Raw genomic sequence first — 54,925 nt, forward strand, 5'->3', positions numbered from 1 at the left:
CATCGGCATCCAGGCGGTGCCGATCAACGGCTGCCAGGGGAGCCCCAACACCGCGGTCTACAGCCGCTGAGGCAGGGAGAGCCCGGACCGCTCGCGCGCGGTCCGGGCTCTGATCCCGGCCGGTCAGTCGGCGGATGACCGGTCAGTGCACCTCCAAGAGGTCGCATCCAGGCGGGCGTCGGGTTGTCAGGACTCGGCGCCCGTCGTCGTGCGTGGACCCCTCTCCTCATCTCTTTCGACAGGGGGTGCATGATTCGTATGCCCCTGTCGCATTTGTCGTTAACTCAACGGGCGGCAAAGCGCCGGACATGCCGGAACGTGTTCGACGGCCCCCGACCTGTCGGCCCCCGCCCGCCGGTTACGCTGGTCCGCAGTGCCTTCACGGTGCCACCACGGTGCCGTTGCGGTCGACAGGGGTGAGACGTCATGGACGCAGGTGATCGCCCGGCACGGCTGACCGTCGGCGTGCTCGGTGCGGGCAAGGTCGGCTCCGTGCTCGGTGCCGCGCTGGCTCAGGCGGGCCACCGGATCGTGGCCGCGAGCGGGGTCTCCGACACCTCGCGCAGATGGGCCGCCGACCGGCTCGGGGTCGAGCTGACCCGGCCCGACGAGGTGGTGGCCGCCTCCCAGCTCATCCTGCTGACCGTCCCCGACGACGCACTGCCCGACCTCGTGGCCGGGCTGGCCCGCACGGGCGCCGACCTCAAGGGCAAGCTGCTCGTCCACGCCAGCGGCGCGTACGGCCTGTCGGTGCTCGACCCCGCCGCGCAGGCGGGTGCGCTGCCGCTCGCGCTCCACCCGGTCATGACCTTCACCGGCCGCGACGACGACCTCAACAAGATCACCGGTATCTCGTTCGGCGTGACCGCGCCCGACCTGCTGCGACCGGTCGCCGAGGCCCTGGTGATCGAGATGGGCGGTGAGCCGGTCTGGATCGCCGAGAGCGACCGCGCGCTCTACCACGCGGCCCTGGCCAACGCCGCCAACCACATGGTCACGCTCATCGCCGAGTCCGAGGAGCTGCTGCAGCGCATCGGCGTCGAGCACCCGGGGCGCATGCTGGGCCCGCTGCTCGGCGCGGCGCTCGACAACGTGCTGCGGCTGGGCATCGCCGGGCTCACCGGGCCGGTCGTCCGCGGCGACGCGAGCACGGTGCGCAAACACGTCGACGCGCTGATCCTGGCCGCTCCGGAGGCCGCCGACGCCTACATCGCGCTGGCCCGGCTCACCGCCGACCGGGCGCTGGCCGCGGGGCTGCTCAAACCGGAGGAGGCGGAGCGGCTGCTCGACGCGCTTGGGGGCAATATATGGACCTGACCGTCGGGTGTGGAGGGCAGCAATGGATCTGATCGTGGCCGGCGACCGGGACGACCTGGCGAAGGCTCGGGGTGAAGGGCGGGTGGCGCTGGTCCCGACCATGGGCGCGCTGCACGAGGGCCACCGGTCGCTGATGAGGGCCGCTCGCGTACGCGCCGACCAGGTCGTGGTCAGCATCTTCGTCAACCCTCTGCAATTCGGGCCTAACGAGGATTTTTCACGCTATCCCCGTACATTCGAGGCCGATCTCGACGTGTGCCGGGAGGAGGGCGTCGGCGTCGTGTTCGCGCCCTCGCCGCAGGACATGTACCGCCCCGACCGTCAGGTGAGCGTCCACGCGGGCGAGATGGGCTCGATCGTCGAGGGCGCGTCCAGGCCGGGCCACTTCGACGGCGTGCTGACGGTGGTGCTCAAGCTGTTCAACCTGGTGCGACCCGACCTGGCGATCTTCGGCCAGAAGGACGCCCAGCAGCTCGCCGTCATCCGCCGCATGGTGGCCGACCTCGACCTGTCCATCGAGATCGTCGGGGCGCCCACCGTACGCGAGCCCGACGGCCTGGCCCTGTCCAGCCGCAACCGTTACCTGTCGGCCGGCGACCGCACGGTCGCGCTGGCCCTGTCCCGTGCCCTGCGGGCGGGCGCGGTCGAGCTGACCGCCGACGCGATGCGGGCCACCGCCCGCGCGGTGCTCGCCGAGGCCGGGCCCGAGCTCGACCTCGACTACCTGGCGCTGGTCGATCCGGCCACGTTCAAGGAGGTCGACGACTCCTACGAGGGCTCGGCCGTGCTCGCCGTGGCGGCCAGGGTGGGCGGCACCCGGCTGATCGACAACGTCGTGGTGAGCGTGCGCCCCTGATCCGTACGGCCCCCGGGGCATGTCCACGCTGCGGCAGGCGTTATCGTCATAGTGACGAAATCGCCTCAGCGAGGAGACCCCCATGAGTGCACCGGCGATTCCCCTGCACCTGACGGCCCCCGAACCCGGCTGGACCGTCGACGCCGACGTGGTCGTCGTCGGGTCCGGCGTCGCGGGCCTGACCGTGGCGCTGCGCCACGCCGAGCTGGATCCCGCGGCCAAGGTCCTGGTCGTCACCAAGGACGTGCTGTCGGCCGGGTCCACCAAGTGGGCCCAGGGGGGCATCGCCGCCGTGCTCGACCCGCGCGACACCCCCGAAGAGCACCTGAGCGACACGCTGCTGGCCGGGGTCGGGCTGTGCGACACCAAGGCCGTGCGGACGCTGGTGACGGAGGGGCCCGGCGCGCTGCGGCGGCTCATGGAACGTGGCGCCCGGTTCGACCGCAATCCCAACGGGGAGCTCCAGCTCACCAGGGAGGGCGGGCACCGTCGCCGCAGGATCGTGCACGCCGGCGGCGACGCCACGGGCGCCGAGGTGCAGCGGGCGCTGGTCGAGGCGGTGCGCGCGTGCTCGATCGAGGTGATCGAGCACGCGCTGGTGCTCGACCTGCTCAAGGACGCCCACGGCCGGGCCAGGGGGGTGACCCTGCACGTCATGGGCGAGGGCGCGCGCGACGGCGTCGGGGCGGTGCGGGCGCGGGCCGTGGTGCTCGCCACCGGCGGCATGGGCCAGGTCTACGCCGCCACCACCAACCCGGTCGTGTCCACCGGCGACGGCGTGGCGCTCGCGCTGCGGGCCGGGGCGGTCGTGCGCGACCTCGAATTCGTGCAGTTCCACCCGACCGTGTTGTGGCTGGGCGAGGGCTCGACCGGCCAGCAGCCGCTGATCTCCGAGGCGGTCAGGGGCGAGGGCGCCTTCCTCGTCGACCACGAGAACAACAGATTCATGCAGGGCGTGCACGAGCTGGCCGACCTGGCGCCGCGCGACGTCGTGGCCAAGGCGATCACCACGACCATGAGCGAGACCGGCCGCGACCACGTCTTCCTCGACGGCCGCCACTTCGGCAGGGTGAAGTGGGAGAGCCGCTTCCCCACCATCTACGCCGTCTGCCGCGAGCATGGCATCGACCCGGTCACCGAACCGATCCCCGTCTCGCCGGCCGCCCACTACGCGAGCGGCGGCGTCCACACCGACCTGTCCGGCCGTACCTCGATCGAGGGCCTGTACGCCTGTGGCGAGGTCGCCTGCACCGGCGTCCACGGGGCCAACCGGCTGGCCTCGAACTCGCTCCTTGAGGGGCTGGTCTTCGCCGAGCGCATCGCCGAGGACATCCACCGGAGGCGTCCGCAGCCGGGCGAGCCGGTTCCGGCGCGGGCCGCGACGGGCCTGGTGGACCCCAGGGTCAGGACCAGGCTCCAGGCGCACATGAGCGCCGGCGCCGGGGTGCTGCGCAGCCGCGCGTCGCTGCAGGCCACGTCGAAGGCGCTGCGCGACGCGCTCTGGACGCCCGTCGAGGTGCCCGCCTGCACCGAGTCGTGGGAGGCGACCAACCTGCTCACCGTCGCCGCCGTCCTGACCGGCGTGGCGGCGGCGCGGCTGGAGACGCGCGGCTCCCACTGGCGCGAGGACCACGAGAGCCGGGACGACAATGAGTGGCTGGGCCACCTGGACGTGACCCTGACCGAGGAGGGCCTTCGCATGACGTACACCCCGCACGGTGAGACGATGCCGCCGCGCCTGGCACAGGAGCTGACCGCCGCCGGGCTCGACCCGGCCGAGGTCGACGCGCTGATCGACCGTGCGCTCGAAGAGGACCTGCAGGAGGCCGGCGACGTGACCAGCCTGGCCACGATCCCGGCCGGGCAGCGTTCGACCGGCGACGTGGTGGCCCGCAAGGACGGCGTGGTGGCCGGGCTGGGCGTGGCCGAGGCGGTGTTCCTCCGGCTGGGCGCCGGCCGGGTCGAGCGGCGGGCCAAGGACGGCGAGCGGGTCGCGGCCGGCGACGTGCTGATGACGGTCGAGGGCCCGACGCGGGCGGTGCTGACCGCCGAGCGTACCGCGCTCAACCTGCTCACACACCTGTCCGGGGTGGCCACGATGACCGCCCGGTGGGTCGCCGCGATCGAGGGCACGCGGGCGCGGGTGCGCGACAGCCGCAAGACCCTGCCGGGTCTGCGGTCCCTGGAGAAGTACGCCGTGCGCTGCGGCGGCGGCGTCAACCACCGCAGGTCGCTGTCGGACGCGGCCCTGATCAAGGACAACCACGTCGTGGCGGCCGGCGGAGTGGCAGAGGCGTACCGGGCGGTGCGTGAGCGCTATCCCGAGCTGCCGATCGAGGTCGAGATCGACCGGCTCGACCAGCTGGAGCCCCTGCTGGACGAGGGCGCCGAGGAGATCCTGCTGGACAACTTCACGGTCGAGGACACCGTACATGCCGTACAAATCGTGAAAAGTCGGGCGAAAAACAGGGTTGCGCTTGAAGCGAGTGGGGGATTGACCTTGGAATCGGCTCGTGATGTGGCTGAAACTGGCGTTGACTACCTTGCGGTGGGAGCGCTCACCCACTCGGCGCCGGCCCTGGACATCGCACTGGATTTGCGGGGGTAATTGATGCTGCTCACGATCGACGTCGGCAACACGCACACGGTGCTGGGGCTGTTCGAGGGCGAGGACGTCATCGAGCACTGGAGGCTGGCCACCGACGCCCGCCGCACCGCCGACGAGATCGCCGTCGTGCTCCAGGGGCTGCTGGCCCAGTCACCACTGCTCAAGGGCGCCGACATCAGCGGCATCGCCATTTGCTCGACCGTGCCGAGCGTGCTCAACGAGATGCGGGAGATGTGCCGCCGCTACTACGGCGACGTCACCGCCGTGATCGTGGAGCCCGGTGTGCGCACGGGCGTGCCGGTCCGCATGGACAACCCCAAAGAGGTCGGCAGCGACCGCATCGTGAACGCCCTGGCCGCCATCGACCAGTACGGCGGCCCGTGCATCATCGTCGACTTCGGCACCGCCACCTCCTTCGACGCGGTGTCGGCCAAGGGCGAGTACGTCGGGGCGGTCACCGCCCCCGGCATCGAGATCTCGGTCGACGCCCTGGCCGCCGCCGGCGCCCAGCTGCACAAGGTCGAGCTGGTCAGGCCGCGTTCGGTGATCGCCAAGAACACGGTCGAGGCGTTGCAGGCGGGCATCATCTACGGCTTCGCCGGCCAGGTCGACGGCATCGTCGAGCGGATGGCCGCCGAGCTGGCCGACGACCCCGACGAGGTGACCGTCGTGGCGACCGGCGGCCATGCGGCGCTGGTGGTCGGCGAGTCGCGCTCGATCGACGTGCACGAGCCCTGGCTGACCCTCATCGGCCTGCGCCTGATTTATCACCGGAACACCGCTTAGAACGTGACAAGCGGCCCCCGCTTGGGAAGGGGGGCCGCCTGTCGGTCGTGGTGTCACCTATGAGCGTCACGCGTCCTCGGCGCTGTAGAGCTCGCGCCAGGAGCCGCACTTGGTGGCGAAGGTGCCCTGCTCGGGAACCTGGCAGACCTTGACCCGCAGGGTGAAGACGTCGTTCTCCTCGAAGTGGAACTTCTTGTAGCCCGGGGAGCCGCAGTACTTCCTGGTGTAGACCGTGGACCAGTCGCCGTCGGAGTCCTCGGCCTGGAACTTCACGTACGCGCACTTGCCGCCCTCGTCGTAGTCGCGGTCGTCCAGGTCGTAGAGCCGGCCGGTGACCTGGACCTCGTTGGAGTCCTCCTCGTCCCACGCGACGTCGACGTGACCCTGGGCCTTGGCCAGGTGCTGCTTGGCGTACACCGGGCCCCAGTAGTCGGAGTAGTCGTCGAAGTCGGCGGTGGCGGTGGCGGTGGTGGCGCTGGCGGCCGAAGGAAGCGACAGGGCCACGGCGCTGGTGGCGGCGATGGCGAGGATGCCCGTCGCGATCTTCTTCATCATGATCTCTCCCGGAGCTCCTCTCGGGCCGGCTCCTTGCCGGCTCCCCCCGGAGCTCGTGACTCATTGGTACAAAAGGGGCCTTGCAGAGCCCCTGCAGAGAACCGTCACGAGCGCTTGCAGTTCGCCGTATCCCCTACGCTTTGTTGTTGTGAGCGAGGAACTTCCAGAGCAGATGCGCATCCGGAGGGAAAAGCTCGACCGCCTCCGCAGCGAGGGCGTCGACCCTTACCCGGTGAACTTCCCACGCACGGCGACCAACGCCGAGGTCAGGGAGAAACACCAGGGCCTGGAGCCCGACACCGCCACCGGCGAGACGGTCGCGGTCGCGGGCCGCGTCATGCTCAACCGCGTGGGCGGCAAGCTCTGCTTCGCCACGCTCCGCGACGGCGGCGACGACCTACAGGTCATGATCTCGCTCGACAAGGTGGGCGAGGAGTCCCTGGCGGCCTGGAAGCGCGACGTCGACCTGGGCGACCACGTCGGCGTGATCGGCGAGGTCATCACCTCGCGCCGCGGCGAGCTGTCGATCCTCGCCGACAGCTGGCAGATCACCGCCAAGTGCCTGCGCCCGCTGCCGGAGAAGCACGTCGGCCTCACCGACCCCGAGGCGCGGGTGCGCCAGCGCTACGTCGACCTCATCGTCAACGACGAGGCCAGGAAGATGGCCCGGGTGCGCAGCGCGACCGTGCGCGCGGTGCGCGACTTCTGGCACGAGGAGGGCTACCTCGAGGTCGAGACCCCGATGTTGCAGCCCATCCACGGCGGCGCGACGGCCCGGCCGTTCAAGACCCACATCAACGCCTACGACATGGAGCTCTACCTTCGCATCGCGATCGAGCTCTACCTCAAGCGGCTGGTGGTCGGCGGCGTCGAGAAGGTCTTCGAGATCAACCGCAACTTCCGCAACGAGGGCGCCGACTCCACGCACAACCCCGAGTTCACCATGCTCGAGGCCTACGGCACCTACCTCGACTACAACGACATCGCCGACCTGACGCAGCGCATGTACCAGAAGGCCGTCGTGGCCGCCCTGGACACCACCGTGGTCGTGCACGACGGCGTCGAGATCGACCTCGGCGCGGAGAAGTGGCCCCGGGTCAGGCTCTACGACCTGGTGTCCGACGCCGTGGGCGAGGAGATCACCACCGAGACCACCCTCGATGAGCTGCGGAAGATCGCCGACCGTCGCGAGGTCCACTGGGACGCGAAGTGGGGCTCGGGCAAGCTCGTCCAGGAGCTCTTCGAGGCGCTGGTCGAGCACACGCTCGTGCAGCCGACGTTCGTCATGGACTATCCGCTGGAGACCTCGCCGCTGGCCCGCCTCCACCGCGACAACCCGCTGCTGACCGAGAAGTGGGACCTGATCGGGTTCGGCACCGAGCTCGGCACCGGCTACTCCGAGCTCAACGACCCGATCGACCAGCGCCACCGCCTGGTGGAGCAGTCGCTGCTGGCCGCGGGCGGCGACCTGGAGGCCATGCAGCTCGACGAGGACTTCCTCCAGGCCCTTGAGTACGCGATGCCGCCCACGGGGGGCATGGGCGCCGGCATCGACCGGATGATCATGGCCTTCACCGGCAAGAACATCCGCGAGACCATCCTGTTCCCGCTGGTCAAGCCCACTCACTGAGCCGTCCTCCGGCGCCCCGCCGATGCGCGGGGCGCCGGATCGGGCGGTCAGGGCGGTCAGGGCACCAGCACGAGGCGTCCGCGCAGCCCGCCCTCGGCCAGGCGGGCATGGGCGTCGGCGGCCTTCTCCAGCGGGTACGTGTCGGCCACCCGCAACGTCAGCCGTCCGGCCTCGACCAGGCGCACCAGCTCCGCGAGCTGCCCCGCGTCCGAGCGGAAGAGCACGGTGGCCACGTCCGTCCCGCGCAGCGGCACCGGCGCGGCCCCCGACGTGAGCCCCACGAAGGTCCCGCCGTCCCGTACGGCGTCGAGCGCGGGCAGGCCCAGCACGGCGGCGTCCACGGCGGCGTCCACCCCGCCGGGGACCCGCGCCCGTACGCCCTCGGCCAGGTCCTCCTCGCGGGGGACGAACCATTCCGCCCCGAAGCCGCGTACCAGTTCCTCGTCCGCGGCGCCGGCGGCGGCCACCACCCTGACGCCGCGGACGGCGGCCAGCTCGACCAGGTAGCCGCCGACGGCCCCCGCCGCCCCCGTGACCAGCAGGGTGCCCCCTGGGCCGACGCCGGTCCGGTCGAGCGCTTGCCAGGCGGTGAGGCCGTTGAGCGGCAGCGTGGAGGCGTGTGCAGGGCTCACGTTCCGCGGGGCGCGGGCCACGGCCGGGGCGTCCAGCACGACGTACTCGGCCTGCGCCTTGTACGGCAGCTCCAGCCGCGCGGAGAGCCCCACGACGTCCTCGCCCACGGTGAAGGAGGTGCCCGGGCCCACCTGGTCCACGGTCCCCGCCGCGTCGAAGCCGATCCCGTACGAGTCCAGCTTCCTGGCCAGCCCGTACGAGGCCAGCGCCCCGGCCGCCACGGCCAGGTCGAAGGGGTTGACCCCGGCCGCCGCTACCTTAACCCGTACCTGGCCGGGCCCCGCCTCCGGCAGCGGCGCGGACACCAGCAGGGGAGCGCCGGAGCCGCCGATGAGTGCACGCATGTTCGTCATGCCCATGACCCTAGGAAGAGCTACTCTCTCTCAGTAAGTAGGCACCTGGAAGTGCGTAACATACGGTAAGGAGTGAGACGGTGGCGACAACGACGGCGGCGCAGCGGCGTGACCAGGCCAGGCTGGCCTTCGACGCCTACTTCGCCGAATGCCCTTCCCGCAAGCTGCTCGACCGGCTCAGCGACAAATGGGTCACGCTGGTGCTCAGCGCGCTGGCCCGCGGCGAGCGCCGCTACAGCGACCTGTCCCGGCACATCGCGGGGGTCAGCCAGAAGATGCTCACCCAGACCCTGCGCGGCCTGGAGCGCGACGGCCTGGTGGCGCGCCGGGTGACGCCGCAGGTGCCGGTACGGGTCGACTATGCGCTCACCCCGCTCGGCGAGAGCCTGATGCCGCTGGTGATCGCCATCAAGACCTGGGCCGAGGAGCACATCGAGGACGTCGAGGCCGCCAGGGAACGCTACGACGCTACCGCCTGAGCCGCACCGGCAGCCGGGCCAGCCCGCGCAGCACCACGTTCTCCTTGTACGGGGGCTCCGGATCGGCGGCCTCCATCTTCGGCGCGGCCACGGCCAGCGCGGACAGCGCGATCTCGCCCTCCATCCTGGCCAGCGTCGCCCCCAGGCAGAAGTGCAGGCCGAGCCCGAAGGCGAGATGCCGGCCGGGCTCGCGGCCCGGGTCGAACCGGTCGGGATCGGCGAACGCGGCCGGATCGCGATTGGCCGCGCCGATCGGCACGAGCACGGCCGAGCCGGCGGGCACCGGCGTGCCGCCCAGTTCCCTGTCCTCCAGCGCGATCCTGGAGGTGAGCTGGACCGGCGGATCGAAGCGCAGCACCTCCTCGACCACCTCCCTCGGCCGCTCGGCGGCGCGGTGCAGCAGGCCGTGCCGCAGCAGGTTCAGCACGCCGTTCGCGATGAGGTTGACGGTGGTCTCGTGGCCGGCCACGAGCAGCAGCACGCAGGTCGACAGCAACTCGGCCTCGGTCAACTCCTCGACGCGCGCGAGGGCGCTCAGGAGGTCCTCACCGGGACGCTCGCGGCGCAGGGCGATCAGGCGGCGGAAGTAGTCGCGGAACTCGTTCCTGGAACGCTCCGTTTCCGACATGAGAGCGTCTGTCAGCATCGGGTCAAGTCCGCGGGCAAGAGCCTCGCTCCATCCGCGGAAGCGCTCGTGGTCCTCCGGCGGCACCCCGAGCATCTCGCTGATCACCATCACCGGCAGCGGGTGGGCGAAGCCGGAAATCAGCTCCGTCTCCTCCGGCAACCGCCCGATCAGGTCGGCGGTGATCGCCTCGACCCGCGGCCTGAGCCGTTCGACCATGCGCGGGGTGAACGCGCGGCTGACAAGGTTCCGCAACCGGGTGTGATCGGGCGGGTCCATGAGCAGGAACGACCTGCCGGGCTGACCTGCCTCTTCCGCCACGGGGGCGGACGTTCCGTGACCGAACATCGGGTCACGCAGGACGGCCGCGCACAGCTCGTACGTGGTCGTGACGAGCAGCCCGCCGCGCGTTCTGAAGATCGCCCCGGCCGCGCGGAGCTCTCGATATCGGACGTACGGATCGCGCACAAATTGCGGATCCGAGGGATCAAAACCCAGGAGGTCGGTGGCGCTCATGGGGGGCTGGACCGGGCCGCCGAATTGATCGTTTGGACCGTTCATAGCGGACCGTGGCGTGCCGACATATGCGGAGTACGTCACATATAAGTGATCATGTCAATAGCACTGGTCAAGGGCGGCGATTGTCGTGCTTGACGACCTTTCCGCGATGCGTTTACCTTCACCGAGACGAGCGGCTTTGCTCCACTGAAAGGTCCGAGTTCTGCTGTTGGGGGGAGGGCTCCCGGTGGATGTGCTCACTGAAGGCGTTGAGCTGAGCCACGCGGATTTGGCGTTACTGGCTGAACTGGCCAGAGGGGTGACCGTCGACCGGGTCGGGAGACGGCTGGATATCAGCGGACGGACCGTACGCCGGCGGCTCAGAGGCATCTGCGACCGCATCGGCGTGGCCACGGCGATCGAGGCCGTGGCGTGGGCGGCGCGCCGCCAGCTCATCTGACGGCGCGGAACTCCGAAGTGAATCGCCGGTCAGTCCGCGATGCGCACGGCGCCGGCGAACGGCCGATTGCCGAGCGCGGAGATCCGGACGACGTCGCCGGTCTGCGGTGCGTGGACCATCATGCCGCCGCCGATGTAGATGCCGACGTGGTGCAGGTCGCTGTAGAAGAAGACCAGGTCGCCGGCGCGGAGCTGGTCGCGGCTGATGTGCGTGCCGGCCGTCCACTGGTCGCCGGTGTAGTGGGGGAGCGAGATGCCCACGCGCTGGTAGGCGGCCATCACCAGGCCGGAGCAGTCGTAGGAGCGCGGCCCTTCGGCGCCCCACACGTACGGCTTGAGCTGCTGGGTGAGGGCCCACTTGGCGGCCTGGGCGGCCTTGCCGTTGCCGATGACCGGCAGGTTGACGCGTACGGCGCGGGTGCCGGGGCGGCCGGCCTCGCCGACGGCCCGCCGGTAGAGGTTGCTCTCGACCTTGGCGACCAGCTTGGTGATCTTCGAGCGCTTGCCCTCAAGATCACTGACGATCTTCTGGACCTCGGCGATGCGGGTCTTGGCGCCCGACCTGGCGCGCTCGGCGGCCTCCATGGCCTTGGCGAGCTGGTTGACCTCCTCGCCCTGCTGCTGTTCGAGCGCGTACGTGGTCGCGGCCCGGTCGAGGAAGGTCTCAGGGTCGTCGGACTGGGCGAAGACCAGGGCCTTGTCCAGGCCGCCGGTGATGTAGGCGTTCTGGGCGAGCAGCGTGGCCCTGGCGCGCTTGGCGGCCAGGTCGGACTCGCTGGTGGCCAGGGTCTTCTGGGCGGCGTCGTTGGCCTTCTGCGCGGACTTCAGCCGTTCGCGCTGCCCGTTGTACTCCTCGGTCAGCGTCTCGATCTCTTCGTGCATCTTCTCGACCTGGTCGGCCAGCTCGGAGAGCGACGGCTTCGGGTCGGCGGCGGCGGAACCGACGGGTACGGCGAACAGCATCGCGGCGACGGCGGCGCCGATGACGCCGAGGCGACGTGAGCGCCTGGCCTGCTCCCGGGGACGGGCGTGCCTGCCCCCCGGCTTCCCCTCGCGATCGAGCGTCCGCTTCACCAACCAAGCTCCTCTCATCGACGCCGGCCGGGTTAGCTGACGGGTTCGGGCCGGAGCAGCCCTACCGAGATGATCGGATTCACCCCGAGTGGTGGCGCGAGGTGCTCGCCACCGGTGGTTCCCCGGCTTCCCTTGCGGGAATTGGGCGTGTCTTTCCGCGCGCATTACGCGGAGAACATCGTCGCTGGACACTAATGCACTCCGGGTTCGCGCTCAACCGGAACTACCGAGTCTGTAGAGGTTTCACAACTGAAGGGTCACAAGGTGATCTCGTGGGTAGCCGTACGGAAGCGGGCTTCTGCACCTTTTGTCCAGCATTCTGGGGGGTGACGACTGGAGGAAAGCTCCAGGTCGGGGCGTGTTCATCTGGACACAGCATGTGATGAGATGCCCGAGACGTGGGATTTAGGGCTGAGCCGTAATGAGATCTGTACCCTGGAGAGCCATGGAGCAGGTGGCCGAAGTGGCAGTCCCCGAGACCGCGGTCGTGGTCAGGCGTGCCCGCACGCCCGACGTGCGCGCGATCAGGCGTCTCGTGGACACCTACGCGGGCGCGGGTCCGCGGCTCCTGGAGAAGGCCACGGTCACGCTGTACGAGGACGTCCAGGAGTTCTGGGTGGCCGAGCTGAGCGGGGAGGTCGTCGGCTGCGGCGCGCTTCACGTGCTCTGGGAGGATCTCGCCGAGGTCCGTACGGTGGCGGTCGATCCGGCGTGCCGGGGAATGGGGGTCGGGCATCGGATCGTCTCGGCACTCGTCCGGCAGGCGAAGGATCTGGGGCTGCGACGTGTATTCTGTCTGACTTTTGAGGTCGACTTCTTCGCGAGGCACGGTTTCCGCCCCATCCAGGGCACGCCGGTCTCACCCGAGGTCTACGCCGAGTTGCTGGCCTCGTACGACGAGGGTGTGGCGGAGTTCCTTGATCTGGAACACGTCAAACCGAACACCCTTGGCAACACCCGCATGCTGCTGCATCTGACATCGGGTGACGCGGACCTTGACCACTTGGAAAGGTGATTGTTGATACCTATGTCGATACGTTGGGCAGCACAGGCATGTGTCCTGACACGTGCCACATGCGCACTCGAAGCGAGGTGACACGGTGAGCACCGGACAGCCGCCGTATCCACAGGACGAATCCGGCGAGAACCCCGAGTACGGGCAGCACCAGGGCCGTCGCCCCGGTGAGCCCGACCCGGACGTGACTGTGGTCGGCTACCGGGCGGACGACGCCTATGGCCAGCCCCCATATGGCCAGCAGCAGCAACAGGGCTACGGCCAGCAACCCCAATACGGTCAGCAACAGCAGCACGGCCAGCAGCAGGGCTACGGCCAGCAGCCCCAGTACGGCCAGCAGCAGGGATATGGCCAGCAGCAGGGCTACGGCCAGCAGCCGCAGTCCTCGGGCCAGCAGTACACCCAGCCCGGCTATGGCCAGGAGGCCCAGTACGGCCAGCAGGCCGCCTCGGGCCAGCAGGGTTATGGCCAGCAGCCGCAGTACGGCCAGCAGCCCCAGTCGCTGCCCGACTACGGTCAGCAGCAGCAGGGCTATGGCCAGGAGGCCCAGTACGGGCAGCAGGGCCAGCAGGGTTACGGCCAGCAGCCCGCCTCCGGCCAGCAGCAGGGTTACGGCCAGCAGCCGCAGTCCTCGGGCCAGCAGTACACCCAGCCCGGCTATGGCCAGGAGGCCCAGTACGGCCAGCAGGCCGCCTCGGGCCAGCAGGGTTATGGCCAGCAGCCGCAGTACGGCCAGCAGCCCCAGTCGCTGCCCGACTACGGTCAGCAGCAGCAGGGTTACGGCCAGGAGGCCCAGTACGGCCAGCAGGGCCAGCAGGGTTACGGCCAGCAGCCGCAGTCCTCCGGCCAGCAGCAGTACGGCGACCAGCAGCAGGGTTACGCCCAGCAGCAGTACGGCCAGCAGGGTTACGGCCAGCAGCCCGCCTCGGGCCAGCAGGGCTACGGCCAGCAGCAGTACGGCGAGCAGCAGCAGGGCTACGGCCAGCAGCAGTACGGCGAGCAGCAGCAGGGCTACGGGCAACAGCAGTACGGTGACCAGCAGCAGTACGGCCAGGCATACGGCCAGCAGCAGCAGTCGCAGCCCTACGGTCAGCCCGGCTACGGCCAGCCCTACGGTCAGCCCGTCGGCGTGCAGCCCCCGGGCGCTCCGGCCCCTCTGGCGGAGTGGTGGCAGCGTCTGGTCGCGAGGATCATCGACGGCGTCATCCTCGGGATCGTGAACTTCGTGATCGGCCTGATCTTCGGCCTGTTCGCGATCGGTTACGACTCGGCGACCGGCTCGACGTCCGGCTTCATGTCGGCCTTCGTCATCGCCATCCTGTCGACGATCGTCACGACCGCCATCTGGGTGGTCTACGAGTTCTTCATGACGAAGTCGAACGGCCAGACGGTCGGCAAGCTGGTCATGGGGATCAAGGTCGTCCCGGTGGGCCAGGCGCTGGCTCCGGGCGGGCTCGCGTCCGACATGGCGATCAAGCGTGCCGGCGTCACCTGGGGTGGCTACATCCTGAGCATCATCCCGATCCTGGGTGCGCTGATCGGCTGGGTGTGCGTCGCGGTCAACGGCGCCTCGCAGCTGTGGGACAAGCCGCTGCAGCAGACGTTCGCGGACAAGTTCGCGGGCACGGTGGTCGTGAAGATCAAGTAATCCCGCGTCAGCGTAAAACAGGGGCCGGCTTCCCGCCGGCCTCTGTTTTGTGTGTGCGGGGCGTACCAAAATGGGGGGACGACCGCCGACCCCGTGAGGTGGGATATGGCCGGGACACCGTCGTGGGCGGGCACCGTGCCCGCGGAATGGTGGGAACGCCTCGCCGCCCGCTTCATTGAGGCGCTGGTCTTCGGGGTCTTCTATTACATTCTGTTCATCGCGCTGTGGGGCATCTTCCGAACTGTCGGGATGTTGGAGGCGTTCGACGGGCGGCTCCCGGGGATCTTCGCGTGGTTCCTGGCCGGCCTGTGTTATACGGCCTATGACTGGCGGGCCCATTGCCTGCGCCGGCGGACCTTCGGCCAGGCGATCATGAAGATTCGCCTGGCGCCGGACGCCCTGCCGCGCCGGGCCCTGCTGAAACGAGCGCTGATCTATCCCGGGCCTGTCATGCTGATGGGCATTCCGGTGGTCAATCTGCTGGCCGGAATGCTGCTGTTCGGCGTCGGCCTGCTCATCCTGATCGACAAGCCGTTGGAGCGCGGGCCGCATGACAGGCTGGCCGGAACGCGGGTGGTAAAAGATCTTCGTTGAGGCATCCGCACCTGGGAAGATGCCTTTTCGCAAAATTTTCCCTTGATCCGGTAAGGAGCCTGGAGAGACTGGCATTAGGCTATGGGGCGTCCGGGTTGCCGGATGTTGGTGCCCCTGCTCCCTGAGGGCGACTGTGTGTGGCTATGGTCGGTTCCGGGTGAGTTGTCACCTAGGCGTCATGAGCGTCCGGCGTGCTCCGCAGGTCGCGCCGGGATGCGTATTTAGCGCCCCCGAAACCCCGCTAGCCCTGGAGGCGAGGACGAATGGAAGCCGTAACAGACGTATTGTCAGCGCTCATCCCCCCGGTCGTGGTAGGCGGCGCCTTCATCTTTGGCGCGGTGAAGTTGCTGCGCTCCGAGGTCGCCGGGCGCCGGTCAAACCACCAGGATCAGGCCGAGAACCAGAACTGATCTGCCAGTCAGCGAATCCACGTGGCGCTGAATTGTCTCCGCGCCTTTCCGGGTATATGTTTGGGCGAGCGAATGAAACAATGCTCCGGGAAAGGATTGCGTAGATGGCCAAGCAGATCCAGGAGATTCTCATCGATGACCTCGATGGGGGCGAGGCCAATGAGACGGTCAGCTTCGCTATTGACGGCTCCTCCTATGAGATTGACCTCAGCGACGTTAACGCCAAGAAGCTGAGGGACGCACTCACGCCTTTCGTGCAGCACGCCCGCAGGGCAGGAGCCGTGTCCGCCCGCCGCCGTGGTCGCGGCGGCAACCGTGCGATGAGCCGCGAGAAGAGCTCGGAGATCCGGCAGTGGGCCAAGGCTCACGGTCTGCCGGTCAGCGAGCGCGGCCGCATCGCCTCCACCGTCGTGGAGAAGTACGAAGCGGCTCACTGAGCCTCGTCGAGAGAGCCATCTCCTGACCATGCGCTTATGCCGTTCGCCTAGGACCCCGGCGAGCGCCATAAGCGCATGATCGTTTTTGTGGGGAGTTCGCGAATCTTCCCGGCCACTTGTTGATCTTCTGATTCGCCCAAATGTGGGCGTATTGCTCTCCTGGGACGCCGTGGAAGGCGTCTTGTGGGGGAGTGGAACGCGCCGGGCTTTGCGGCGGCGTCCGTGCCAATTCCCGGGCGCCCCGGCGGGCCCGCTTCTTCGCCGCCTCCCGCGCCGGGAACGGGCCAATGCCGTCACCCGCCGCAATGTTCCCGTTCCCGGCTCCTGCGGCGTACGCGCAAAGCGGTGACGCTCCGCCACACAAACCGGACCGCGCCCTTCTGGTGGGCCCTTCTGGCGCGTCCTGAGTCCGCCCTCTTGCGCACCGGCTTCTTACGGTCTTCTGCGGGGTTCTCGGGCTTCTCGGGGGCGGCGTCGCGGACGGCCGCAAAACGTGGCCGTGCGACTGGTGGGACGCGATGGAAAACCGGCGTCCTCTCCCTTGTGCCGCACATTGTCCCGTCGCGGGAGCCCCACGGCGACGGCGGACCGGTAACCCGGCTGACCCGATGGGGATTACGCGTGGCGTGCGTTCCGTGCCGCGTTGTGCTCAGGGCGTAGCGTCCGCGCTTGGACTCGGTTTGGTGCAGGACATACGATGATTACGTAACAGATACGGGCGCGGGCATCCGAGATGCGTGGGCGGACGGGCACCCCAAGGCCGGCTTCGCCCAGCGTCCGATGGCCGATCCGTGTTGGTCCGCCCTGGGCCGCGGGCGTCGAATTCCAGGCGCTTCCGGGAAGCGCCTAAACATCGTTCGCTTGCGGCGTATCGGGAACACGTCACCCCCGAACAGTAGTTGGATAGAGGGTGAACGCCCTGCTCTCGGGGAACGTCTCTGCTATAGAGCGTGTCAGCGGCAGTGGGCACGGTTCGCCGAGCCAGGGCTAGCATGCGGGATGACGGGACCGGATTTACCGGCCTGACTGACCGCTCTGTGAGGAGCGACGAGATGTTCGAGAGGTTCACCGACCGAGCGAGGCGTGTTGTCGTCTTGGCCCAAGAAGAGGCCAGGATGCTCAACCACAACTACATCGGCACTGAGCACATTCTTCTTGGTTTGATCCATGAAGGTGAGGGCGTAGCCGCCAAGGCTCTGGAGAGCCTCGGCATCAGCCTTGAGGGTGTGCGTCAGCAGGTCGAGGAGATCATCGGCCAGGGCCAGTCGGCTCCGTCGGGGCACATTCCGTTCACCCCGCGGGCCAAGAAGGTCCTCGAGCTGTCGCTCCGTGAGGCCTTGCAGCTGGGCCACAACTACATCGGCACCGAGCACATCCTGCTCGGGCTCATCCGCGAGGGTGAGGGTGTGGCCGCCCAGGTGCTGGTCAAGCTTGGAGCTGATCTCAACCGTGTCCGGCAGCAGGTCATCCAGTTGCTCCACGGTTACCAGGGCAAGGAGCCGGCCGCCGCGGGTGGTCCCCAGGAGTCGGCGCCGTCCACGTCCCTGGTGCTCGACCAGTTCGGCCGTAATCTGACCCAGGCGGCCCGCGAGGGCAAGCTCGACCCGGTCATCGGCCGTGAGAAGGAGATCGAGCGGGTCATGCAGGTCCTCTCCCGGAGGACCAAGAACAACCCGGTGCTGATCGGCGAGCCCGGCGTCGGCAAGACCGCCGTCGTCGAGGGCCTGTCGCAGAAGATCGTCAGGGGCGAGGTGCCCGAGACGCTGAAGGACAAGCAGCTCTACACGCTTGACCTCGGCGCCCTGGTCGCCGGCTCCCGCTACCGCGGTGACTTCGAGGAGCGCCTGAAGAAGGTCCTCAAGGAGATCCGCACGCGCGGCGACATCATCCTGTTCATCGACGAGCTGCACACGCTCGTCGGCGCGGGCGCCGCCGAGGGCGCGATCGACGCCGCCAGCATCCTCAAGCCGATGCTGGCCCGTGGCGAGCTGCAGACGATCGGCGCCACCACCCTCGACGAGTACCGCAAGTACCTTGAGAAGGACGCCGCGCTGGAGCGCCGCTTCCAGCCGATCCAGGTGGCCGAGCCCTCTCTCAGCCACACGATCGAGATCCTCAAGGGCCTGCGCGACCGCTACGAGGCCCACCACCGCGTGTCCATCACCGACGACGCCCTGGTGGCCGCCGCGCAGCTGGCCGACCGCTACATCAGCGACCGCTACCTGCCCGACAAGGCGATCGACCTCATCGACGAGGCCGGTTCCCGGATGCGCATCCGCCGGATGACCGCTCCGCCGGACCTGCGCGAGTACGACGAGAAGATCGCCAACGTCCGTCGCGACAAGGAGTCCGCGATCGACGCGCAGGACTTCGAGAAGGCCGCTGCGCTCCGCGACCAGGAGAAGCAGCTCCAGCTCAAGCGCGAGCGCCGGGAGAAGGAGTGGAAGGCCGGCGACATGGACGTCGTGGCCGAGGTCACCCAGGAGCTCATCGCCGAGGTCCTGGCCACCGCCACCGGCATCCCGGTCTTCAAGCTGACCGAGGAGGAGTCCCAGCGCCTGCTCCGCATGGAGGACGAGCTCCACAAGCGGATCATCGGCCAGGACGACGCCATCAAGGGTCTGTCGCGGTCCATCCGGCGTACCCGCGCCGGTCTGAAGGACCCGCGCCGTCCCGGTGGCTCGTTCATCTTCGCGGGCCCGTCCGGTGTCGGTAAGACCGAGCTGTCCAAGGCTCTGGCGGAGTTCCTCTTCGGCGACGAAGACGCTCTGATCAGCCTGGACATGTCGGAGTTCATGGAGAAGCACACCGTCTCAAGGCTGTTCGGCTCGCCTCCCGGCTACGTCGGCTACGAGGAGGGCGGCCAGCTCACCGAGAAGGTGCGGCGCAAGCCGTTCTCCGTGGTCCTGTTCGACGAGATCGAGAAGGCCCACCCCGACATCTTCAACTCGCTGCTACAGATCCTGGAAGACGGTCGCCTGACCGACGCCCAGGGCCGCGTGGTCGACTTCAAGAACACGGTCATCATCATGACCACCAACCTCGGCACCCGTGACATCTCCAAGGGCATCGGGGTCGGGTTCGCGAAGTCCAACGACACCGAGTCCAACTACGAGCGGATGAAGGCGAAGGTCCAGGAGGAGCTCAAGCAGCACTTCCGGCCCGAGTTCCTCAACCGTGTCGACGACATCGTGGTCTTCCACCAGCTGACGCCGAACGAGATCATCAAGATCGTCGATCTGATGCTCGCCCAGGTGGACGCCAGGCTGAAGGACCGCGACATGGGGCTCGACGTCTCGCCCGAGGCCAAGCAGCTGCTGGCCGACCGCGGTTACGACCCGGTCATGGGCGCGCGGCCGCTGCGCCGTACGATCCAGCGCGAGCTGGAGGACTCCCTGTCCGAGAAGATCCTCTACGGCGAGCTCCGTCCGGGGCAGGTCGTGAAGGTGACGATCGAGGGCGAGGGCGACAACGCCAAGTTCGTCTTCAAGGGCGAGTCCACCACGGAGGTCCCGGACTCGGCGGCGGCGATCGCCGCGCCGATCCAGCACTGACCGACGCACCGACGCACCACCGAAAACCCCCGCCCCGGCGGGGGTTTTCGCATGTCCGGGCCCGACCGTCCGCAGCACCGTGTGTTTCCCGGAGGCTGCTTCTTTCCGGACGCCGGTTCTTCGCGGCGGGGCCGAGCAAGCCCGGGCGCCGCACAGGGCCGGCCAACAATACGCCGCGCATATCCCGGTTTCAGGGCCCCCTGCTTTCGGCGTGGCTCTGGGGTGCGTCCGCTCGTGATCGTTGAGTGCCGCCGCGCGTCCCATCTCGGCTCCCCCATGGTGGGCGGCACTTCCTGCATGGTGGCGGGGGCGTTCGAAGCTGTGAGACGGGGTTGTTGCGTAATTGTTGGGTGGTTGGGTACATCGCCACCGCTAGTAGTACTACACTCCGTAGAGCATCGCCAAGTCTCATCCAAGTGATCCGCAAGAGCGTGTTCCTAGAGTCAGGGCTGCTCCCTGGGGAGTAGTAGGGAATCAACTCAGGGCGGACGCGTGCGCCACCCGGAAGCAGGCATGCTCACAGGGTTCGCGCGTCTGAGGCGGGCGACGGGAACACTCAAGCAAGCCGTGGAGGAACCGATGCGCCTGCGTCACAACGACGGAACGCTCGTTCACCTCGCCTACAACGCAGGTATCCATCCTGCCGAGGACCTGGAGAACCTGATCGCCCACCTGACCCGCTACGCGGTGCCGGTGCGCAAGAGGCTGGGCGTGGAGCGGATGGGCATCGGGCTGTGGCTGTCGCCCGGCGTCGCCGATCACCTCACGGCCGACCGTATCGAGCTCGTACGGCTGCGCCGCTCCCTGGAGGAGCGCGGCCTGGAGGTCGTCAGCCTGAACGGCACCGGCGGCCGCAACCAGGAGGTCCCCGGCCCCGACTGGGCCAAGCCCGAGCGCTACCGCTACACCATGGCGCTGGCCAAGATCCTGGCGTTCCTGCTGCCCGACGACGTACGGTTCGGCAGCATCTCGACGATCCCGATCGGCTGGCGCCGCGACTGGCCCGCCGACCTGCACGCCATCGCCACCCGCCGCCTGGAGCGGCTGGCCCGCGAGCTGCGCGGCATCTACAGCGTGACCGGCAAGACCATCAGGGTCGGGTTCGAGCCGTGGCCGGGCTGCGTCCTGGAGACGACCGAGCAGGCGCTGGAGCGGGTGGGCGGCATCGACTCCGAGCACCTGGGCGTGTGCCTGGACGCCTGTCACCTCGCCTGCGGGGCCGAGGAGCCCGGCGCGGCACTGAAGGGCCTGGCGGAGGCCGGCGCGCCCGTCGTCAAGCTGGGGCACGTGCACAACCACACGGGCGAGACGCCGAGCACCGGCGCGGTGCTGCACGACACGCTGACGGCGATGTTGTCGGGCGCGGTCAGCGGGAGCGCGCACATCGAGGTCGAGACGCACAACCTGTTCGTGCCGGGGCGCGCGAAGGGGCCGGGCGCGCTGGTGTCGCTGCTGGCCGAGGAGCTGGCCTGGGCCCGTACGAACCTGACCAGCCTCGGCCTGCAACTGGCCGCCTGACCCCCTGATCCCCTCAGAGGCCGGCGAACCAGCCTGGCGTGTCCAGGCGCCACACGTTCGCCGGCGTCATCCTGCGCAGGTCCGACTCCAGGGCCCGCAGGCGGTCCTCGCCCAGCTCCGCGGCCCAACGGGCGCGCAGGTCGTCGAAGATCCGCGCTGAACGGTCGAGCGCGTCGACGCCGCGGGGCGTGAGGCGCACGATCTTGCGCCGGGTGTCGGCGTCGTCTCTGGAGCGCTCGACGTAGCCGACGCGTTCCAGGGCCTCGATCGTCTTGCCCGCGGCCTGCTTGGAGACGCCCAGGGTGCGGCCCAGGTCGACGGCGGTCGTGCCGCGTGGGCCGATCGCCTGCATGACGAATCCGTGGTTCGGGCGCATGTCCGGATGGCCCTGGCGGGCCAGTTCGGCGTGCAGCTCGTCGATGAGCGTGCGGAAGGCGAGCAGAAGCCGCAGAGGCAGTTCGAAGCCCGGGGTGTCGCTTGACACGATAGACAACCTGGTTAACTATATAGACAACGTAGTTACCTATCTTAGGGGGTTGCATCGTGTCTGTCATTCGTGACGCGGATTCCCGGCGCTCCGAGACGCCGGGCGGGGTCATGACCACCTTCGCCTCGCCGACGCAGGGCGGGGCCTCGTGCTCGCTCTGGCGGGTCGACGCCAAGCCGGGCGTCGCAGGGCCCCAGCACGACATCGACACCGAGCAGGTGTGGAGCTGGCTCTCCGGCGGAGCCACCGTCGAGCTGGGCGACGAGCGGTTCGTGGTGTCCGCGGGCGACACCGTGGTCATGCCGGCCCGCGTGCTGCGCAGGGTGCTGGCCGACGCGGACGCCGGCTACACGGCCGTCGTCACCGCCGCGGCCGGGGCCAGGGCCATCATGCCCGACGGCACCGACGTCGGCACTCCGCCGTGGATCGCGTGATCGCCATCAGGAACGTTCCAGCCGAGAACCAAAGGAGTTCGTACGATGCCAGTCGTCATGTCCGCCGACGCCCGTGAAGTCCGTACGCCCAACGCCCTGATGACCACGCTCGCCTCGCCCACCCAGGGGCGGGCGGGGGTGGCCATGTGGCGCGTGGACGCCAACCCCGGCATGGAGGGCCCGGTGCACGCCGCCGCCGGCGAGCAGGTGTGGACCTGGCTGGAGGGCGGCGCGGTCGTCGAGCTGGGCGGCGAGCGGTTCGAGGTGGGGCCGGGCGACACCATGGTCCTGCCCGCCGACGTGAGCCGGCGGATGTTCGCCGCCCCCGGGCGCGGGTTCGTCTCGATCGTCGTCGCGCCCGCGGGGGTCGAGGTCTACAACCCCGGCGGCGAGTCCGCGCCCGACGCCTGCGACCTGGCCCCGAAGGGCACGGACCGCACCGTGCCCCCGTGGATGGCCTAGCGGGCGGCCCGGCCGGCTCAGGAGTGCGGCAGGCGGTACGTGCCGTCGTCGAGCACCTCGGCCAGGCCGTCGGTGACCAGGCCGTCGAGGGCGCGTTCGCGCTGGACCGCGTCGTCCCACACCACGTCGAGGGCCGTCTTCGGCACCGGGCCGTGGGCCGCGCGGAGCACCGCGAGCAGGCGGCCGCGGCACTGGCGGTCGGTGCCGGCGTACGTCTGGCCCTTGCGGGCGGGGCCGGTGTGCGGCGGTTTGCCGGCCAGCCGCCACGCGCACAGGTCGGCGATCGGGCAGTCGGCGCAGCGCGGCGCGCGGGCCGTGCAGACCAGCGCGCCCAGCTCCATCACGGCCACGCCCCAGCGGGCCGCGCCCAGCTCGGGCAGCAGCGACTCGGCCAGCCGCCGCTCGGCCGCGGAGGTGGCCGTGGGAGGGTACTCCTCGGCGCGTACGGCCCGCGCGAACACCCGGCGCACATTGGTGTCCAGGACGGCGTGCCGGCCGCCGTACGCGAAGCTGGCGACCGCGGCGGCGGTGTACTCACCGATGCCCGGCAGCGCCAGCAGGGTCGCGTGGTCGTCGGGCACCTCACCGCCGTGCTCGTCGGCGATGGCACGGGCGCAGGCGTGCAGCCGCAGCGCCCGGCGCGGATAACCGAGCCTGCCCCAATGCCGTACGGCCTCGCCCGGCGGCTCGGCGGCCAGCGACTTGGGCGTGGGCCAGCGGGCCATCCACTCCAGCCACACCGGCAGGACGCGGACGACCGGGGTCTGCTGGAGCATGATCTCGCTGACCAGCACCCCCCACGGGGTCGCGTCGTCGGCGCGCCAGGGGAGGTCTCGGGCGTTGTCCTCGTACCACTCCAGAACGGGGGCGTGCAGGAGGTTCGGCTCAACCACGGGGTCAAGCGTATTCGGAGACGGAGTCGTTCGGCGTGTCGTCACTGTTGGTAGCCGATCAATTACCATGCTGTGCCTATGGATCCGGATTCGATGGGTGGCGACGGCGGTGACGTCTACTGGCGGCGTCGCATGAGCGTGCTGGTGGCCGTTCTCGTCGTGGTGGCCGTGGTGGCGTGGGCGTGCTCCAGCGGGGGCTCCGGGCCGGAACGACCGTCCAACGCGCAGAGCTCACCGAGCGCCACGCCCGCCACCGATCCGCTGCTGGCCGGCCTGCGCACGCTCGCCATGGGGACGGCCAGCCCCTCGCCCACCCCGGCGCCCAAGGAGAGCCCGGCCGTCAAACCCAGACGGCCGGGGGAGCCGTGCCCGCAGGACAGCCTGGTGCTGAGCCTCCAGGGCGGCAAGGAGCCGATCTACACGGGCGCGACGCGGCCGACCTTCATCGTCACGCTGGTCAACACCGGGCCGGTGATGTGCACGGCCGACGTCGGGCCGCGGGCCATGGAGATCCGCATCACCTCGGGCGCCGACCGCATCTGGTCCACCGCCGACTGCGTCAGCGGGCTGGGCACCGAGGTCAGGGAGTTGCAGCGCGGGGTTCCGTACGTGCGGACCCTGGAGTGGGACCGGCGCCGGTCGAGCACCGACTGCCGCTCGACCCCGGCCGCCGCCCTGCCCGGCACGTACGTGGCCACCGCCCGCATGGGCGCGCTGCGCAGCGGCAAGGGCGTCTTCCACCTGCGCTGACCGGGGCGGCCCGCTCAGACGTAACGTTCGAGGATCGAGGACTCCGCGAGGCGCGACAGGCCCTCGCGGACGCTGCGGGCGCGCGACTCCCCGACGCCGCCCACCTCCTGCAGGTCGTCGATGCTGGCAGCCAGCAGCTTCTGCAGGCCGCCGAAGTGGTTGACCAGGCGGTCGACCACCGTGGCGGGCAGCCGGGGCACCTTGGCCAGCAGCCGGAAGCCGCGCGGGCTCACCGGGCTGTCGAGCCGCTCGGCCCCGCCGTGGCCCAGCACGTGCGCCACGGCCGAGAGGTCGAGCAGCTCGCCGCCCGACAGGTGGTCGAGGTCGTGGAGGGCCTCGGTCAGGCGCTTCTGGCGGCGGCTCGCGGGGGCCGGCAGGTAGTCGCGCACGACCAGCTCGCGTTCGGAGTCGACGCCCGCCACCAGCTCGTCGAGCTGCAGCGACAGCAGCCGCCCGTCGGTGCCGAGCTCGACCACGTAGCCCTTGATCTCGTCGGAGATGCGCCGGACCATCTCCAGACGCTGGGCCACCGCCGACACGTCGCGCACGGTGACCAGGTCTTCGATCTCCAGCGCCGACAGGGTGCCGGAGACCTCGTCGAGCCGGTGCTTGTAGCGCTCAAGGGTGGCCAGGGCCTGGTTGGCCTTGGACAGGATGGCCGCCGACTCCTCCAGCACGTAGCGGATGCCGTCGAGGTAGAGGGCGATGATCCGCATGGACTTGCTGATCGCGATGATGGGCAGGCCCGTCTGCCTGGCCACGCGCTGGGCGGTGCGATGGCGGGTGCCCGACTCGTCGGTGGGGATCGCGGGGTCGGGGACGAGGTGCACGGCCGCGCGCACGATCTTCTGGTCGTTGCTCACCACGATCGCGCCGTCCATCTTGGCCAGCTCGCGCAGGCGGGTGGCCGAGAACTCGACGTCGAGCTCGAAGCCGCCGCTGCAGACCTCTTCGACGGTCCGGTTGTGGCCGAGCACGATCAGCCCGCCGGTCTGCCCGCGCAGGATGCGCTCAAGGCCGTCGCGCAGCGGAGTGCCCGGCGCCACAGCGGCCAAAGCGTCGCGACGGCGGTCGTCAAGACTCCTGTCCACCTGACCCCCGTGTCGATTGGTCACGCCCAGCTTAGCCGTGCTATGTGACGTGCGTGAGTGCGTCCCAGACGTTCTCGGCCTGGACGACCTCGAACCCGGGGGCGAACGCGACGGGCCCCACAGGCACCAGAGCCCGCTGTCCGTTGCGTTTCCCGGTGCCCGTTTCGAGGGATCCGGCGGGGACGAGCGCCCGCTTGAACCCCAGCCTGGCCGCCTCCGTCAGCCGCCTGCGCACGTCTTTGACCGGGCGCAGCTCGCCCGCCAGGCCCACCTCGCCGAGCGCCACCAGCCCGGCCGGCAGCGGCTTGTCGCCCGCGGCGCTCGCGACGGCGAGCATCACTGCCAGGTCGACGGCGGGATCGGCCAGCTTGATGCCGCCCACGGTGGCGGTGAACACGTCGCAGCCGCCGAGCCGGGCGTTGAGCCGGCGCTCCAGCACGGCGAGGATCATCTGCACGCGGTAGGTGTCGAGCCCGGAGGACGATCGCCGCGGCTGCTGGGCCTCGGTGCGGGCCACGAGCGCCTGCACCTCGGCGGGCAGCGGGCGGGTGCCCTCGACGGTGACGGTGACGCAGGTGCCGGCGACCGGCTCGGTGCGTCGCGAGACGAACAGCCCGCTGGGGTCGGTGATGCCCTCGATGCCGCGCTCGTGCAGGTCGAAGCAGCCGATCTCGTCGGTGGGGCCGAACCTGTTCTTGATCGCGCGGACCATGCGCAGCCTGGAGTGGCGGTCGCCCTCGAAGCTGAGCACGACGTCGACCAGGTGCTCAAGGGTGCGGGGGCCGGCGATCGAGCCCTCTTTGGTGACGTGGCCGACGAGGACCGTGGCGAGGTTGCGCTCCTTGGCCAGGCGCACCAGGTTGGCGGCCACCTCGCGCACCTGGGTCACGCCGCCGGGCACGCCCGTGGCCTGGGCCGAACCGATCGTCTGGACCGAGTCGACCACCAGCAGCCTCGGCTCGACCTTGTCGATGTGGGTGATCAGCGCCGACAGCTCGGTCTCGGCGGCGAGGTAGAGATTGTCCTGGATGGCGCCGATGCGGTCGGCCCGCAGACGGACCTGGGCCGCCGACTCCTCGCCTGTCACGTAGAGGACGGTGGTGCGCTCGGCGATGCGGGCCGCGGCCTCCAGCAGGAGCGTGGACTTGCCGATGCCGGGCTCGCCGGCCAGCAGCACCACCGCGCCGGGCACCAGGCCGCCGCCGAGCACCCGGTCGAGCTCGCTCACCCCGGTCGTGCGGGCCGTGGCCACCTCGGCCTTGACCTGGCCGATGGGCAGCGCGGGCCCGGTGGTCGCGCCGCCCTGGACGACGCTGACCCCGGCGCGCGCGCCCTCCTCGTCGACAGTGCCCCACGCCTGGCACTCGCCGCACCTGCCGACCCACTTGCTCGTGCGCCAGCCGCACTCGGCACAGCGGTAACCGGGCTTCTGCGCTGTCTTGGCCATGTCGAGCAGGCTAGCGGCCCGTGCCGACAATCCTCGACTACCGCGACAGGCCCAGTTCCTGCACCAGCAGGCGCTTGGGACGGGCGCCGACGATCTGCCTGACGGGCTCGCCGTTCTCGAACAGCAGCAGCGTGGGCAGGCCCATGACGCCGTAGCGGGACATGATCTCGGGGTTCTCGTCGGTGTTGAGCTTGCCGATGGCCAGGCCGTGCTCGGCCTCGATCTCGTCCAGGACGGGGGCCACCATGCGGCACGGCGGGCACCACTCGGCCCAGAAGTCGACCAGCACCGGCTGGTCGCTCTTGAGCACCTGCTCCTCGAAGTTGTCGGTGGTCAACGTGATCATTTGTCTCCCCTTACGAAACAGCCCGGGCACGACTGGGCGAGCTGGGCGGCGACCTCGGCGCGGCGGGCGAGCAGCACGCGGATCTCCTCGTCGATCTGCATGATCTTGCGCTGGTAGACCTCGACGGACTCCGAGCAGGAGCCGCCCGAGCTGTGGCCCGAGCGCAGGCAGTCGACGAACGGCCTGGTGTCCTCCAGCGTGAAGCCGACCGAGAGCAACGACCGGATCTCGGACACCAGCTTGACGTCCTCCTCGGCGTACTCGCGGTAGCCGTTGGGGCCGCGTCTGGCCGAGAGCAGGCCGTGCTGCTCGTAGTAGCGGAGTGAACGGGTGCTCACCCCGGTGCGTTCCGCCAGCTCCCCGATGCGCATGCGTCCAAGGTAAACGTTGACACCGACGTCAACGTCAAGTCCTCCGGGCAAGGTGCGGCCATGAGCTCAGAAGTAGCGCCAGCGCAGCACGTTCGGGTAGAAGATCTCCAGGCCGGGGGTCTCGGCGACGGCCTGCTCGGCCACGTCGGGGGCGAACTCGATGCGCAGCACCGCCTCCAGGTCGGCCCGGCGCTCGAAGGACATCGTGAGGTCGAGCGGCCGCCGCTGCCAGCCCTGGCGGACCCAGAACGCCTCCACCTCGCGCGCCGAGTATGCCGGCACCGTGCGGGAGAACCAGCGGCCGAACGAGCCGCGGGTGGCGTCGAGGTCGATGACGAAGGCCGCGCCGCCGCGGCGTACGACGCGGGACAGCTCGCGCAGGCCGGGCTCGCAGCCGGGGCCGAAGAAGTAGGCCCAGCGGGCCATGGCCACGTCGACGCTCGCGTCGGGGATCGGGAGGTTCTGGGCGGTGGCGGCGTGCACCGAGACGTTGGGCAGGTTCGCGCAGCGGCGGCGGGCCAGGCCGGCCAGGTCGCCGTGGGGCTCGACGCCGATCACGGCGGCCGCGTCGGCGGCCAGGACGGGCAGGTGGTAGCCGGTGCCGCAGCCGATGTCGAGCACGGTCGCGCCGGCCCAGGGGCGCAGCTCGCGCATCGCGGCGTCGGCCGCGCCCTGGGGGTCGACGGCGCGGTTCTCCAGCTCGTAGACCTGGGGGGTGTTCCAGATGTTCGGGCTCGGGATCGCGCCTCTGGCTATCCGTGGCATGGTCCCAACCGTAGTGGGGTGTGGGGGAGCGTCTTTGGGGTGGGATGGGGGGTTGGGTAGGGCTATCTGGTGGGGCTCACGCGCCAGAGGCGCTTCTCCGGCTTAGGCTGGCAACGTGGCTGATGTCATCCGCGTGCCCAATGCGAAGATCGCATTGTCCACCGCTTCGGTATATCCAGAACGCACTCCCGACGCGTTCGAACTGGCCGCGCGCCTGGGCTACGACGGTGTCGAGATCATGGTCGGCGCCGATCCGGTGAGCCAGGACATCGACGTGATCGAGCGGCTGTCGGAGCATTATCAGGTGCCCGTCCTGGCGATCCACGCGCCCTGTCTGCTCGTGACGCAGCGGGTCTGGGGCAGGGACCCCTGGGCCAAGCTGGTCAGGGCGCAGAAGGCCGCAGAGCGCCTCGGCGCCTCGACCGTCGTGGTGCACCCGCCCTTCCGCTGGCAGCGCGACTACGCGCGCGACTTCGAGAACGGCCTGGCCCGCATGCGTGACGAGACCGCGGTCACGTTCGCGGTCGAGAACATGTTCCCGCTGCGCGCCAGGGGCAACGACGTGGTGCCGTACTCGCCCGACTGGAACCCGATCGACTACGACTTCCCGCAGGTCACCCTCGACCTGTCGCACACCGCCGTGTCCGGCTCCGACGCCATGGAGATGGCCACCAAGCTCGGCGACCGGCTGGCCCACCTCCACCTGGCCGACGGCATGGGCGTGACGAACAAGGACGAGCACCTGGTCCCCGGCAGGGGCAACCAGCCGTGCGCGCAGATGCTGGAACGCCTGGCGACCTCCGGCTACGGCGGCCTGGTGGTGCTGGAGATCAACACCCGCAAGGCGGCCAGCCGCACCGAGCGCGTCGACGACCTGGCCGAGGCGCTGGCCTTCGCCCGGCTGCACCTGGCGGCGTCCCGATGAACGTGGGGCCGACCAGGAACGTGGGGCCGACCAGAGACCTCGCCAGGGTCTTCGACAGCGTGGCCGACGCCTACGACGCGGGCCGCCCGACCTATCCCGACGAGATGTTCCGCGCGCTCACCGAGATCACCGGGGTCGAGCTCGACGGCGCCACCACGGTCGACGTGGGCGCGGGCACGGGCATCCTGACACACGCGCTGCGGGCCCGCGGCTCGCAGGTGATCGCGGTCGACCCGGGCGCGGAGATGCTGGCCCGGCTGGTCTCGCGGATCGACGGCGAGCCGCCGGCCGTCACGGCGCTGATCGCCGACGGCAACGCGCTGCCGCTGGCCGGCGGGGTGGCCGACCTGGTGACGTACGCGCAGTCATGGCACTGGCTCGACCCCGTCGTCTCGATCGCCGAGGCCAGGCGGGTGCTGCGGCCCGGCGGCGCGATCGTGGGCTGCTGGAACCTCCACCACGCGGCGCAGGCCGACTGGCTGGCCGCCTACGAGGCGCGGCTGGCCGAGGCGGTGCCCACGTACTGGGGGCCGGCGGTCGAGGAGTGGTCGGTGCCGCCCATCGCCGCGGCCTTCGAGGTGGTCGAGGAGCGCTGGATCCCGTGGACGAGGCTGGTCGGCATCGAGGACTTCCTGCTCGACCTGCGGTCCCACTCGTACATGGCGGCGCTGTCGCCGGAGGCGGCCGACGGGCTGGTCGCCCGGCAGCGCGGGGAGCTGGGGAAGGTCTTCCCCGAGGGCGTGCTGTCGGTGCCGATGCGGGTGTACCTGGCGGTGGGCCGGTGACCGGCGGGGCGCGGCCATGACCGACGTACGACGGCGGCCCGGACGCAGGCCCGGGTCCGCCGACACGCGCGGCGAGATCCTGGCGGCGGCGCGGCGGGTGTTCGCCGAGAAGGGCTTCGACAAGGCCACGGTGCGCGGGATCGCGCGGGAGGCCAAGGTCGACCCGGCTCTGGTGCACCACTACTTCGAGACCAAGGAGGGCATGTTCGCGGCGGCCCTGCAACTGCCGATCACCCCCGACGAGATCGTCCCGATGCTGCTGGACGGCCCGCGCGAGGAGATCGGCGAGCGGCTGGTGCGGACGATCCTCGGCGTGACCGCCGAGCCGGAGACCCGCGAGCCGATGATCGCCCTGATCCGCTCGGCGCTGACGAACGAGCAGGCCGCGGCGATGTTCCGCGAGTTCATCACGAACGCCCTGCTCTTCCAGGTGGCCGACAGTCTCGGCGTGCCGCACCTGCGGATCGAGGCCGCGTTCGCCCAGATGTACGGCCTCATCATGGCCCGCTACGTGATCAAATTGGAGCCACTGGCCGGCGCGGACCCGGAAGAGCTGGTCGAGCTGATCGCGCCGACCATCCAGAGGTACTTCACGGCGTAGAGCATTGTTCGGTATAGGGCACTGACCTTAGGGTATAGGTGTCGTCCCGGGAAGTTACTGGCCGGTAAGATTCCTGGAAACGCGTGTCCGTATGCTGGCAGCCATCGTCGTCTGTGGGAGGACCCCGTGCTCTGGGTAGCGATCATCGGGCTGGTCATGACCGTCCTGGCGGTGGCCGTCGCCGGCCGCAGGGTGTTGTTCCTGTTCAAGCTGGCGACCTCGGGGCCGCCGGCGCCCGAACGCGTCGAGTACGCCAAGGAGCACGCCGCCGATGAGCTCAAGGCCCAGCTCGTCGAGGTCTTCGGCCAGAAGAAGCTGCTGAAGTGGACGCCTTCGGGCATCGCCCACTTCTTCGTCATGTGGGCGTTCTTCATCCTGCTGACCGTCTACATCGAGGCGTACGGCGCGATCATCCAGGGCGCGATCACCGGTGAGCCCGACTTCCACATCCCGCTCATCGGGACCTGGGGCGTGCTCGGCTTCCTCCAGGACTTCATCGCGGTCGCGTGTCTGCTCGGGCTGGTCGCCTTCGCGATCATCCGGGTCAAGAACTCGCCCAAGACGCTGGGGCGCAAGTCGCGTTTCTCCGGCTCGCACCTAGGCGGCGCGTGGCTCGTCCTGTTCATGATCTTCAACATCATCTGGACGCTGTTCCTGGCCCGCGGCGCCTCGGCGGCCAACGGCAACTTCCCCTACTCCTCCGGCGCCTTCGTCTCCCTGGCGCTCGGCGACGCGCTGCCGGCGAGCCCGCTGCTGGAGGAGATCGCGCTGCTCCTGCACATCGGCTTCATGCTGGTGTTCCTGGTCATCGTGGTGAACTCCAAGCACCTGCACATCTTCACCGCGCCGCTCAACGTGCTCTTCTCCCGGCGTCCCAACGGCCTCGGCGCCGCCTCGGAGCTGCGCGTCGACGGCAAGCTCGTCGACTTCGAGGACGAGGAGCTCGACGCCGAACGCCTGGGCCGCGGCAAGATCGGCGACACCACCTGGAAGGGCTTCCTCGACTTCTACTCCTGCACCGAGTGCGGCCGCTGCCAGTCGCAGTGTCCGGCCTGGAACACCGACAAGCCGCTCTCGCCGAAGATGCTCATCCTCGACCAGCGCGACCACGCCTTCAAGGTGGCCCCGTACCTGATGGCCGCGAGCAACGAGCACGCCGGCACCGACGTGCTCGCGCTGCTGGAGAAGCCGCTCGTCGGCGAGGACGGCGTCATCCACCCCGACGTGCTGTGGTCGTGCACCAACTGCGGCGCGTGCGTCGAGCAGTGCCCGGTGGACATCGAGCACATCGACCACATCCTCGACATGCGCCGCTACCAGGTCATGGTGGAGTCGTCGTTCCCGTCCGAGGCGGGGGTGATGGTGAAGAACCTGGAGAACAAGGGCAACCCGTGGGGCATGTCCGAGATGAAGCGGGCCGACTGGATCGAGGAGCTCGACTTCGAGGTCGAGCTGGTCGACGAGAAGATGCCCGAGGACGCCGAGTACCTGTTCTGGGTGGGCTGCGCGGGCGCCCTTGAGGACCGCGCCAAGAAGACCACCAAGGCGGTCGCCGAGCTGCTGCACATCGCGGGCGTGAAGTTCGCGGTGCTCGGCCCGATGGAGGCGTGCACCGGCGACCCGGCCCGCCGCCTGGGCATGGAGTACCTGTTCAACATGCTCGCCCAGCAGAACATCGAGACGCTCAACGAGGCCGGCGTCAAGAAGATCGTCGCGACCTGTCCCCACTGCTTCAACACGCTGGCCAACGAGTACCCGCAGCTCGGCGGCACCTACGAGGTCGTGCACCACACGCAGCTGCTGTCGAAGCTGGTGGACGAAGGCCTGCTCACCCCGGTCACGCCGATCGAGGAGAAGATCACCTACCACGACCCGTGCTTCCTCGGCCGCCACAACAAGGTCTACTCCCAGCCCCGCGACATCATGTCGAAGGTGCCCGGCGTGCAGACCCAGGAGATGCACCGCCACAAGGACCGCGGCTTCTGCTGCGGCGCGGGCGGCGCGCGCATGTGGATGGAGGAGCGCATCGGCAAGCGCATCAACACCGAGCGGGTCGACGAGGCGCTGACCACGAATCCCGACACCGTCTCGACCGCGTGCCCGTTCTGCATGGTGATGCTCGGTGACGCGATCAACGAGAAGAAGAACAACGGCGAGGCCAAGGAAACGCTGGAAGTCGTGGACGTCGCGCAGCTCTTGATCAAATCTGTCAAGGGCGCTTCCTGACCTCGAAAAGTCGGACTCCTCTACAGGCTCTGTAGAGGAGTTCCGCACGTCACGAGGCCATGCCCAGGAAATCTCCCATCCACATAACGGGAAAATCACGGTAACCTCAACGTCGCATGGCCTTATTCGACGGGGAGGGGGCTAGTGATGCGCGTCGTGGTCACGGACGCCGAAGTCACCCTGGCCGACGTGCTCTCCCTGCGACTCGCCATCGACGAGCCCCTGGGTGACGGCACCGAGCTCGTCCTGCGCCATCGCGCCACGGGGGTCGAGCGCGACGTGCGTCTGGGCCGGACGGGAAGCCGGACGCGGGAGGCCACGCTGGCCGTCTCGCTCGCGCCGCTGGAGCTGACCGCCGGCCGATGGGACGCCTACCTGCGGCACGAGGGCGGCCGCAGCAGACTGCGCAGCGTCGATCCCGGGTTCTCGCTCGACCACCTCGACGCGTACGCGCTGTGCCGCCGGACGCTGGCCTACCGGTCGTACCGGACCCGGAACGGGTTTCTGGCCCTGAAGATAGCCGACGCCACGCCGGTGGCCGAGGTGCGGGCGATCTGGTTCAGGGAGGGCCGGTTCGAGGTGACGGGGCTGCTGGCGTACACCGGGCTGGAGGACGACGACGCGCGCCGCGAGGCCACGCTCACCCTCGACCGCCGGCCGACCAGGGAACGGGTGTCGTCCACCGCCACCGTCCAGGGCGTGCGTTTCCACGCGGCGGTGTCGCTGGTGAACGTGGTCGAGGCCGATCCCGACACGGCCGGCACGTGGGAACCCGCGCTGGAGGTCGAGGGCGTGCCCACGCCGCTGCGGCTGGGCGCCTGGCTCGACGACGTCGACGGCAAACGCAGACGGCTGCACTATCCGTCGGCCGAGATCGACGGCGTGCCCGTCCGGCCCAGTTACACCGCCGACGACGAGCTGCGCATCGAGGTGGGCGGATGAAGGTCAGCCTGGTCCTCGCCTCGGCGTACGGGATGCGCGGCGACGTGCGCGCGATGCTCAACCTCGCCACCGCCCTGTCCGAGCGGCACGAGGTCGAGGTCGTCAGCGTCAGGCGGCAGAAGGAGAAGCCGTTCTTCCCCATCGGCGCCAAGGTGGCCATGCGCAGCGTGGTCGACGCCCGTCCCGGGGTGCGCCACCTGCTGCCGCGCGGCCAGATGCGCACCGAGATGGCGCTCTGGCGGATGTTGCGCGGGCTCAGGGCCGACGTGGTGATCACCGCCAGGCCGGGCATCGGCGTCCAGGTGGCGCGGCATGCTCCACGTGAAACCCTCAAGATCGCCAGAGAGTGGGGGCGGCCCGCCGTCCCCGGGCCGGTGCAGCGGCTCTACCCGCGCCTCGACGCGGTCGTGACGGCCACGGAGTCGGCCCAGGAGGAATGGGTCAGGCTGCTCGGCGGCGGGCTCGACGTCCACTCCGTGCCGGACGCGCTGCCGGGTGGCCCGTGGCCGCGCTCGCGAATGGACAACCGGATCGTGGCGGCCGGGGGCAGGTGGGTGTCGGTCAAGGCGTACGACCGGTTGATCAGGGCGTTCGCGATCGTGGCGGACAAACGTCCCGACTGGCGGCTGCGCCTGTACGGCGGCGGCCCCGAGGAGCGGCGGCTGCGGTCGCTGGTGGGCGAGCTCGACCTGCACAACCACGTCTACTTCATGGGCGTCACGCCCGATCTGGCGGGGGAGTTCGCCAAGGCGTCGATCGTGGCCAACCCCTCCCGCAGCGAAGACCTGGGCATGACCGTGCTGGAGGCCATGGGGTGCGGGGTGCCGGTGGTGGCCTTCGAGGGCGCGAGAGGCCCCAGGGAGTTCGTGGCGACCGGCTACAACGGCGTGCTGGTGCCCGAGAGCGAGAGCGAGGCGCAGCACTTCGCGGGCGCGCTGCTCGCGCTCATCGACGACGAGCGCCGCCGTCGCTCGCTCGCGGCCGGTGCTCTGGACACCGCCGTACGCCATTCGGCCGAGGAAGTCGCCGAACAGTGGGAGAAGCTGCTCTCAGATCTCCGCTAGCTCATACGGGTTACGGGTACCGTAGAAGCATGCATGGGTACAGCGGAGACAAGCAGGCATATCTGACGCGCCTCCGGCGAATCGAGGGCCAGATCAGGGGCCTGCAGCGCATGGTCGACGACGATGCCTACTGCATCGACGTGCTCACCCAGGTCTCCGCGGCCACGCGGGCCCTTCAGGCCGTGGCGCTCGGGCTGCTGGAGGAGCACATCTCCCACTGCGTCGCCGACGCGATCAACACGGGCGGCCCGGAGGCCGAGGCGAAGGTGAAGGAGGCGTCGGCCGCCATCGCCCGCCTGGTCAAGTCATAGGGCCGTCCTCCTCCATACGTAGGAGAGAGACACCCTCGATTGACTAGTTACCTGGAATCCCCGGGAACGACTGTCCCGGACCCCATCGGAGCCCGGGACAGGTAATTTTCGATGGTCTTCAGCGACTCGCCGAAGTCCGCAATCCGAGCGCGTCGTCGAGTTCGTCCAAGGTCAGCCGCCGCTCGCTGACAGCGACGGCGGTGAGCACCTCGGCGTAGAGCGCAATCTCGTCCAACGCGACACGGTCGTGGACCCGAGAGTCCAGGTCGTCGTGCCCCACCGCGTCGTCCTTCCTTCCGCAGCCCACACCCTCTACGAGGTTACGGCGAGCGCCCTTCCTGCGACATGGCCCATCGGAGTCATTCCTTTCGGCGTCACGGGGGCCCCACAGGGATCATTTCCCGAAGTCGAGATCACAATTCAGCGAATTGCCCGGTGACTGAAGTGATACGGGGATATGGGCGTAGTAAGGGTGAAATTACGGTAATAGTGGGTTACGTGTGACCGATGTGGTGATCGTCGCGTTCGTGGATCAGCTCGCGGACCAGCGCGCTCTGGCCCGCCAGGCCATGCTGCGGCACCTTGGCCCCGGTCAGCCGGCTCCACGCCAGGCACGTGGCGTACGCCGCGCCCAGCACGGCCGCCTTGCTCTCCCGGTCCGGCGGCGTCACCACCGCCGCCTGCGGCACGGGCTCCCCGCCCGGACGTACGGCGAAGCCCTCCGGCTCGGTGCGCTCGGCCGCCGAGGTGCCCGTCAGCCCGGCACGCTCCAACTCCCCGTACGCCCGCCGCAGCCGGTGGTTCAGCCGCTCGGGCAACATCCTCCTGGAATCGGACAGATCGGCCAGGTACGCCGCCGCCGCCCCCGACGCGTCGCCCACGAAGCTCAGCGCCTCGACCAGGTCGTACACCGAGTGGGCGAAGCAGGCGCCGGGATCGGTCTCCGGCAGCAGGGCCAGGGCCAGCCGCGGCGGGCAACGGTCCAGCCAGACCCGGCGTACGGCGTCGTCGCCCCGAGCGGCCGCGGCGTCGTCGCGGCCGGGCCGGCGCAGCGTCGGCTCCACCATCGTGAGCAGCGCCAGCGCCCGCGGCCTGAACCGGATGTCGGACAGCAGCACCTGGGCCGTGTCGGCGATCAGCGCGGCCAGCCGGAGCGCGGCCCGCGGGCGGCCGGCACGGGTGCGCTCGGACACCAGCGTGACGAGGTCGAGCAGCGGCGGCGCGGGCAGCCAGCGCACCCATTCGTCGCCGGGCAGCGAGCGGCGCAGGTACTCGCCGAAGAGCGTGATCAGGCGCTCGTTGCCGTCGAAGGCCGGCGCGTACGCGCACCACATGATCGTCCCCCAGACGGCGGCGACCGTGCTCGGCACGTCGGCGGCGAAGATCTCGCCGAAGGCGGTCAGCGGGTAGTCGAGCTCCGACTTGCGGCCGGCGCCGCGGACCGTCTCGGCGATCTGCTCGGTCACCGCCCGCGGCACGTCGGGGCCGATGAACGCCTGGGTCGAGCCGGGCTCGGCGGCGAAGTCGGGCCCGGTGGGCACCACCTCGTCCGGCAATGCCGCTGTGACGTGCCCCACCTTGCGGGCCCGTTCGCCCCTGGGGGGCGGCGCGGGATGCCAGCGGCCGTCGCCTGGGTCGTGCAGGTACCAGCGCGCGTACGCGCCGTGGAGCCAGCGGTCGCCGTCGGGGGTCACCAGGACCCGAGCTGCCAGGACGTGCGCGCGGTCGGGCACGGACAGGCCCTGCCAGCGCGGGTCCGCGACCATCGCGCGGACCTCCGCCTCTGTCGAGGTGAACGCATCCCAGGGGCGCACGGCCGTCATCGTACTGGCCTGCCGGACTCTACCTGTCGGCATTTCACGGCAGAATGTCCGCTATGAGGGCAAAGGTGGCAGGGGTGTTGGCGGTGGCTGGAGTGGTGAGCGGCTGCGGACTCGCGGCCGAGGCCCCGCCCACCCCCACCGGTCCCGGCGTGCTGACCGTCCAGAACGCCCAGGCGCCCACGCCCGGCGGCGAGGTCGGGTCGGCCTCCGGCGAGTTCGCCGACGCCGCGGAGCTGGCCGTGTGGAGCAAGCTGAGCGACACCGAGAAGGACGTCGACAGGATCGCCAAGCTCGACGTGAACAAGACCGCCAAGGGCGCCCTCTACCTGGAGCCCAAGACCTCCACCTGGTACGACGGCTTCCGCGGCCCGTTCGTCTACCAGGAGCTGGCCGGGGACATCGTCATGCACGCCCGGGTCAAGGTCACCGGCGCGAAGGGCGGCAGGCCCGCGCGCAAGTTCTCGCTCGGCGGGCTCATGGCCCGCCAGCCCGGTACGTACGACAAGCCCAACTGGATGTCCGTCACCACCGGCACCGCCGACGCGGCCGGGCAGGTCGAGGCCAAGTTCACCCTGGACGGCAGCTCCAAGCCGCTGGAGACGGCGGTCAAGAGCGGCTGGGTGGACCTCGTGCTGGCCAGGCTGGGCCGGGTCGCCGTCGCGCTCTACAAGGAGGACGGCGGCGCCTGGAAGGTGGCCAGGCGCTGGCCCTCGAACCTCCCCGAGGTGCTGCAATGGGGTGTCACCGCCTACACCGACTGGGACAGCTACGGCACGCTCAAGAAGGACGCCGCCAAGGCCAACGCCAAGCAGATCAAGGGCACCCCCGACCTCAAGCTGACCGTCGACTTCGTCCGCTTCCTCCGCCCCGAGCTGCCGGACTACGCAGACCCGCTCAACACCGCCTCGGTGTCGGACCAGGTCCTGATCAAACTGCTGACGCCTGCCGGTGCCTGATCGCCTTGGCCATGTAGTTGTCCGGCGTGCGGGCGAAGGAGGCCCGGTCGTCGTCGGTGAGCTCGCGCACGATCCTGCCGGGCACGCCGGCCACCAGCACCCCGGACGGGATCTTCTTGCCCGGGCCCACCAGCGCGCCGGCCGCAACCAGCGTGCCCGCGCCCACCCGGGCGCCGCCCAGCACGATCGCGCCGATGCCGACCAGCGCGCCGGTCTCGACGTGCGCGCCGTGGACCATGGCCTTGTGGCCCAGGCTGACCCGGTCCTCAAGGATCGCCGGCTGGCCCGCGTCGGCGTGCAGGCAGCACAGATCCTGTACGTTGCACTCTTCGCCGATCTCGATCCGCTCGTCGTCCCCTCGGAGAACGGAGCCGTACCAGATGCTGGACGCCCGGCCCACCCGCACGCTTCCGACCACGACGGCGCCGGGCGCGATGTACGCCTCCGGATGGAGGTCCGGCACCGCCCCGTTGTCCAACGCTGCTATGTACATTCGTCCAATCGTAATTCCCGCCTCAGGTGTGGCGTTCCGGTTGCGGACGTGGGCAGATGGCAGGAAAGTCGTTTCCTGACGTCTCGTCGTCAGACCCTCACAACTCGCAGTTTTCCCCCGCCTCACGCAAACCCTTAGGTAACCCCCATGACAAACCAGCACGAGAGCATTCCCGATCTGATGCAAGAGGACACCTTCGAAGTCGTGATGCGCGGCTACAACCGCCGTCAGGTGCACGACTACATGATCCGTACCCGGAACCAGATCCGGGATCTGGAAGAGCGGCTGGCACGGGCGATCGACCAGGCGGAGCAGGGCCGGGTCGAGCTGGCGGAGGCCAGGCGGCGGATGGTCGAGGCGCCCCAGAGCTACGAGGACCTCAGCCCGAGGCTCGCGCAGATCCTCAAGCTGGGTGAGGAGGAGGCCGCGGCCAAGCGCGCGGACGCGGAGGCCGAGGCCACCGCCGTGCGGGAGAGCGCCAGGGCGGAGGCCGAGCGGCTGGTGACGACCTCGCGCGAGACGTCCGACAAGATGCTGACCTCGGCTCAGGCGGAGGCCGAGCGGCGGGTGGCCGAGGCCACGCAGGCCGCCGAGCGCATGCTGGCCCAGGCGGGCGCCGACGCGGAGGAGCAGCTGGGGTCGGCCCGCGCCGAGGCCGAGGGCCTGCTGCGCGAGACGCACGCCGAGGCCGAGCGGGTTCTCGGCGGCGCGCACGCCGAGGCGGAGCGCGTCATGGCGACGGCCAACGGGCAGGCCGAGCAGCTGCTGTCGGGGGCGCACGCGGAGGCCGAGTCGATGCTGGCCGCGGCGCGTCAGCGCACCGCCTCGCTCGACGAGCACGCCGGCCGCCGGGTGGAGTACCTGACCAACACCCACACCGAGGTCGTGCGGCGGCTGACCGAGATCGGCTCGGTGCTCGGCGACCTCATGCGCACCGAGGCGGGGGCCGGGCAGCTCGTGCCGGAGTCGGCGCTGCCGCCCGTGCCGGCCGCCCAGCAGCCCGCGGCCGTCCCGGCGCGCACGCCCGAGCCCGCCATCGAGGCCGCGCCGCAGCCGGTCCCGCAGTTCTCCGTCCAGGACGACGTGCGGGTCATCGTCGAAGAGGAGGAGGAGAAGCCGAAGGAGGGCGTCTCCGACGACACCGACGTGCACATCCTGCGGCTGGGCGAGTACCACTCGTAGAGGGTGAGGGGGCGGGGAGCGGAAGCCCCCGCCCCCGATAGGGTCGGAGACTTCCGCGTACGTGGCCCCGTTGGTGGCCCGGTACCGGGGCCGCCGAGACGCTGGACCCGGCACCGGGCTGCTCGTGTGCGGGCCGGGGAACGCTCCACGGCCCGCGTCAGGGAGGGGCGGGGCCGGCCCGCCGGCCGGTCCGCTCCTCCTGGTCCCGGAGCTGGTCGCGCAGACCGTCCGGGTCGTCGGCGTCGATGGTCGTCGCACATCCGGCCTCGCGCTGCGCCGCGTCGAGCGGATGGTGCCGGGTGGCCCACCAGCGGCCCGCGTCGCTCCGCCAGATGGTCCACTTGGGGTACTCTCGGGCGATTTCGGCAAGATGCCGGTCGACGGACATCTGCACACCTCTCCCGGGCCCCACGCTCCTGAACGGTTCCATCTCCTTAGAAGATGAGGGACTTCTCTAGAGAATTCAATGATCGGTGTGGACAGGTCCACCTATCGCTTGACAGATCGTGAACTAGGCGTCGAAGTCGTACTGGAGTACGTACGCCGCCGAGTCCAGGACCATCTCGTTGAGCTCGACGGGCAGGCCGCCCGCCGTGTACGCGGTGCGCGCGATGACGATGACGGGGGTGCCGCCGGGCAGGTCGAGCAGCCCGGTCTCGCGGGGGCCGGGCATGCGGGCACGTACCTCCTCGGTGAAGTGGGCCGGGGGCAGGCCCAGGTCGCCGAGCCTGGCGTAGACGCCGCCCGGTCCGCTGTCGGGCAGCGTGATGGCGCTGCCCTGGACCAGCCGGGCGGGGAAGGAGGAGGTCGCCAGCTGCACGGGCCGGCCGTCCACCGAGTAGCGACGCCGACGAACCCATACCTCGCCGCTCTCCAGGACGTCCGCCACCTCCTCCGGGGCGCGCTCCAGCACCACCTCCACCTGGTCCACGGTGAACGGACGGCCCCGGGTGTCGGCGTCCCAGATGGCACGCCCCTGACCCCACTGCTCTCGTGACAGGCGGCGCGAGCCGTGCCTGCGGATCGGTTTGAACAGGCGCACGTAGACCCCCGAGCCTCGTTTGGGCACCGCCAGCCCTTCGTTGATCAGTACGGCAAGCGCCTGCCTGGCGGTGGCGCGTGCGACTGCGTAGTCGGCCATGAGCGCGTTCTCGCCCGGTAGGCGGTCCCCGTCGCGCAGTTCGCCGGACAGGATCCGGGAGCGGAGGCCGTCGGCGATGCGGCGATAAATAGGAGGCTCGTGGGGTACCGGGGATTCAGACACGTTTCGATCACCCTCTGTCACCAACCAGGTTGTGGCGTCTCCAGAGAACTTGCCCCGTCTTGTCCACGATCGCACAGATACAGAGGTTGGTCCCGAGCTTCTTTTGAGCTGATCGTGCCTGTGTGATGAAGTGGAGGACGTTTATGCAGGCCGTTATCGTGGAACGGTCCTGGCCGCTATTCGCGGGGCCCACCAGCGGCGAGTAACCGACGCGGCGAGCACCGCGCCCGCGGTGTTCATGATCACGTCGTCCACGGAGGAGAACCGGCCCAGTCTCAGGGCGTACTGGAGGAACTCGACCGTGATCGAGAGGGCCGCCGCGACGGCCGCGACCCGGCCGTAGGAGGCCATCGCGGCGGTGCGTACGGGCAGCAGCGCCCCCAGCGCGGCGAACACCAGCAGATTGCCGCCGACCTGCACCAACACCGTCTCCCACGACGCCCCGACGAGATCGGCGAGGTCCGCGAACGGGACGAGGCCGACCCCTGCCCGACCGGTGGACGGCGTGAGGATCATCCAGATCCAGGGCGCGGTCCCGACGGCGATGCCGACGTCGGCGAGCGAGGTGCGCAGCGGCGCCGGATGCCCGGCGCGGGCGCGGTGGCGGGCGAGCGCCATGCTGGCCAGCAGGGCCACCGGAAGCGCTAAAACACCAGCAATAACGATATTTCCCCACAGCTCCCATGTGCGCGCCATTCGGTCATCATCTCGGGAGCCGAGGGGTACCGGAAGATGTCCGTACGGACAGGCCCTCCCGGACGCCGGCCGAGGGGTGGCTCAGTGTCACCGTCGCCACCGGGGCATGACGGCCCGGCGCGCTTCCCGCTCCCGCCGGACTGTTGTCTCACCGTCGCCCGACGATCTATACCGGGGAGTGAGGCTAGAGGAGGCTGCTGTGCTGACCCATTTCATCGGCGGGCTGCCGGTGGCGGCGGGCAAGGCGTTCCCGGTCCACGACCCGGTGACGGGCGGGGTGATCAGACAGGTCCACGAGGCCGACCCGGAGGTGGTCGACCGGGCGGTGCGCGCGGCCAGGGAGGCGGCGCGCGACTGGGCGGGGCTGCCGGTGGCCGAACGGGCCGGCTGGCTGCGCCGCCTCGCCGAGGGCATCGAGGTGCGCTTCGACGACCTGGTCACGGCCGAGATCGCCGACACCGGCAAACCGCTCGGCCAGACCCGCACGCTCGACGTCCCGCGTGGCATCGCGAACTTCCGCGCCTTCGCCGAGATCGCCTCCCAGCGCCCCGACGACGCCTTCCACCTGGCCGGCGTGCTGAGCTACACCGTCCGCAGGCCGCTCGGCGTGGTCGCGGTGATCGTGCCGTGGAACCTGCCGTTCCTGCTCATGACGTGGAAGCTCGCCCCCGCCCTGGTCGCGGGCAACACCGTGGTGGTCAAGCCGTCGGAGCACACGCCCGGCTCGGCCGCGGTCTTCGCCGAGATCTGCGCCGACGCCGGCCTGCCCCCGGGCGTGGTCAACATCATCTTCGGGCACGGCCCGGCGGGCCAGCTCCTCGTCGAGCACCCGGGCGTGGACGGCGTGACGTTCACCGGCTCGACCGCCACCGGGACGCAGATCATGAAGACGGCCGCCGACCGGGTCAAGCCGATCTCGTTCGAGCTGGGCGGCAAGAACGCGGGCCTGGTCTTCGAGGACTGCGACCTCGGCCGGGCCGTCGAGGGGACGGTGAAGTCGGTCTTCACCAACGGCGGCCAGGTGTGCCTGTGCACCGAACGGCTCTACGTCGAGCGGACGATCTTCGATGACTTCTGCGGCCGGCTCGCGTCCCGGGCACAGGAGGTCGAGCTGCAGCCGATGATCTCGGCCGGACACCGGGAGAAGGTGCTGTCCTACTACGCCCTGGCCCGCTCGGAGGGAGCCAAGGTGCTCACAGGAGGAGGCGTCCCCACGTTCGGCGATCACCGCGATACCGGATATTTCGTGGAACCAACGGTAATGACAGGGTTATCGGAGTGGTCCCGTTTCAATCGAGAGGAGATCTTCGGTCCCGTGTGCCACGTGGCTCCTTTCGACAGCGAGGCCGAGGCCGTCGACCTGGCCAACGGCAGCGAGTACGGCCTGGCCGCCACCCTCTGGACCGCCAACCTCGACCGCGCCCATCGCGTGGCCCAGCGCCTGGAGGCGGGGCTGGTCTGGGTCAACACCTGGTACCTGCGCGACCTGCGCACTCCGTTCGGCGGCGTGAAGCTGTCGGGCATCGGCAGGGAGGGCGGCACGCAGTCGCTCGACTTCTACTCCGAGCCCACCACGATCACCATCAAACTGGAGCAACCCGATGCATGACGAATGGTCCCTGGCCGTCGACACCCGGGGGCAGGCCGCCGATCGGCTCGTCGAGGCCGCGCGTACCGGCAAGCCCTGCGCGCCGCTCAGGGACCTCATCACCACGGTGGCCGACGCCTACGCGGTGCAGGAGATCAACACCCGGCGGGCGCTGGAGGAAGGCCGGCGGCTGGTCGGCAGGAAGATCGGCGCCACCAACCCGCTGCTGCAGCAGAAGTTCGGCATCGACCAGCCCGACTACGGCATGCTCTTCGCCGACATGGCCGAGCTCGACGGCCGGCCCGTCCGGGTGGAGCGGTTCCTGCAACCGCGCGCCGAGGCCGAGGTCGCGCTCGTGTTCGGCCGGGACCTGACCGAGGGGCCGTTCACGCTGGTGGACGTGATCAGGGCGGTGGAGTTCGCGCTGCCCGCCATCGAGATCGCCGACTCGCGCATCGCCGACTGGGACATCACGATCGCCGACACGGTCGCCGACAACGCCTCCGGCGGCGCGTACGTGCTGGGCGGCACGCCGAAGAAGCTGACGGCGCTCGACCTCGGCACGGCGGCGATGACGATGACGCGCAACGGCGAGGAGGTCTCCTCGGGGTCGGGGGCCGCGTGCATGGGCAACCCGCTGAACGCCGCCCTCTGGCTGGCCGGCGCACTGGCCGGTGCCGGCCACCCGCTGCGCGCCGGGGACGTCGTCCTGACCGGCGCGCTCGGCCCGGTGGTGCCGGTCGAGGCCGGGGACGTGTTCGAGGCCAGGATCGAGGGGCTCGGATCGGTGCGGGCGGTGTTCGGCGCATGAGCCGCGAGGCCGTCACCGTCCCCGGCAAGGCCGTGCCCCGGGGACGCTTCCCGCACGTCAGACGCGCGGGCGACTTCCTGTACGTCTCCGGCACCAGCTCCCGCAGGCCGGACGGCACCTTCGCGGGCGCGCAGGCCGACCGGTACGGCGTCACCGACCTGGACATCCGCGCCCAGACGCGGGCGGTCATCGAGAACATCGGCGACCTGCTCAAGGCCGCCGGAGGCTCGCTGGCTGATCTCGTACAGATCACCACGTACCTGGTAAACATGAACGACTTCAAGGGCTACAACGAGGTGTACGCCGAATTCTTCGACGAGGAGGGTCCCACCAGGACCACGGTCGCGGTGCACCAGCTCCCGCATCCGCACCTGCTCATCGAGATGCAGGCCGTCGCCTACCATCCACAGGAGCGATCATGATTCCCCCCATTGACTTCACCAGGTGGATCGACGAGCACGCCCATCTGCTCAAGCCGCCGGTCGGCAACAAGGTGGTCTTCGAGGGCGCCGGCGACTTCATCGTGATGGTGGTCGGCGGGCCCAACTCCAGGACCGACTTCCACGTCGACCCGTACGAGGAGCTGTTCTACCAGGTACGCGGCAACATGCACGTCAACGTGGTGACCGAGAACGGCCCCGAGACCGTGCACGTCCGCGAGGGGCAGATGTGGCTGCTGCCGGCGCGCATGCCCCACTCGCCGCAGCGCCCCGAGGAGGGGTCCGTCGGGCTGGTGGTGGAGCGGATCCGGCCCGAGGGCGAGCTGGAGAGGTTCCAGTGGTACTGCATGGAGTGCGGCGCCAAGGTCCACGAGGTCGAGCTCCAGGTGCGCGACATCGTCAAGGACCTGCCGCCGGTCTTCGAGGCGTTCTACGCTGACGAGAAGGCCCGTACGTGCGACCGGTGCGGTGCTCTGCACCCCGGCAAGGGCTAGGCGTACTGGCCACGGAGATCGGGCACACGATCCGGTGCAGAACTGGTACGTCAACCAGCGCCAGAATGGTGTAAACCGGATAATTGCCACCATCTCACCCCTGTAAGGAGCGCAACCGGTGCTGGACCGTGACGCCTGCCTCGCCCTCGACGCCGACGATCCGCTGCGGCCGTTCAAGGACGAGTTCGTCCTGCCCGAAGGGGTCGTCTACCTCGTGGGCAACTCGCTCGGCGCGATGCCCCGCCGCGCCGCGGAACGGGTGCGCCGCACGGTCGTGGACGAGTGGGGCGGCCAGCTCGTCGGCGGCTGGAACGCGGCCGGCTGGTACGACCAGCCCCTGACCGCCGGCGACCGGATCGCGCCGCTGATCGGGGCCGGCCCCGGCCAGGTCGTCGTGGGCAACACCACCACGATCGCCGCCTACCAGGCGCTGGCCGCCGCGGTACGGCTGCGCCCCGGCCGCAAGGTGATCGTCTCCGACCCCCGGAACTTCCCCACCGACCACTACATCGCCCAGGGCCTGGCCCGGCTGCTCGGCGACTACGAGGTGCGCGACTATGCCGAGGGCCGGTTCGACGACGCGGCCGTGGTGCTGCTGTCGGAGGTGGACTACCGGACGGGCGCCAGGCGGCACGTGCCCTCGGTGACCGCCCAGGTCCAGGCGGCCGGGGCGCTCATGGTCTGGGACGTGTGCCACAGCGTCGGCGCCATGGAGGTGGACGTGTCGCCGGCCGACTTCGCGGTCGGGTGCACGTACAAGTACCTCAACGCGGGGCCGGGCGCGCCCGCCTTCCTCTACGTCAACCCGCGCCACCACGCCACCGCCGAGAACGTGCTGTCCGGCTGGCACGGCCACGCCGAGCCGTTCGCCTTCGAGACCGGCTACCGCCCGGCCGAGGGCATCCGGCGGTTCGCGGTCAGCACGCCGCACGTGGTGTCGTTCGCGGCGCTGGAGGCGGCTCTGGAGGTGTGGGAGCGGGTGCCGATGGCGCAGGTGCGGGCCAAGAGCATCGCCCTGACCTCGCTCTTCGCCGACCTCGTCGGCGACGCGCTCAAGCTGGCCTCGCCCGCCGAGCCGGAGTCGCGCGGCAGCCAGGTCTGCTTCCACCACCCCGACGGCTACCCCGTCATGCGGGCCCTCATCGACCGGGGCGTGCACGGCGACTTCCGTGCGCCGGACGTCCTGCGGTTCGGCTTCGCGCCGCTCTACATCGGCTACACGGACGTCTACGACGCGGCCGCCACGCTGCTGGAGGTGCTGGACAAGGAGCTGTGGCGGGACGAGAAGTACGCCCGGCGGCTCGCGGTCACCTGATCGGGCGAGTCCTCTCCCTCTTGAGAGCGAGGCGGAAGATCGCCGTCGTCGGCGATCCGCCGCCGGGGGGTCGCCAGCCAGGATTGTCCCATCGAAAGCCGATGTGACCTGGAGAGATCCCCCATGAAGCGCACGCGTATCGCCGCCGCCGTCCTCGCTCTGGCCGCCCTGACCGTCAGCGCCCCCGCCCTGGCCCAGACTCAGGCGAGCTCCCACAGCGCCGTCACCGTGCAGGTGCCGCCGATCAACGAGACGGCGCTGCGGAAGAGCATCGCCGGGCTGCCCGCGCCCGACGCCACCGCCGCCGAGGTCAGGGTGAGCGGCTGGGCCGGCTCGTGGCGCGGCGTCTCGGGGGTGACCGACCTGCGCGGGAAGCACCCGGCCCGGGAGGGGGCCAGGTTCCGGGCGGGCAGCGTGACCAAGGTGCTGACCACGGCGGTCGTGCTCCAGCTCGTGGCCGAGGGCGAACTCTCCCTCGACCGCACGGTCCAGGACTACCTGCCGGGGCTGCTGCCGGCCGACTACCCGCCGGTCAAGCTGTCCCAGGTGCTCAACCACACCAGCGGCCTGCCCGCGCCGAAGTCGGAGGGCGGCTTCGAGCGGGTCTACGCCGACCGCTTCAAGACGATCACCCCGAAGGAGTACGTCCGCCAGGCCGTGCTCAACCCGATCGAGTTCACCCCCGGGACCAAGCAGCACTATCTCAACGTCAACACCTTCGTCGAGGGCCTGCTGATCGAGAAGGTCACCGGCAGGTCGTACGAGCGGGAGGTGGGCGACCGCATCCTGCGCCCGCTCGGCATGAACCAGAGCTACTTCCCCGGCGCGTCCGTCAAGGTCCACGGCCGGCACAACAGCGGTTACCAGGTCGTCCCGAAGGGCTTCCCCGACTCCTTCGCCTACGGCAAGGGGTACGTCGTGGACGTCACCGAGATGGAGGTCACCTCGACCTGGGCCTCGGGCGACCTCATCTCCACCACCGCCGACCTGGAGAAGTTCGCCAAGGCGCTGTTCGGCGGCGGACTCGTGCCCGCCGAGCAGCTGGAGCTGATGTTCACCGTGCCGAAGGTCACCATGTTCGGCACCGACGACGAGCCGGCCCACTACACCTCCGGCCTGACCGAGCTGGTGCTGCCCGGCGGCATCGTCGCGTACGGCAAGACCGGCGCCCGGTACGGCAGCTCCACCGGCATCGGCGCCACCCGCGACCTGAGCCGCGTCGTGATCTACTCGATCAACTCCACCGACGCCAAGGCCCAGGGCCAGAACGAGCGCGGCATCGGCGTCGCGCTGGCGGCCTTCGCCAAAGAGGCGCCCGCAACCTCCGCCCAGTAGGGGCCCTGCGGCCTTCGCCCAGCAGAGGCCCGCGCTCTTCGCCCAGTAGGGCCCCCCGGTCTTCGCCCGGTAGGGGCCCGTCAGGGCGCCCAGGGTGGCTTTCGCCGGAGAGATCCCTTATCGGCCGCCCTGGCGTGTTTGGGCAAACTGGTCCCAGTATCATGGTCAGTGCCCACAAGGCACTGACGATGTTCGCCCGCGTGACCGTGCGACCTCCGCACACCCGGCGGGTCGGGCGGGAGCGCGCCCTCGGCTCCGGGAGACCCCCGCCATGCTGCTGACCTTCGCGGTCACGACGCTCATCATGATCATGATTCCCGGCCCCGACGCCGCGCTGATCATGCGCAACTCCCTCGCGCACGGCCGCGTGGCCGGCCTGCTGACCATGCTCGGCGGCCTGCTCGGCCTCTCCGTGCACGCCGCCGCCGCGGCGGTCGGCCTGTCGGCGCTGCTGGTCGCCTCGCCCACCGCCTTCACCGTGGTACGCGCCCTCGGCATCTGCTACCTGCTCTGGCTCGGGGTGCACGCGCTGCTGTCCAGCCGGAACCGGACCAAGGTCGTGGAGGCCGCCGCGCCCCCGACCGGCTCGCCGCTCGTGCACGTACGCAGAGGGCTGCTGTCGAACCTGCTCAACCCCAAGGTGCTGCTGCTCTTCGTGACCTGGCTGCCGCAGTTCCTGCCCGGCCACGGCGACACCCTGGGACGGGCCCTGCTGCTGTCGGGCATCATCGCCGTGCTCTACGTGCTCTGGTTCAGCCTCTACAACGTGATCATCGACCGGGTGAGCGCGCTGCTGCGCAGGCCGCGGGTGCGGGCCAGGGTCGAGCGGGTGACCGGGGTGCTGCTGGTCGCCTTCGCGCTACGGCTCGCCGTCCAGTAGCTTGACCGCCCGCTTCGGGGCGATGGTCCGGTAGCTCTCCTCCACCCAGTCGAGCAGCACGTCGGTCTCGGGCAGCGCCGACAGGAACGGCACGGTCACCCAGCCGGCCTTGCCCAGGCCGTAGCCACTGGGGGCCGCGCCCTCGACGGTCAGCGCGTGGCCGTGCGCCTCCGACAGCAGCTTCACGCCGAACGTCGGGTCCCACTTCTCCGTCTGCTCGTCCAGGCCGAGGAACAGGAAGACCTTCTTGTTGACCTTGATGACCGTCTCGCCCCACGGATGGTCCTCGTGGGTCTCGGGCAGGCCCAGCGCGAAGGTCCGCAGCTCCTCCCGTACGGTGTGCCAGTCGTCCATGCGATGGACGGTATCGAAAAGTCCCGCCTGGCGGCACTGGCCGGCGGCGCGGGAGGCTGGTGACGTGACGGTCGACGAGCTGATGGACCTGCTGGCCCGGTGCGAGGACGCCTGGGACGCCCCCGACCGTACCGGCGACCCCGTGCCGCTGCTCGACCACGGCCTCCAGGTGGCCGCCGTGCTGCGCGATCGGCACCCCGGCGACCGCGAGCTCCAGGTGGCCGGGCTGGTGCACGACCTCGGGCACCTGCTGGCCCCGGGCGACGAGGCCGGCCACGCCGCACGGCCCGGCCGCCGTCGCCCTGCGCCGCGCCGACGACCTGGGCAAGGTGGTCGGCCTGACCCGCCCACCCCTCGTCGAACTGACCACCTGGCGACCGATCATCGACACGCTCGCCGGAACCCGGTGAGCCTGCCCACGATCGCTCACCGGGACGGTCGCCGGAACTCCGTCAGTTTGGCCTCGATGGCGTTCCTGATGCGGTCGCGGGCCTCCATGCGGGGGACGCCCGACATGAGCAGGCGGTCGTAGTCGGTGTCGAGATGCCGGACCGACGCGATCACCGCCAGTGTGATGGCGTTCTCGTCGAGCGCCTTGGCCGCCGCCGTCCGGCCCACCCGGCCGCTGCCGCGCTGGCCGGCGTGCTCGGCGATCTCGTGGGCCCGCTCGGGCGGGCAGCTCGGGAACAGCCGGGCGATCTCGGCCGCCATCGCCGCCTGGAACCCGACGTCCTGCTCGGCCCTGCGCTCCTGGTCGCGCTCCCGGCGGCGCATACGCGCCTCCTCGTCGGCCAGGCAGCGCTCCTCAGCCGCGGTCAGGGCGGCCTCCTCGACGAGGACGCCCTGACGCTGGTAGACCTTGCGCCGCCGGTTGTACCGGACGACCACCGCCGACAGCCCGCTCTCCTGCTTGGCCCGCCGGCTGAGCGCCGCGTTCCCCGACGGCAGGAACACCAGGTGGTCCATGTCGGCGCAGCTCAGGCAGTGGGGCAGGTCGTCCTCCATGATCAGGTACGGCCCGGTGTCACCGCAGGACGCGCACCTCCACGGCTCCTGCGAGGCCACCGCCACCAGGTCGGGCGCCTTGCTCTGCCGTTCGGTGAACCGCCGCACCCTGGCCTCGCTCAGGTCGGGCGAGATCCAGTGGACGCGGAAGGCGTCCTGCCCGTGCCCGGACGTGAAGCGCAGGTCGCGCCGGTCGCGGGTGCCGGCCACGTACGGCGTGTCCACCGGCTTGAGCCCCTTGGCCAGGGCCCATTCCCGCAGTAGCCCGGCCGTGGCGAGCAGGCGCTCCTCGTCGACCGCGGCCAGCTCGGCCAGCGTGCCGGCCCGGCCCTGCCGCCAGAGGTCGACGTGCCGGGAGTGCAGCCAGCGCAACCCCGTCACGACGTCGATGAACGTCACGTAGTGGCGGCTGGTCAACGCGATCTCGGCTGCTGCTGCGACCCTGTGGGCCAGGTTGGGCTTGCTCACGCGGTCCAGTCTCCCGCGCCCTTTGTCGTGAGATGGCGAGACCCGCAGCTTTCCTTTTGGCTATTGCGGCAAGTAACCCCTTCGGATCTGGCATCTTGGGGGAAATCGTGCGCCTGCTCTGGCCTGCCGTACTCATGCTGGCCACCTCGTGTGGCGTCGCCGAGGACGGTTCCCAGCCCGTCGTGACGGGTGCGTTCGGCAGCAAGCCCATCGTCGCCATACCTCGGGGGAAGCCGGGACGCACGCCGCGGATCACGGTGCTCTCCATGGGCAACGGCCGGCGTACGGTCCCGGGGGACGTCGTGCTCGCCGACGTGGACATCCGGCGATGGTCGGGGAACAAGCCGTATCTCAGCACCTACGACGGCAACCAGCCCACCACGGTCGTCTTCGACGGCAGGCAGGTCTCCGAGACCTGGCGGGCCTCGCTCATCGGCAGGCCGGCCGGCAGCCGGGTCATGCTGGTCAGCCCGGCGTCGGAGGCCCTGGGCCCGAACGTGCCGCTGACCGGCGTCTCGCCGGCCGACACGCTGGTGGTGGTCTTCGACATCCTCGGCGGCTACCCGCCCGACGCGCGGCTCGTCGGACGGGCCCTGCCGGCGATCCCGCCCGACCTGCGGCCGGACTCCGCGCCCCGGACCCTCATCGACGGTTCGGGGCGGGACGTCACGGCGGGTTCCAAGGTGGTGATCCAGTACGTGGCCGCGTCCTGGCCGTCCCGCTCGGTGGTGGACTCGTCCTACCGGAGGGGCGGCCCGAGCGCCTTCACGCTCAAGCCGGGCTCGGTGCCGCCCGCCTGGCTGGAGGCCCTGGTCGGCCAGCAGGTCGGCAGCCGGCTGGCCGTGGGCTCCCCGGGGGAGCGGCCCATGTTGTACGTGATCGACGTCCTCGACACGATCACGCCTGCCTGAGCCGTCTCAGCCGCAGTGCTCGAACGGGCTGTCGTAGGCCGAGGCGCCGGCCTTGCCGCCCCACTTGACGCACGTGTTCGCGGCGGCGGCGTAGACCGGGCCGGCGTAGTAGCCGTAGTTGCCCGAGTCCGTCTTCCTGGTACTGCCCTGCACCTCCAGGTAGGCGGTCGTCGCGGTCGCCGTGCCGAGCGACTTCGCCTTCATGGTGACCACGCAGTTGTTGCCGTTGGAGTTGTTGTAGAGCAGGTAGACGGTCCCGTCGGCGCCGAGCCCGGCCGAGTCGATCACGTCGTAGCCGGAGCCGCAGGCCTCCTGCGGCGTGTACGGGTTGGCGGACCCGCCGCAGTTCTTCGAGGTCACCGTCTGGACCGGGTAGCCGAAGGTGACGCCGTTGAAGACGGCCTTCTGGATGTTCGACGGGTAGCTGGTGCCCAGGCGCACCTCGTAGTGCAGGTGGGGGCTGATGTTGTTGCCCGGCTTGCTGGTGTTGCCGACCGTGCCGATCTGCTGGCCCTGCGAGACGGACTGGCCGGCGCTGACCAGCCGGGTGTTCAGGTGGGCGTAGTAGGTGGTCCAGCCGCCACCGTGGTCGATCTTGACGAGGTTGCCGTAGCCGTTGGTCGAGCCCTGGTGCGCCGAGATCGCCACCGTTCCCGACGCCGCGGCCACCACCGGGTCGCCGAGGTCGGCGTCGGCCGTGCTGCCCCGGTTGAAGTCGATCTCCCACGACTGGTGGGCGCTGCTCCCGCTGGAGTTGCCGGTCCAGGTCTGGCCGCAGGGGAACGGCATCTGGAAGTTCGTCGCGAGGAGCTGCGCCTGCGCGGACTCCGGTTCCGGGTCGGCGAAGGCGGGGGTCGTCGTACCGAGGCCGAGTAACAATGCGAGGCCCGCGACCATTGATCGGCTGAGCTTCATGGGGTGATCCTTTCCAGTGGGATCTGTGACACCAGAGTCCGCATTGGCCGCACAAGAATCATCCAGAACCGATACAAAGAGCTGTCAGATCTCCCGTAAAGGGGCTGATGCTGTCATGACGGTCACCTTCCACGTCCTCGGGCCGCTGGAGATCCGCTCCGGCGGCCGCCCTCTACGGATCTCCGGCGGCAAACCCCGCATGCTGCTGGCCACGTTGCTGCTGGAAGCCGGGCAGGTGGTCGGCGCCGACCGGCTCGCCGAGGTGCTCTGGCCGGGGCGGCCCCCGCGTTCGGCCCTGGCCAACGTCCGCACCTACGTGAGCGCGCTCAGGTCCCAGCTCGGGCCGGTCGGCCTGCGCGCCGCCGGGGCGGGCTACACGATCGACGTCGCGGACGACGCCCTCGACCTGCGCCTGTTCGAGGAGCTGACCGGCCGCGGCGAGTACGGCCACGCCCTCGCGCTGTGGCGCGGCGCGCCGCTGAGCGATCTGCCCGGCAGCCCGGTCTGGGACCGCCGGATCGAGCACCTCCACCGGCTGCGGCTGCGGGCCGCCGAGTGCCTGATCGAGCGGCGGCTCAAGGCCGGCGACCACGACGGCGCGGCCGACGAGCTGCGCGGCCTGCTGGCGGAGCATCCCTACCGGGAGGACCTGTGGGGCCGGCTGCTGCTCGCCCTGCATCGCGGGGGCCGCAAGGCCGAGGCGCTGCGCACGTACGCGGCGGTCCGCGACCAGCTCGTGGACGAGCTCGGCGTCGAGCCGGGGGCGGAGCTGCGCGGTGCGTACGAGCTGATCCTGGCCGACGAGGGACGCGCGGCGCCCGCCGTGCCCCGGCAGCTCCCGCCCGATCTGCCGGACTTCATCGGCAGGGCCGCGCCCCTCGCCGCGCTGGGCGGGACGTTCTCGGTCGCGGTGATCTCCGGCCCGCCCGGCGTGGGGAAGTCGGCCCTGGCCGTGCACGCCGCCCACCGCCTGCGCGCGGCCTTCCCCGCCGGCCAGCTCTACCTGGAGCTGGGCGGCAGGGCGCCGGGCGAGCTGCTGGCCGAGGTCCTGCGGGCGCTCGGCGTGACCGGCGCGCCGCCGACGCCCGGCGAGCGGTCGGCGCTGTTCCGGTCGCTGCTGGCCGAGCGCCCGATGCTGGTCGTGCTGGACGACGCCCGCGACGCCGCCCAGGTAGGCCCGCTGCTCCCCGGCAACGAGAGCGCCGTCATCGTGACCAGCAGGCGGCGCATCACCGAGTTGCCCGGCGCGCTGCGCGTCGAGCTCGGCGAGCTGTCGCCGGAGGAGTCGCTGACGCTGCTCGGCGGCGTCGCCGGGGCCGGACGGGTGGCCCGCGAACCGGCCGACGCCCTGGCCGTCGTGACGCTCTGCGGCGGGTCGCCGCTGGCGGTCAGGAGCGCCGGAGCCCGGCTGGCGGGCCGGCCCGGCTGGTCGCTGTCGGTGCTGCGCGAACGGCTGGAGGAGGACTGGCTGGCCGAGCTGAAGGAGGTGCGGGGCTGCCTCGACGCCGGTTACCGCAGGCTGCCGGCGGAGGCTGCCCGTACGCTGAGCGCGCTCGGCGTCCTCGGGCCCGCCGCCGGGGCGCAGCCGGGCTGGGTGGTGGACGCCGCGCTCGGCCGGCACGGCGCGCACGACGTCACCGACCTGCTCGTGGACGTCCACCTGCTGGACCCGGTCGGCACCGACGACGTGGGCCAGCCGCGCTACCGGGTGCCCGACCTCGTCGGCAGGCACGCGCGCGAACGCGGCCCCGACCGTGCCGCGCTGGCCCGGGTGCTGGCGGCCTGGACGGCGACCACCGAGCACGCCATGGCCCGCCTGCCCACCACCGTCTTCAGCCTCACCGCGGCCAGGGCGGCCAGGTGGCGGCTGCCCGCGCGCACGCTCGACCGGCTCACCGCCGACCCGATCAGCTGGTTCGAGTCCGAGCACGAGGCGCTGGCCGGAGCCGTGGACCTGGCGGCCGAGCTGGGCCTGGCCGAGTCGGCCTGGGGGCTGGCCGCCGCCATGGTGCCCTACCTCGATCTGCACTGCCACCTCGGCACCTGGCGCCGTACGCACACCGTCGCCCTGGCCGCCGCCCGCGCCGCCGGCGACCGGTACGGCGAGGCCGCCATGCTCAGGGGCCTGGCCCAGGTCAGCCTGTACCAGGACCGGTACGAGGAGTCCGCCGAGGGCTTCACCCTCTCCCGCCAGATCTTTCACGAACTGGGGGACGTCAGGGCCGAGGCGACCTCCGTCTGCGGGCTCGGCGCCGTGAGTCAGTTCCGCGGCCGGCACGTCCGGTCGCTCGCGCACCTGCGCCGCGCGCTGGCCATGTTCGTGGCCTCGGACGACCGGCACGGCGAGGCGTTCGCCCACCAGGCCATCGGACGGGCCTGCCTGAACTCGGGCGACCTCGTCCGGGCGGCGGAGTCGCTCGGCGAGGCCATGCGGCTGGCCCAGGAGCTCGGGGACGCCCACCGGGAGGGATGCGTGTGCCTCCAGATGGGCCACCTGCACCAGGCGATGTCGTTCCACCGGCACGCTTTGGAGATCTTCGAGTCGCTCGGCGACCGCCACTGCGGGGCGTACGCGCTGCAGAGCCTGGCGGGTCTCCAGGCGGCGCGCGGCGACCTGACCCGCGCCTCGACCGGCCTCGAACGCTCGCTGGAGGTCTTCCAGGAGCTCGGCGACCGCAGCGGCGAGGCGGCGGCCACCCAGCTACTCGGGGAGCTGCACCGCTCGGCCGGGCGCACCGGCCTGGCCCTCGACTACCTCAGGCACGCCAGCGCCCTGCGCCGCAGCCTGCCGGCCTGACGAGGGTGTCACGGGCCGGAGACCAGCCGGCGGACCAGCCGCCGCAGCCGCGACTGCTGCAACGGCACGCCCTGGAGCGCGTCGAGCGCCTCGGCCGCGCTCGGCCGCTTGGCGGGAGCGTGGTCGAGCATCCGGCGCACCACGTCGGGCACGTCGGGACCATGGGCGTCGGCGCTGGTCGGGAGTTCCCCGGTGAGCAACTGGTAGGCGATGGCCCCCGCCGCGTAGACGTCGGACGCGGTGGTCATC

At 70.4% G+C, this 54,925-nt stretch carries 58 protein-coding genes and 1 riboswitch (2 of these 59 running past the window's edge); of the genes, 36 read left to right on the forward strand and 22 right to left on the reverse strand.

The window, feature by feature from the left end; genetic code table 11:
• The 5 genes from AB0J97_RS03845 to AB0J97_RS03865 form a co-directional block, all read left to right on the forward strand.
• Positions 1-70, forward strand: partial view of a chaplin family protein gene (locus AB0J97_RS03845; RefSeq protein ID WP_364084078.1) — the end only. Its footprint begins 155 nt before the window's first position; 70 of the gene's 225 nt are visible here — the last part of the coding sequence; the start codon falls outside the window, past its left edge; its stop codon occupies positions 68-70.
• A gap of 356 nt (positions 71-426) precedes the next feature.
• Positions 427-1,317 carry a DUF2520 domain-containing protein gene (locus tag AB0J97_RS03850; protein ID WP_364084081.1) on the forward strand — a complete coding sequence of 297 codons (891 nt, stop codon included), beginning with the start codon at positions 427-429 and terminating at the stop codon, positions 1,315-1,317.
• A 22-nt stretch (positions 1,318-1,339) separates the two neighbouring features.
• Positions 1,340-2,173: a pantoate--beta-alanine ligase gene (panC, locus tag AB0J97_RS03855; RefSeq protein ID WP_364084084.1), complete on the forward strand. Its 834-nt coding sequence runs from the start codon at positions 1,340-1,342 to the stop codon at positions 2,171-2,173.
• 82 nt (positions 2,174-2,255) lie between these two features.
• Entirely contained in the window at positions 2,256-4,781 is a 2,526-nt protein-coding gene (locus tag AB0J97_RS03860; protein ID WP_364084086.1) for an L-aspartate oxidase, read from the forward strand.
• A gap of 3 nt (positions 4,782-4,784) precedes the next feature.
• Positions 4,785-5,567, forward strand: coding sequence for a type III pantothenate kinase (locus tag AB0J97_RS03865; protein ID WP_352318636.1), 783 nt, complete (start codon positions 4,785-4,787; stop codon positions 5,565-5,567).
• Between the two features lie 66 nt (positions 5,568-5,633).
• Here AB0J97_RS03865 and AB0J97_RS03870 read toward each other — a convergent pair whose 3' ends face one another.
• Positions 5,634-6,122, reverse strand: coding sequence for a hypothetical protein (locus AB0J97_RS03870; protein WP_364084089.1), 489 nt, complete (start codon positions 6,120-6,122; stop codon positions 5,634-5,636).
• A 148-nt stretch (positions 6,123-6,270) separates the two neighbouring features.
• Here AB0J97_RS03870 and lysX point away from each other — a divergent pair, with 148 nt between their 5' ends.
• Entirely contained in the window at positions 6,271-7,752 is a 1,482-nt protein-coding gene (gene lysX / locus AB0J97_RS03875; RefSeq protein ID WP_357702249.1) for a bifunctional lysylphosphatidylglycerol synthetase/lysine--tRNA ligase LysX, read from the forward strand.
• Positions 7,753-7,808: 56 nt separating this feature from the next.
• Here lysX and AB0J97_RS03880 read toward each other — a convergent pair whose 3' ends face one another.
• Positions 7,809-8,738, reverse strand: a complete 930-nt coding sequence (locus tag AB0J97_RS03880) for an NADP-dependent oxidoreductase (protein WP_364084093.1) — start codon at positions 8,736-8,738, stop codon at positions 7,809-7,811.
• An 80-nt stretch (positions 8,739-8,818) separates the two neighbouring features.
• On the opposite strand from AB0J97_RS03880, the gene AB0J97_RS03885 reads away from it, so the two are divergent.
• Positions 8,819-9,217 carry a helix-turn-helix domain-containing protein gene (locus AB0J97_RS03885; RefSeq protein ID WP_357702253.1) on the forward strand — a complete coding sequence of 133 codons (399 nt, stop codon included), beginning with the start codon at positions 8,819-8,821 and terminating at the stop codon, positions 9,215-9,217.
• On the opposite strand, the gene AB0J97_RS03890 is transcribed toward AB0J97_RS03885, so the two are convergent.
• The gene (locus AB0J97_RS03890) at positions 9,207-10,310 is read right to left on the reverse strand and encodes a cytochrome P450 (protein ID WP_364084096.1); all 1,104 of its coding nucleotides are present in this window, start codon (positions 10,308-10,310) and stop codon (positions 9,207-9,209) included. The two genes, AB0J97_RS03885 and AB0J97_RS03890, sit on opposite strands and share 11 nt — an antisense overlap.
• A 277-nt stretch (positions 10,311-10,587) precedes the next feature.
• Here AB0J97_RS03890 and AB0J97_RS03895 point away from each other — a divergent pair, with 277 nt between their 5' ends.
• Positions 10,588-10,800, forward strand: a complete 213-nt coding sequence (locus AB0J97_RS03895; RefSeq protein WP_132597751.1) for a LuxR C-terminal-related transcriptional regulator — start codon at positions 10,588-10,590, stop codon at positions 10,798-10,800.
• Between the two features lie 29 nt (positions 10,801-10,829).
• Here the strand turns inward: AB0J97_RS03895 and AB0J97_RS03900 are convergent, their stop codons facing one another.
• The gene (locus AB0J97_RS03900; protein ID WP_357702257.1) at positions 10,830-11,873 is read right to left on the reverse strand and encodes an NlpC/P60 family protein; all 1,044 of its coding nucleotides are present in this window, start codon (positions 11,871-11,873) and stop codon (positions 10,830-10,832) included.
• Positions 11,874-11,879: 6 nt separating this feature from the next.
• Positions 11,880-12,031: riboswitch (cyclic di-AMP (ydaO/yuaA leader) on the reverse strand.
• 287 nt (positions 12,032-12,318) lie between these two features.
• On the opposite strand from AB0J97_RS03900, the gene AB0J97_RS03905 reads away from it, so the two are divergent.
• A complete protein-coding gene (locus AB0J97_RS03905; protein ID WP_364084100.1) occupies positions 12,319-12,888 on the forward strand; it encodes an amino-acid N-acetyltransferase in 570 nt (189 codons plus the stop codon).
• 10 nt (positions 12,889-12,898) lie between these two features.
• Here AB0J97_RS03905 and AB0J97_RS03910 read toward each other — a convergent pair whose 3' ends face one another.
• Positions 12,899-13,909, reverse strand: a complete 1,011-nt coding sequence (locus AB0J97_RS03910; RefSeq protein ID WP_364084103.1) for a hypothetical protein — start codon at positions 13,907-13,909, stop codon at positions 12,899-12,901.
• Between the two features lie 108 nt (positions 13,910-14,017).
• On the opposite strand from AB0J97_RS03910, the gene AB0J97_RS03915 reads away from it, so the two are divergent.
• The 5 genes from AB0J97_RS03915 (at position 14,018) to AB0J97_RS03935 (ending at position 21,049) form a co-directional block, all read left to right on the forward strand.
• On the forward strand, positions 14,018-14,536 hold the full coding sequence (locus AB0J97_RS03915) for an RDD family protein (RefSeq protein ID WP_364084106.1): 519 nt from the start codon (positions 14,018-14,020) through the stop codon (positions 14,534-14,536).
• A 105-nt stretch (positions 14,537-14,641) separates the two neighbouring features.
• Positions 14,642-15,130, forward strand: coding sequence for an RDD family protein (locus AB0J97_RS03920; protein WP_357702265.1), 489 nt, complete (start codon positions 14,642-14,644; stop codon positions 15,128-15,130).
• 514 nt (positions 15,131-15,644) lie between these two features.
• Complete coding sequence (locus AB0J97_RS03925) at positions 15,645-15,977, forward strand: Lsr2 family protein (protein WP_125641669.1); 333 nt, start codon at positions 15,645-15,647, stop codon at positions 15,975-15,977.
• 1,052 nt (positions 15,978-17,029) lie between these two features.
• Positions 17,030-19,531: an ATP-dependent Clp protease ATP-binding subunit gene (locus AB0J97_RS03930; protein WP_357702267.1), complete on the forward strand. Its 2,502-nt coding sequence runs from the start codon at positions 17,030-17,032 to the stop codon at positions 19,529-19,531.
• A 579-nt stretch (positions 19,532-20,110) separates the two neighbouring features.
• The gene (locus tag AB0J97_RS03935) at positions 20,111-21,049 is read left to right on the forward strand and encodes a TIM barrel protein (RefSeq protein ID WP_357702269.1); all 939 of its coding nucleotides are present in this window, start codon (positions 20,111-20,113) and stop codon (positions 21,047-21,049) included.
• A gap of 13 nt (positions 21,050-21,062) precedes the next feature.
• Here AB0J97_RS03935 and AB0J97_RS03940 read toward each other — a convergent pair whose 3' ends face one another.
• Positions 21,063-21,533 carry a MarR family winged helix-turn-helix transcriptional regulator gene (locus tag AB0J97_RS03940; RefSeq protein WP_364084110.1) on the reverse strand — a complete coding sequence of 157 codons (471 nt, stop codon included), beginning with the start codon at positions 21,531-21,533 and terminating at the stop codon, positions 21,063-21,065.
• 59 nt (positions 21,534-21,592) lie between these two features.
• Between AB0J97_RS03940 and AB0J97_RS03945 the strand changes: the two genes are divergently transcribed.
• Positions 21,593-21,970 carry a cupin gene (locus AB0J97_RS03945; protein WP_364084113.1) on the forward strand — a complete coding sequence of 126 codons (378 nt, stop codon included), beginning with the start codon at positions 21,593-21,595 and terminating at the stop codon, positions 21,968-21,970.
• A gap of 45 nt (positions 21,971-22,015) precedes the next feature.
• Positions 22,016-22,432 carry a cupin domain-containing protein gene (locus AB0J97_RS03950; protein WP_357702275.1) on the forward strand — a complete coding sequence of 139 codons (417 nt, stop codon included), beginning with the start codon at positions 22,016-22,018 and terminating at the stop codon, positions 22,430-22,432.
• Between the two features lie 17 nt (positions 22,433-22,449).
• On the opposite strand, the gene AB0J97_RS03955 is transcribed toward AB0J97_RS03950, so the two are convergent.
• Positions 22,450-23,325 (reverse strand): A/G-specific adenine glycosylase, encoded by an 876-nt coding sequence (locus AB0J97_RS03955; protein ID WP_364084116.1) that lies wholly within the window; start codon positions 23,323-23,325, stop codon positions 22,450-22,452.
• A 78-nt stretch (positions 23,326-23,403) separates the two neighbouring features.
• On the opposite strand from AB0J97_RS03955, the gene AB0J97_RS03960 reads away from it, so the two are divergent.
• On the forward strand, positions 23,404-24,075 hold the full coding sequence (locus tag AB0J97_RS03960) for a hypothetical protein (protein WP_357702278.1): 672 nt from the start codon (positions 23,404-23,406) through the stop codon (positions 24,073-24,075).
• A 14-nt stretch (positions 24,076-24,089) separates the two neighbouring features.
• Here the strand turns inward: AB0J97_RS03960 and disA are convergent, their stop codons facing one another.
• The 5 genes from disA to AB0J97_RS03985 all read right to left on the reverse strand — a co-directional run bounded on the left by disA (position 24,090) and on the right by AB0J97_RS03985 (position 28,095).
• Positions 24,090-25,166 carry a DNA integrity scanning diadenylate cyclase DisA gene (gene disA, locus AB0J97_RS03965; RefSeq protein WP_357702279.1) on the reverse strand — a complete coding sequence of 359 codons (1,077 nt, stop codon included), beginning with the start codon at positions 25,164-25,166 and terminating at the stop codon, positions 24,090-24,092.
• Between the two features lie 40 nt (positions 25,167-25,206).
• Entirely contained in the window at positions 25,207-26,613 is a 1,407-nt protein-coding gene (gene radA / locus AB0J97_RS03970) for a DNA repair protein RadA (protein ID WP_357702281.1), read from the reverse strand.
• A gap of 37 nt (positions 26,614-26,650) precedes the next feature.
• Positions 26,651-26,959: a thioredoxin gene (trxA, locus tag AB0J97_RS03975; protein ID WP_357702283.1), complete on the reverse strand. Its 309-nt coding sequence runs from the start codon at positions 26,957-26,959 to the stop codon at positions 26,651-26,653.
• Positions 26,956-27,330 carry a MerR family transcriptional regulator gene (locus AB0J97_RS03980; RefSeq protein WP_357702285.1) on the reverse strand — a complete coding sequence of 125 codons (375 nt, stop codon included), beginning with the start codon at positions 27,328-27,330 and terminating at the stop codon, positions 26,956-26,958. The genes trxA and AB0J97_RS03980 overlap by 4 nt, the downstream gene beginning before the upstream one ends.
• A gap of 66 nt (positions 27,331-27,396) precedes the next feature.
• Positions 27,397-28,095: a class I SAM-dependent methyltransferase gene (locus AB0J97_RS03985; RefSeq protein WP_364084122.1), complete on the reverse strand. Its 699-nt coding sequence runs from the start codon at positions 28,093-28,095 to the stop codon at positions 27,397-27,399.
• A gap of 115 nt (positions 28,096-28,210) precedes the next feature.
• Between AB0J97_RS03985 and AB0J97_RS03990 the strand changes: the two genes are divergently transcribed.
• The 7 genes from AB0J97_RS03990 to AB0J97_RS04020 all read left to right on the forward strand — a co-directional run bounded on the left by AB0J97_RS03990 (position 28,211) and on the right by AB0J97_RS04020 (position 34,949).
• Positions 28,211-29,020, forward strand: a complete 810-nt coding sequence (locus tag AB0J97_RS03990; RefSeq protein ID WP_357702289.1) for a sugar phosphate isomerase/epimerase — start codon at positions 28,211-28,213, stop codon at positions 29,018-29,020.
• Complete coding sequence (locus AB0J97_RS03995) at positions 29,017-29,805, forward strand: class I SAM-dependent methyltransferase (RefSeq protein WP_364084125.1); 789 nt, start codon at positions 29,017-29,019, stop codon at positions 29,803-29,805. The genes AB0J97_RS03990 and AB0J97_RS03995 overlap by 4 nt, the downstream gene beginning before the upstream one ends.
• Before the next feature lie 16 nt (positions 29,806-29,821).
• Positions 29,822-30,406 (forward strand): TetR family transcriptional regulator, encoded by a 585-nt coding sequence (locus AB0J97_RS04000; RefSeq protein WP_357702293.1) that lies wholly within the window; start codon positions 29,822-29,824, stop codon positions 30,404-30,406.
• 126 nt (positions 30,407-30,532) lie between these two features.
• Complete coding sequence (locus AB0J97_RS04005; protein WP_364084128.1) at positions 30,533-32,632, forward strand: (Fe-S)-binding protein; 2,100 nt, start codon at positions 30,533-30,535, stop codon at positions 32,630-32,632.
• Between the two features lie 147 nt (positions 32,633-32,779).
• Positions 32,780-33,574 carry a hypothetical protein gene (locus AB0J97_RS04010; RefSeq protein WP_357702297.1) on the forward strand — a complete coding sequence of 265 codons (795 nt, stop codon included), beginning with the start codon at positions 32,780-32,782 and terminating at the stop codon, positions 33,572-33,574.
• Positions 33,571-34,638 carry a glycosyltransferase gene (locus AB0J97_RS04015; RefSeq protein WP_364084131.1) on the forward strand — a complete coding sequence of 356 codons (1,068 nt, stop codon included), beginning with the start codon at positions 33,571-33,573 and terminating at the stop codon, positions 34,636-34,638. Before AB0J97_RS04010 ends, AB0J97_RS04015 begins: the two co-directional genes overlap by 4 nt.
• 29 nt (positions 34,639-34,667) lie before the next feature.
• Positions 34,668-34,949 (forward strand): metal-sensitive transcriptional regulator, encoded by a 282-nt coding sequence (locus tag AB0J97_RS04020; RefSeq protein WP_352327377.1) that lies wholly within the window; start codon positions 34,668-34,670, stop codon positions 34,947-34,949.
• A 118-nt stretch (positions 34,950-35,067) separates the two neighbouring features.
• On the opposite strand, the gene AB0J97_RS04025 is transcribed toward AB0J97_RS04020, so the two are convergent.
• A complete protein-coding gene (locus AB0J97_RS04025; RefSeq protein WP_020540796.1) occupies positions 35,068-35,229 on the reverse strand; it encodes a hypothetical protein in 162 nt (53 codons plus the stop codon).
• Between the two features lie 214 nt (positions 35,230-35,443).
• Positions 35,444-36,772 carry a hypothetical protein gene (locus AB0J97_RS04030; protein WP_364084246.1) on the reverse strand — a complete coding sequence of 443 codons (1,329 nt, stop codon included), beginning with the start codon at positions 36,770-36,772 and terminating at the stop codon, positions 35,444-35,446.
• A 74-nt stretch (positions 36,773-36,846) separates the two neighbouring features.
• Between AB0J97_RS04030 and AB0J97_RS04035 the strand changes: the two genes are divergently transcribed.
• Positions 36,847-37,728 (forward strand): hypothetical protein, encoded by an 882-nt coding sequence (locus AB0J97_RS04035; RefSeq protein ID WP_364084134.1) that lies wholly within the window; start codon positions 36,847-36,849, stop codon positions 37,726-37,728.
• Here the strand turns inward: AB0J97_RS04035 and AB0J97_RS04040 are convergent.
• Positions 37,700-38,221 carry a gamma carbonic anhydrase family protein gene (locus AB0J97_RS04040; RefSeq protein ID WP_357702304.1) on the reverse strand — a complete coding sequence of 174 codons (522 nt, stop codon included), beginning with the start codon at positions 38,219-38,221 and terminating at the stop codon, positions 37,700-37,702. The genes AB0J97_RS04035 and AB0J97_RS04040 overlap by 29 nt on opposite strands.
• A 147-nt stretch (positions 38,222-38,368) precedes the next feature.
• Between AB0J97_RS04040 and AB0J97_RS04045 the strand changes: the two genes are divergently transcribed.
• Positions 38,369-39,403 carry a hypothetical protein gene (locus AB0J97_RS04045; protein WP_364084137.1) on the forward strand — a complete coding sequence of 345 codons (1,035 nt, stop codon included), beginning with the start codon at positions 38,369-38,371 and terminating at the stop codon, positions 39,401-39,403.
• 157 nt (positions 39,404-39,560) lie between these two features.
• Here the strand turns inward: AB0J97_RS04045 and AB0J97_RS04050 are convergent, their stop codons facing one another.
• From AB0J97_RS04050 to AB0J97_RS04060, 3 genes are all read right to left on the reverse strand, one after another.
• Entirely contained in the window at positions 39,561-39,791 is a 231-nt protein-coding gene (locus tag AB0J97_RS04050; RefSeq protein WP_357702308.1) for a hypothetical protein, read from the reverse strand.
• 123 nt (positions 39,792-39,914) lie between these two features.
• The gene (locus tag AB0J97_RS04055) at positions 39,915-40,667 is read right to left on the reverse strand and encodes a GntR family transcriptional regulator (RefSeq protein WP_357702310.1); all 753 of its coding nucleotides are present in this window, start codon (positions 40,665-40,667) and stop codon (positions 39,915-39,917) included.
• A 153-nt stretch (positions 40,668-40,820) separates the two neighbouring features.
• Positions 40,821-41,363, reverse strand: a complete 543-nt coding sequence (locus tag AB0J97_RS04060; RefSeq protein ID WP_364084141.1) for a VanZ family protein — start codon at positions 41,361-41,363, stop codon at positions 40,821-40,823.
• 199 nt (positions 41,364-41,562) lie between these two features.
• Here AB0J97_RS04060 and AB0J97_RS04065 point away from each other — a divergent pair, with 199 nt between their 5' ends.
• From AB0J97_RS04065 to AB0J97_RS04095, 7 genes are all read left to right on the forward strand, one after another.
• Entirely contained in the window at positions 41,563-42,972 is a 1,410-nt protein-coding gene (locus AB0J97_RS04065; protein WP_357702314.1) for an aldehyde dehydrogenase family protein, read from the forward strand.
• On the forward strand, positions 42,965-43,762 hold the full coding sequence (locus AB0J97_RS04070; protein ID WP_357702316.1) for a fumarylacetoacetate hydrolase family protein: 798 nt from the start codon (positions 42,965-42,967) through the stop codon (positions 43,760-43,762). The genes AB0J97_RS04065 and AB0J97_RS04070 overlap by 8 nt, the downstream gene beginning before the upstream one ends.
• Positions 43,759-44,184 (forward strand): RidA family protein, encoded by a 426-nt coding sequence (locus tag AB0J97_RS04075; RefSeq protein ID WP_357702318.1) that lies wholly within the window; start codon positions 43,759-43,761, stop codon positions 44,182-44,184. The genes AB0J97_RS04070 and AB0J97_RS04075 overlap by 4 nt, the downstream gene beginning before the upstream one ends.
• Positions 44,181-44,696, forward strand: a complete 516-nt coding sequence (locus AB0J97_RS04080) for a 3-hydroxyanthranilate 3,4-dioxygenase (RefSeq protein ID WP_357702320.1) — start codon at positions 44,181-44,183, stop codon at positions 44,694-44,696. The genes AB0J97_RS04075 and AB0J97_RS04080 overlap by 4 nt, the downstream gene beginning before the upstream one ends.
• Before the next feature lie 118 nt (positions 44,697-44,814).
• Positions 44,815-46,011 carry a kynureninase gene (gene kynU / locus AB0J97_RS04085; protein ID WP_364084147.1) on the forward strand — a complete coding sequence of 399 codons (1,197 nt, stop codon included), beginning with the start codon at positions 44,815-44,817 and terminating at the stop codon, positions 46,009-46,011.
• A 123-nt stretch (positions 46,012-46,134) separates the two neighbouring features.
• Complete coding sequence (locus AB0J97_RS04090; protein WP_364084150.1) at positions 46,135-47,346, forward strand: serine hydrolase domain-containing protein; 1,212 nt, start codon at positions 46,135-46,137, stop codon at positions 47,344-47,346.
• Between the two features lie 271 nt (positions 47,347-47,617).
• Positions 47,618-48,226 (forward strand): LysE family translocator, encoded by a 609-nt coding sequence (locus tag AB0J97_RS04095; protein WP_364084153.1) that lies wholly within the window; start codon positions 47,618-47,620, stop codon positions 48,224-48,226.
• On the opposite strand, the gene AB0J97_RS04100 is transcribed toward AB0J97_RS04095, so the two are convergent.
• Positions 48,206-48,580: an MmcQ/YjbR family DNA-binding protein gene (locus AB0J97_RS04100; protein ID WP_357702328.1), complete on the reverse strand. Its 375-nt coding sequence runs from the start codon at positions 48,578-48,580 to the stop codon at positions 48,206-48,208. The genes AB0J97_RS04095 and AB0J97_RS04100 overlap by 21 nt on opposite strands.
• Before the next feature lie 64 nt (positions 48,581-48,644).
• On the opposite strand from AB0J97_RS04100, the gene AB0J97_RS04105 reads away from it, so the two are divergent.
• Entirely contained in the window at positions 48,645-49,112 is a 468-nt protein-coding gene (locus tag AB0J97_RS04105; RefSeq protein ID WP_364084156.1) for an inositol oxygenase family protein, read from the forward strand.
• Here the strand turns inward: AB0J97_RS04105 and AB0J97_RS04110 are convergent.
• Positions 49,007-50,053 carry a DUF2293 domain-containing protein gene (locus tag AB0J97_RS04110; RefSeq protein ID WP_364084159.1) on the reverse strand — a complete coding sequence of 349 codons (1,047 nt, stop codon included), beginning with the start codon at positions 50,051-50,053 and terminating at the stop codon, positions 49,007-49,009. The two genes, AB0J97_RS04105 and AB0J97_RS04110, sit on opposite strands and share 106 nt — an antisense overlap.
• A gap of 95 nt (positions 50,054-50,148) precedes the next feature.
• On the opposite strand from AB0J97_RS04110, the gene AB0J97_RS04115 reads away from it, so the two are divergent.
• The gene (locus AB0J97_RS04115; protein WP_364084162.1) at positions 50,149-50,964 is read left to right on the forward strand and encodes an FKBP-type peptidyl-prolyl cis-trans isomerase; all 816 of its coding nucleotides are present in this window, start codon (positions 50,149-50,151) and stop codon (positions 50,962-50,964) included.
• A 6-nt stretch (positions 50,965-50,970) separates the two neighbouring features.
• Here AB0J97_RS04115 and AB0J97_RS04120 read toward each other — a convergent pair whose 3' ends face one another.
• Positions 50,971-51,879 carry a M23 family metallopeptidase gene (locus AB0J97_RS04120; protein WP_357702336.1) on the reverse strand — a complete coding sequence of 303 codons (909 nt, stop codon included), beginning with the start codon at positions 51,877-51,879 and terminating at the stop codon, positions 50,971-50,973.
• A 115-nt stretch (positions 51,880-51,994) separates the two neighbouring features.
• Here AB0J97_RS04120 and AB0J97_RS04125 point away from each other — a divergent pair, with 115 nt between their 5' ends.
• On the forward strand, positions 51,995-54,676 hold the full coding sequence (locus tag AB0J97_RS04125) for a BTAD domain-containing putative transcriptional regulator (protein WP_364084165.1): 2,682 nt from the start codon (positions 51,995-51,997) through the stop codon (positions 54,674-54,676).
• An 8-nt stretch (positions 54,677-54,684) separates the two neighbouring features.
• Here AB0J97_RS04125 and AB0J97_RS04130 read toward each other — a convergent pair whose 3' ends face one another.
• Positions 54,685-54,925, reverse strand: the final stretch of a protein-coding gene (locus tag AB0J97_RS04130) for an NERD domain-containing protein (RefSeq protein WP_357702340.1). Its footprint extends 1,106 nt past the window's final position; the window shows 241 of its 1,347 coding nt (coding positions 1,107-1,347); the start codon falls outside the window, past its right edge — the gene reads right to left on this strand; its stop codon occupies positions 54,685-54,687.

It is taken from the genome of Nonomuraea sp. NPDC049607, from assembly GCF_040675375.1.
Lineage (GTDB): Bacteria > Actinomycetota > Actinomycetes > Streptosporangiales > Streptosporangiaceae > Nonomuraea.

Excerpts from the sequence above, each read along its gene's own strand:
- AB0J97_RS03850 (WP_364084081.1), top strand. The coding sequence starts at position 427 with ATGGACGCAGGTGATCGCCCGGCACGGCTGACCGTCGGCGTGCTCGGT.
- panC (WP_364084084.1), top strand. The coding sequence starts at position 1,340 with ATGGATCTGATCGTGGCCGGCGACCGGGACGACCTGGCGAAGGCTCGG.
- AB0J97_RS03860 (WP_364084086.1), top strand. The coding sequence starts at position 2,256 with ATGAGTGCACCGGCGATTCCCCTGCACCTGACGGCCCCCGAACCCGGC.
- AB0J97_RS03865 (WP_352318636.1), top strand. The coding sequence starts at position 4,785 with ATGCTGCTCACGATCGACGTCGGCAACACGCACACGGTGCTGGGGCTG.
- AB0J97_RS03870 (WP_364084089.1), bottom strand. The coding sequence starts at position 6,122 with ATGATGAAGAAGATCGCGACGGGCATCCTCGCCATCGCCGCCACCAGC.
- AB0J97_RS03880 (WP_364084093.1), bottom strand. The coding sequence starts at position 8,738 with ATGACGAACATGCGTGCACTCATCGGCGGCTCCGGCGCTCCCCTGCTG.
- AB0J97_RS03905 (WP_364084100.1), top strand. The coding sequence starts at position 12,319 with ATGGAGCAGGTGGCCGAAGTGGCAGTCCCCGAGACCGCGGTCGTGGTC.
- AB0J97_RS03920 (WP_357702265.1), top strand. The coding sequence starts at position 14,642 with ATGGCCGGGACACCGTCGTGGGCGGGCACCGTGCCCGCGGAATGGTGG.
- AB0J97_RS03925 (WP_125641669.1), top strand. The coding sequence starts at position 15,645 with ATGGCCAAGCAGATCCAGGAGATTCTCATCGATGACCTCGATGGGGGC.
- AB0J97_RS03930 (WP_357702267.1), top strand. The coding sequence starts at position 17,030 with ATGTTCGAGAGGTTCACCGACCGAGCGAGGCGTGTTGTCGTCTTGGCC.
- AB0J97_RS03935 (WP_357702269.1), top strand. The coding sequence starts at position 20,111 with ATGCGCCTGCGTCACAACGACGGAACGCTCGTTCACCTCGCCTACAAC.
- AB0J97_RS03950 (WP_357702275.1), top strand. The coding sequence starts at position 22,016 with ATGCCAGTCGTCATGTCCGCCGACGCCCGTGAAGTCCGTACGCCCAAC.
- AB0J97_RS03960 (WP_357702278.1), top strand. The coding sequence starts at position 23,404 with ATGGATCCGGATTCGATGGGTGGCGACGGCGGTGACGTCTACTGGCGG.
- radA (WP_357702281.1), bottom strand. The coding sequence starts at position 26,613 with ATGGCCAAGACAGCGCAGAAGCCCGGTTACCGCTGTGCCGAGTGCGGC.
- trxA (WP_357702283.1), bottom strand. The coding sequence starts at position 26,959 with ATGATCACGTTGACCACCGACAACTTCGAGGAGCAGGTGCTCAAGAGC.
- AB0J97_RS03980 (WP_357702285.1), bottom strand. The coding sequence starts at position 27,330 with ATGCGCATCGGGGAGCTGGCGGAACGCACCGGGGTGAGCACCCGTTCA.
- AB0J97_RS03985 (WP_364084122.1), bottom strand. The coding sequence starts at position 28,095 with ATGCCACGGATAGCCAGAGGCGCGATCCCGAGCCCGAACATCTGGAAC.
- AB0J97_RS03995 (WP_364084125.1), top strand. The coding sequence starts at position 29,017 with ATGAACGTGGGGCCGACCAGGAACGTGGGGCCGACCAGAGACCTCGCC.
- AB0J97_RS04000 (WP_357702293.1), top strand. The coding sequence starts at position 29,822 with ATGACCGACGTACGACGGCGGCCCGGACGCAGGCCCGGGTCCGCCGAC.
- AB0J97_RS04010 (WP_357702297.1), top strand. The coding sequence starts at position 32,780 with ATGCGCGTCGTGGTCACGGACGCCGAAGTCACCCTGGCCGACGTGCTC.
- AB0J97_RS04015 (WP_364084131.1), top strand. The coding sequence starts at position 33,571 with ATGAAGGTCAGCCTGGTCCTCGCCTCGGCGTACGGGATGCGCGGCGAC.
- AB0J97_RS04020 (WP_352327377.1), top strand. The coding sequence starts at position 34,668 with ATGCATGGGTACAGCGGAGACAAGCAGGCATATCTGACGCGCCTCCGG.
- AB0J97_RS04030 (WP_364084246.1), bottom strand. The coding sequence starts at position 36,772 with ATGACGGCCGTGCGCCCCTGGGATGCGTTCACCTCGACAGAGGCGGAG.
- AB0J97_RS04040 (WP_357702304.1), bottom strand. The coding sequence starts at position 38,221 with ATGTACATAGCAGCGTTGGACAACGGGGCGGTGCCGGACCTCCATCCG.
- AB0J97_RS04045 (WP_364084137.1), top strand. The coding sequence starts at position 38,369 with ATGACAAACCAGCACGAGAGCATTCCCGATCTGATGCAAGAGGACACC.
- AB0J97_RS04050 (WP_357702308.1), bottom strand. The coding sequence starts at position 39,791 with ATGTCCGTCGACCGGCATCTTGCCGAAATCGCCCGAGAGTACCCCAAG.
- AB0J97_RS04060 (WP_364084141.1), bottom strand. The coding sequence starts at position 41,363 with ATGGCGCGCACATGGGAGCTGTGGGGAAATATCGTTATTGCTGGTGTT.
- AB0J97_RS04070 (WP_357702316.1), top strand. The coding sequence starts at position 42,965 with ATGCATGACGAATGGTCCCTGGCCGTCGACACCCGGGGGCAGGCCGCC.
- AB0J97_RS04075 (WP_357702318.1), top strand. The coding sequence starts at position 43,759 with ATGAGCCGCGAGGCCGTCACCGTCCCCGGCAAGGCCGTGCCCCGGGGA.
- AB0J97_RS04080 (WP_357702320.1), top strand. The coding sequence starts at position 44,181 with ATGATTCCCCCCATTGACTTCACCAGGTGGATCGACGAGCACGCCCAT.
- AB0J97_RS04090 (WP_364084150.1), top strand. The coding sequence starts at position 46,135 with ATGAAGCGCACGCGTATCGCCGCCGCCGTCCTCGCTCTGGCCGCCCTG.
- AB0J97_RS04095 (WP_364084153.1), top strand. The coding sequence starts at position 47,618 with ATGCTGCTGACCTTCGCGGTCACGACGCTCATCATGATCATGATTCCC.
- AB0J97_RS04100 (WP_357702328.1), bottom strand. The coding sequence starts at position 48,580 with ATGGACGACTGGCACACCGTACGGGAGGAGCTGCGGACCTTCGCGCTG.
- AB0J97_RS04120 (WP_357702336.1), bottom strand. The coding sequence starts at position 51,879 with ATGAAGCTCAGCCGATCAATGGTCGCGGGCCTCGCATTGTTACTCGGC.
- AB0J97_RS04125 (WP_364084165.1), top strand. The coding sequence starts at position 51,995 with ATGACGGTCACCTTCCACGTCCTCGGGCCGCTGGAGATCCGCTCCGGC.